At 62.7% G+C, this 44,001-nt stretch carries 46 protein-coding genes and 2 tRNA genes; 25 read left to right on the forward strand and 23 right to left on the reverse strand.

Going from position 1 to position 44,001, the window contains the following annotated elements; translation table 11 throughout:
- Window positions 1-145: 145 nt before the first annotated feature.
- Entirely contained in the window at window positions 146-466 is a 321-nt protein-coding gene (locus B2S33_RS01300; protein ID WP_027914296.1) for a hypothetical protein, read from the reverse strand.
- An 81-nt stretch (window positions 467-547) separates the two neighbouring features.
- Complete coding sequence (locus B2S33_RS01305) at window positions 548-1,138, reverse strand: cysteine hydrolase family protein (RefSeq protein WP_028687832.1); 591 nt, start codon at window positions 1,136-1,138, stop codon at window positions 548-550.
- A 181-nt stretch (window positions 1,139-1,319) separates the two neighbouring features.
- On the opposite strand from B2S33_RS01305, the gene prmB reads away from it, so the two are divergent.
- The gene (gene prmB / locus B2S33_RS01310) at window positions 1,320-2,228 is read left to right on the forward strand and encodes a 50S ribosomal protein L3 N(5)-glutamine methyltransferase (protein ID WP_028687833.1); all 909 of its coding nucleotides are present in this window, start codon (window positions 1,320-1,322) and stop codon (window positions 2,226-2,228) included.
- Between the two features lie 90 nt (window positions 2,229-2,318).
- Here prmB and B2S33_RS01315 read toward each other — a convergent pair whose 3' ends face one another.
- Window positions 2,319-3,101 (reverse strand): hypothetical protein, encoded by a 783-nt coding sequence (locus tag B2S33_RS01315; RefSeq protein WP_104925938.1) that lies wholly within the window; start codon window positions 3,099-3,101, stop codon window positions 2,319-2,321.
- A gap of 63 nt (window positions 3,102-3,164) precedes the next feature.
- Window positions 3,165-4,124, reverse strand: a complete 960-nt coding sequence (locus tag B2S33_RS01320) for an alpha/beta hydrolase (protein WP_027914300.1) — start codon at window positions 4,122-4,124, stop codon at window positions 3,165-3,167.
- Window positions 4,125-4,306: 182 nt separating this feature from the next.
- Here B2S33_RS01320 and aroC point away from each other — a divergent pair, with 182 nt between their 5' ends.
- The 3 genes from aroC (at window position 4,307) to B2S33_RS01335 (ending at window position 7,167) form a co-directional block, all read left to right on the forward strand.
- A complete protein-coding gene (aroC, locus tag B2S33_RS01325) occupies window positions 4,307-5,398 on the forward strand; it encodes a chorismate synthase (protein ID WP_028687835.1) in 1,092 nt (363 codons plus the stop codon).
- 81 nt (window positions 5,399-5,479) lie between these two features.
- Window positions 5,480-6,634, forward strand: a complete 1,155-nt coding sequence (locus B2S33_RS01330) for an MFS transporter (RefSeq protein WP_288649549.1) — start codon at window positions 5,480-5,482, stop codon at window positions 6,632-6,634.
- The gene (locus B2S33_RS01335) at window positions 6,631-7,167 is read left to right on the forward strand and encodes an oxidase (protein WP_288649551.1); all 537 of its coding nucleotides are present in this window, start codon (window positions 6,631-6,633) and stop codon (window positions 7,165-7,167) included. Before B2S33_RS01330 ends, B2S33_RS01335 begins: the two co-directional genes overlap by 4 nt.
- 172 nt (window positions 7,168-7,339) lie before the next feature.
- On the opposite strand, the gene B2S33_RS01340 is transcribed toward B2S33_RS01335, so the two are convergent.
- Window positions 7,340-7,612, reverse strand: coding sequence for a DUF3509 domain-containing protein (locus B2S33_RS01340; RefSeq protein ID WP_023535336.1), 273 nt, complete (start codon window positions 7,610-7,612; stop codon window positions 7,340-7,342).
- Between the two features lie 271 nt (window positions 7,613-7,883).
- Between B2S33_RS01340 and B2S33_RS01345 the strand changes: the two genes are divergently transcribed.
- Both B2S33_RS01345 and B2S33_RS01350 read left to right on the forward strand, forming a co-directional pair.
- Complete coding sequence (locus tag B2S33_RS01345; protein ID WP_027914304.1) at window positions 7,884-8,417, forward strand: ankyrin repeat domain-containing protein; 534 nt, start codon at window positions 7,884-7,886, stop codon at window positions 8,415-8,417.
- A 59-nt stretch (window positions 8,418-8,476) separates the two neighbouring features.
- Window positions 8,477-9,007 carry a hypothetical protein gene (locus B2S33_RS01350; RefSeq protein WP_049696389.1) on the forward strand — a complete coding sequence of 177 codons (531 nt, stop codon included), beginning with the start codon at window positions 8,477-8,479 and terminating at the stop codon, window positions 9,005-9,007.
- A gap of 31 nt (window positions 9,008-9,038) precedes the next feature.
- On the opposite strand, the gene B2S33_RS01355 is transcribed toward B2S33_RS01350, so the two are convergent.
- A complete protein-coding gene (locus B2S33_RS01355; RefSeq protein WP_125922021.1) occupies window positions 9,039-9,977 on the reverse strand; it encodes a ZIP family metal transporter in 939 nt (312 codons plus the stop codon).
- Between the two features lie 130 nt (window positions 9,978-10,107).
- Between B2S33_RS01355 and B2S33_RS01360 the strand changes: the two genes are divergently transcribed.
- The 4 genes from B2S33_RS01360 to B2S33_RS01375 all read left to right on the forward strand — a co-directional run bounded on the left by B2S33_RS01360 (window position 10,108) and on the right by B2S33_RS01375 (window position 13,422).
- A complete protein-coding gene (locus tag B2S33_RS01360; RefSeq protein ID WP_027914307.1) occupies window positions 10,108-10,299 on the forward strand; it encodes a PLDc N-terminal domain-containing protein in 192 nt (63 codons plus the stop codon).
- Between the two features lie 153 nt (window positions 10,300-10,452).
- Window positions 10,453-12,510 carry an LTA synthase family protein gene (locus B2S33_RS01365; RefSeq protein ID WP_023535377.1) on the forward strand — a complete coding sequence of 686 codons (2,058 nt, stop codon included), beginning with the start codon at window positions 10,453-10,455 and terminating at the stop codon, window positions 12,508-12,510.
- A gap of 169 nt (window positions 12,511-12,679) precedes the next feature.
- Entirely contained in the window at window positions 12,680-12,916 is a 237-nt protein-coding gene (locus B2S33_RS01370) for a hypothetical protein (RefSeq protein WP_023535304.1), read from the forward strand.
- A 173-nt stretch (window positions 12,917-13,089) separates the two neighbouring features.
- Window positions 13,090-13,422, forward strand: coding sequence for a ribonuclease E inhibitor RraB (locus tag B2S33_RS01375; protein WP_111475437.1), 333 nt, complete (start codon window positions 13,090-13,092; stop codon window positions 13,420-13,422).
- Window positions 13,423-13,452: 30 nt separating this feature from the next.
- Here the strand turns inward: B2S33_RS01375 and B2S33_RS01380 are convergent, their stop codons facing one another.
- Window positions 13,453-14,253 carry a cytochrome c gene (locus B2S33_RS01380; protein WP_110606703.1) on the reverse strand — a complete coding sequence of 267 codons (801 nt, stop codon included), beginning with the start codon at window positions 14,251-14,253 and terminating at the stop codon, window positions 13,453-13,455.
- A 527-nt stretch (window positions 14,254-14,780) separates the two neighbouring features.
- Between B2S33_RS01380 and B2S33_RS01385 the strand changes: the two genes are divergently transcribed.
- Window positions 14,781-15,512 (forward strand): amidotransferase, encoded by a 732-nt coding sequence (locus tag B2S33_RS01385; protein ID WP_088523766.1) that lies wholly within the window; start codon window positions 14,781-14,783, stop codon window positions 15,510-15,512.
- Window positions 15,513-15,544: 32 nt separating this feature from the next.
- On the opposite strand, the gene B2S33_RS01390 is transcribed toward B2S33_RS01385, so the two are convergent.
- The 3 genes from B2S33_RS01390 to B2S33_RS01400 all read right to left on the reverse strand — a co-directional run bounded on the left by B2S33_RS01390 (window position 15,545) and on the right by B2S33_RS01400 (window position 18,090).
- Complete coding sequence (locus B2S33_RS01390) at window positions 15,545-16,516, reverse strand: magnesium and cobalt transport protein CorA (RefSeq protein ID WP_023535321.1); 972 nt, start codon at window positions 16,514-16,516, stop codon at window positions 15,545-15,547.
- Window positions 16,517-16,584: 68 nt separating this feature from the next.
- Window positions 16,585-17,298 carry a lysophospholipid acyltransferase family protein gene (locus tag B2S33_RS01395; protein ID WP_027914310.1) on the reverse strand — a complete coding sequence of 238 codons (714 nt, stop codon included), beginning with the start codon at window positions 17,296-17,298 and terminating at the stop codon, window positions 16,585-16,587.
- A gap of 102 nt (window positions 17,299-17,400) precedes the next feature.
- Entirely contained in the window at window positions 17,401-18,090 is a 690-nt protein-coding gene (locus B2S33_RS01400; RefSeq protein ID WP_049696387.1) for a crotonase/enoyl-CoA hydratase family protein, read from the reverse strand.
- 198 nt (window positions 18,091-18,288) lie between these two features.
- Between B2S33_RS01400 and B2S33_RS01405 the strand changes: the two genes are divergently transcribed.
- Window positions 18,289-18,378 (forward strand) — tRNA-Ser (locus B2S33_RS01405).
- A 180-nt stretch (window positions 18,379-18,558) separates the two neighbouring features.
- Here B2S33_RS01405 and B2S33_RS01410 read toward each other — a convergent pair.
- Complete coding sequence (locus B2S33_RS01410; RefSeq protein ID WP_288649556.1) at window positions 18,559-20,691, reverse strand: TonB-dependent siderophore receptor; 2,133 nt, start codon at window positions 20,689-20,691, stop codon at window positions 18,559-18,561.
- Between the two features lie 136 nt (window positions 20,692-20,827).
- The gene (locus B2S33_RS01415; RefSeq protein ID WP_288649558.1) at window positions 20,828-22,018 is read right to left on the reverse strand and encodes an MFS transporter; all 1,191 of its coding nucleotides are present in this window, start codon (window positions 22,016-22,018) and stop codon (window positions 20,828-20,830) included.
- A 106-nt stretch (window positions 22,019-22,124) separates the two neighbouring features.
- On the opposite strand from B2S33_RS01415, the gene B2S33_RS01420 reads away from it, so the two are divergent.
- Window positions 22,125-23,015: a LysR family transcriptional regulator gene (locus B2S33_RS01420; protein WP_027914314.1), complete on the forward strand. Its 891-nt coding sequence runs from the start codon at window positions 22,125-22,127 to the stop codon at window positions 23,013-23,015.
- Here B2S33_RS01420 and B2S33_RS01425 read toward each other — a convergent pair.
- A complete protein-coding gene (locus B2S33_RS01425) occupies window positions 23,012-23,482 on the reverse strand; it encodes a GreA/GreB family elongation factor (protein WP_028687847.1) in 471 nt (156 codons plus the stop codon). The two genes, B2S33_RS01420 and B2S33_RS01425, sit on opposite strands and share 4 nt — an antisense overlap.
- A 2-nt stretch (window positions 23,483-23,484) precedes the next feature.
- Entirely contained in the window at window positions 23,485-23,874 is a 390-nt protein-coding gene (locus B2S33_RS01430; protein WP_027914316.1) for a hypothetical protein, read from the reverse strand.
- Between the two features lie 129 nt (window positions 23,875-24,003).
- Here B2S33_RS01430 and earP point away from each other — a divergent pair, with 129 nt between their 5' ends.
- Window positions 24,004-25,137 carry an elongation factor P maturation arginine rhamnosyltransferase EarP gene (gene earP / locus B2S33_RS01435; RefSeq protein ID WP_288649560.1) on the forward strand — a complete coding sequence of 378 codons (1,134 nt, stop codon included), beginning with the start codon at window positions 24,004-24,006 and terminating at the stop codon, window positions 25,135-25,137.
- A 48-nt stretch (window positions 25,138-25,185) separates the two neighbouring features.
- Window positions 25,186-25,755 carry an elongation factor P gene (gene efp / locus B2S33_RS01440; protein WP_023535349.1) on the forward strand — a complete coding sequence of 190 codons (570 nt, stop codon included), beginning with the start codon at window positions 25,186-25,188 and terminating at the stop codon, window positions 25,753-25,755.
- Window positions 25,756-25,898: 143 nt separating this feature from the next.
- On the opposite strand, the gene B2S33_RS01445 is transcribed toward efp, so the two are convergent.
- Together B2S33_RS01445 and B2S33_RS01450 are read right to left on the reverse strand one after the other, a co-directional pair.
- Window positions 25,899-26,354: a MarR family winged helix-turn-helix transcriptional regulator gene (locus B2S33_RS01445; RefSeq protein WP_027914318.1), complete on the reverse strand. Its 456-nt coding sequence runs from the start codon at window positions 26,352-26,354 to the stop codon at window positions 25,899-25,901.
- A 57-nt stretch (window positions 26,355-26,411) separates the two neighbouring features.
- Window positions 26,412-27,365, reverse strand: a complete 954-nt coding sequence (locus tag B2S33_RS01450) for a LysR family transcriptional regulator (RefSeq protein ID WP_028687849.1) — start codon at window positions 27,363-27,365, stop codon at window positions 26,412-26,414.
- Between the two features lie 114 nt (window positions 27,366-27,479).
- Here B2S33_RS01450 and B2S33_RS01455 point away from each other — a divergent pair, with 114 nt between their 5' ends.
- On the forward strand, window positions 27,480-28,229 hold the full coding sequence (locus B2S33_RS01455; RefSeq protein ID WP_288649563.1) for a sulfite exporter TauE/SafE family protein: 750 nt from the start codon (window positions 27,480-27,482) through the stop codon (window positions 28,227-28,229).
- An 11-nt stretch (window positions 28,230-28,240) separates the two neighbouring features.
- Here the strand turns inward: B2S33_RS01455 and B2S33_RS01460 are convergent, their stop codons facing one another.
- Window positions 28,241-29,092, reverse strand: a complete 852-nt coding sequence (locus tag B2S33_RS01460; protein WP_027914321.1) for a LysR substrate-binding domain-containing protein — start codon at window positions 29,090-29,092, stop codon at window positions 28,241-28,243.
- A 97-nt stretch (window positions 29,093-29,189) separates the two neighbouring features.
- Between B2S33_RS01460 and B2S33_RS01465 the strand changes: the two genes are divergently transcribed.
- Entirely contained in the window at window positions 29,190-29,408 is a 219-nt protein-coding gene (locus tag B2S33_RS01465) for a DUF1127 domain-containing protein (protein WP_049696383.1), read from the forward strand.
- A 40-nt stretch (window positions 29,409-29,448) separates the two neighbouring features.
- Here the strand turns inward: B2S33_RS01465 and B2S33_RS01470 are convergent, their stop codons facing one another.
- Entirely contained in the window at window positions 29,449-30,795 is a 1,347-nt protein-coding gene (locus B2S33_RS01470) for a class II 3-deoxy-7-phosphoheptulonate synthase (protein WP_280078216.1), read from the reverse strand.
- A gap of 113 nt (window positions 30,796-30,908) precedes the next feature.
- Here B2S33_RS01470 and B2S33_RS01475 point away from each other — a divergent pair, with 113 nt between their 5' ends.
- Window positions 30,909-31,664: a spermidine synthase gene (locus B2S33_RS01475; RefSeq protein ID WP_027914324.1), complete on the forward strand. Its 756-nt coding sequence runs from the start codon at window positions 30,909-30,911 to the stop codon at window positions 31,662-31,664.
- A gap of 441 nt (window positions 31,665-32,105) precedes the next feature.
- Window positions 32,106-33,776 (forward strand): DEAD/DEAH box helicase, encoded by a 1,671-nt coding sequence (locus B2S33_RS01480; protein ID WP_027914325.1) that lies wholly within the window; start codon window positions 32,106-32,108, stop codon window positions 33,774-33,776.
- A 65-nt stretch (window positions 33,777-33,841) separates the two neighbouring features.
- Here B2S33_RS01480 and B2S33_RS01485 read toward each other — a convergent pair whose 3' ends face one another.
- The gene (locus B2S33_RS01485) at window positions 33,842-34,609 is read right to left on the reverse strand and encodes a DODA-type extradiol aromatic ring-opening family dioxygenase (RefSeq protein WP_088523763.1); all 768 of its coding nucleotides are present in this window, start codon (window positions 34,607-34,609) and stop codon (window positions 33,842-33,844) included.
- Between the two features lie 100 nt (window positions 34,610-34,709).
- Between B2S33_RS01485 and B2S33_RS01490 the strand changes: the two genes are divergently transcribed.
- Entirely contained in the window at window positions 34,710-35,360 is a 651-nt protein-coding gene (locus B2S33_RS01490; protein WP_280077305.1) for a thiopurine S-methyltransferase, read from the forward strand.
- Window positions 35,361-35,436: 76 nt separating this feature from the next.
- Here the strand turns inward: B2S33_RS01490 and htpX are convergent, their stop codons facing one another.
- Window positions 35,437-36,324, reverse strand: coding sequence for a protease HtpX (gene htpX, locus B2S33_RS01495; protein WP_023535364.1), 888 nt, complete (start codon window positions 36,322-36,324; stop codon window positions 35,437-35,439).
- A gap of 268 nt (window positions 36,325-36,592) precedes the next feature.
- The gene (locus tag B2S33_RS01500; RefSeq protein WP_049696379.1) at window positions 36,593-37,804 is read right to left on the reverse strand and encodes a pyridoxal phosphate-dependent aminotransferase; all 1,212 of its coding nucleotides are present in this window, start codon (window positions 37,802-37,804) and stop codon (window positions 36,593-36,595) included.
- 167 nt (window positions 37,805-37,971) lie between these two features.
- Between B2S33_RS01500 and msrB the strand changes: the two genes are divergently transcribed.
- Window positions 37,972-38,367 (forward strand): peptide-methionine (R)-S-oxide reductase MsrB, encoded by a 396-nt coding sequence (gene msrB, locus B2S33_RS01505; RefSeq protein WP_025338187.1) that lies wholly within the window; start codon window positions 37,972-37,974, stop codon window positions 38,365-38,367.
- A gap of 13 nt (window positions 38,368-38,380) precedes the next feature.
- Window positions 38,381-38,869 (forward strand): glutathione peroxidase, encoded by a 489-nt coding sequence (locus B2S33_RS01510; protein ID WP_028687853.1) that lies wholly within the window; start codon window positions 38,381-38,383, stop codon window positions 38,867-38,869.
- Here B2S33_RS01510 and B2S33_RS01515 read toward each other — a convergent pair.
- Entirely contained in the window at window positions 38,859-41,213 is a 2,355-nt protein-coding gene (locus B2S33_RS01515; RefSeq protein ID WP_288649567.1) for a response regulator, read from the reverse strand. The two genes, B2S33_RS01510 and B2S33_RS01515, sit on opposite strands and share 11 nt — an antisense overlap.
- A gap of 194 nt (window positions 41,214-41,407) precedes the next feature.
- Between B2S33_RS01515 and B2S33_RS01520 the strand changes: the two genes are divergently transcribed.
- Together B2S33_RS01520 and B2S33_RS01525 are read left to right on the forward strand one after the other, a co-directional pair.
- Entirely contained in the window at window positions 41,408-42,298 is an 891-nt protein-coding gene (locus B2S33_RS01520) for an ATP-binding protein (RefSeq protein WP_028687854.1), read from the forward strand.
- Window positions 42,295-42,777: a GAF domain-containing protein gene (locus B2S33_RS01525; protein ID WP_027914332.1), complete on the forward strand. Its 483-nt coding sequence runs from the start codon at window positions 42,295-42,297 to the stop codon at window positions 42,775-42,777. The genes B2S33_RS01520 and B2S33_RS01525 overlap by 4 nt, the downstream gene beginning before the upstream one ends.
- A 55-nt stretch (window positions 42,778-42,832) precedes the next feature.
- Here the strand turns inward: B2S33_RS01525 and B2S33_RS01530 are convergent, their stop codons facing one another.
- Window positions 42,833-43,600, reverse strand: a complete 768-nt coding sequence (locus B2S33_RS01530; RefSeq protein WP_027914333.1) for a hypothetical protein — start codon at window positions 43,598-43,600, stop codon at window positions 42,833-42,835.
- A gap of 325 nt (window positions 43,601-43,925) precedes the next feature.
- On the opposite strand from B2S33_RS01530, the gene B2S33_RS01535 reads away from it, so the two are divergent.
- Window positions 43,926-44,001: transfer RNA gene (locus B2S33_RS01535), tRNA-Glu, on the forward strand.

A 44,001-nucleotide genomic window follows, 5' to 3' on the forward strand; every position in this document is an offset into this window, starting at 1 on the left:
TAATCAAGACACAAGCGGCCTAGTGCCGCGATGGGACGCGCAGCGGCCCCGGCGATCTAGGCGGCCAAGCTGAAATCCTGGGGCCGCTGCGCGCCCCATCGCGGCACTAGGCCGCTCCTACAGGGGGGCTGCGGTTGCAGGAACCTCACTCATGCTTCTTCATCAAGTGGGGCGACATGTTCAGCTCCCGAGCACGGCGCATGCGAATGCGGCTCAGGCGCCAGAAGCGTACGCCAAGCCACAGCATCAGCAGCCCCACCACCGTCAAGGTGGCGGCAAGCGGCTTGTTGGCGTTGAGTTCGGCCAGGGCAGGGTAGTTGCCCAGCAGCCCGGCCACGCCGGCCATGGCCAGTAACACACCAAGGGTGGCCAGCAGCGCGGCAAGCGCAGCACCCAGGCGTGCGCCCCAGCTGCGCGGTTGGCGCGGGCGCAGGCGCTTGGCGTCGATACTGCCTTTAAGCTTCATCCTGCTCTCCTGTAGGGGTCTGGGCCCTTGGACCCACAAACACACCTCGGGTTCCTGCCTGCCGCCACCCTTCTGATCGGATCAGATCAGGCTGGACGTCGGCGCCACGCAGGCGAAGTTGTCGGCCATCACGGCCATTTCACATCGGTGGATCTGCGCCGCTGGAATCACCTCATTGTTGAAAGCCAGGTCGCGAGTGGCCGACGCGTCTTCCACCAGGGTGCACCGGTAACCATAGTCCTTGGCACGGCGCACGGTGGTGCTGACGCTGGAGTGGCTCATGAAGCCGCAGACGATCAGGTCGAGATGGCCGAGTGCTTGCAACGTCTCGTGCAGCTTGGTGTTCTTGAAGGCATTGGGCATGCGTTTTTCGATCACGGTCTCGCCTTCCAGCGGTTCGAGCCCCGGAATGAACTGACCTGCAGGGCCCTGGGGGTCGAAGCGCCCGCCAACGGTGCCCAGATGGCGAACATGGATGATCGGACGGCCGCCCTTGCGCGCGGCGTCGAGCAACCTGGCGATGTTGGCCACGGCCTCATCCATGCCCGACAGCGCCAGGGGCCCGGTCAGGTACTCCTTCTGCGCATCAATGATGATCAGGCTGGCTTGGCTCAGCTTGGCCGGCGGGTAATCGCGGCCAGTGAGGCGGAACATCGTGGTTGGAACGGACATCAAGGGCTCCTTGGTATAGGGCTTTTGTACGCCTATTCTCCCCTGCCTTGGCGACAATGGGAATGGTTGACAACGCAAGCGGCGTGGTTGCTGGCCTGTGGCTACCGTACAGGCGATTGCAGGGAACAAATCCAGGGCCTGGGCTGTTAGACTTTCGGCCAGTCTGAATTAGGAGTTTCCCGTGATCACATCCCGTCTGCGCACGCTGCGCGACTACATCCGTTGGGCGGTCAGCCGCTTCCATGAGCACGACCTGTTCTTCGGCCACGGTGCCGACAACGCCTGGGATGAAGCCCGGTTGCTGGTGCTGGGGGCAGTCCACCTGCCGTGGGAGGTGGCCGACAGCTACCTGGACTGCATGCTCGAGGATGCCGAGCGTGTACAGCTGCAGCACCTGCTCAAGCGCCGCATCGAAGAACGGGTGCCCACCGCCTACCTGTTGGGCGAGGCCTGGTTCTGTGGCATGTCGTTCATCGTCGACGAGCGCGTGCTGGTGCCGCGCTCACCCATTGGCGAGCTGCTGGAAAAGCGTGTTGAGCCGTGGCTGGGCGCTGAACCAGCCCGCATTCTGGACCTGTGCACCGGCTCCGGCTGCATCGGGATCGTCGCCGCCGACGTCTTCCCGCAGGCCGAGGTGGTGCTGGCCGACCTGTCGTTCGAAGCGCTCGAAGTGGCCAACCAGAACATCGAGCGCCATGGCCTCGATGGCCGGGTGTACACCGTGCAGGGCGATGGTTTCGAGGGGTTGCCGGGCCAGCGCTTCGACCTCATCCTGTCCAACCCGCCCTACGTGGACGCCGAAGACTTCGGCGACATGCCGGCCGAGTACCACCACGAACCGGAGCTGGGCCTGGCCTGCGGTGCCGATGGTCTGGACCTGGTACGGCGCATGCTGGCCGAAGCGGCCGATCACCTGACCGACAAGGGCTTGCTGATCGTGGAGGTGGGCAATAGCCAGGTTCATGTCGAGGCGCTGTACCCGGAAGTCGACTTCGCCTGGCTCGAATTCGAGCGCGGCGGGCATGGGGTATTCATGCTCACCGCCGAGCAGTGCCGTCAGCATCAGGCGTTGTTCAAAGGCCGCGTCTGAGGCCGAGTGGGGGGCACGGGTGCCAGGCGCCCGTTCCGCCCAAGCCGTCTTCACACCACCTGAGGCTCGCACAACGCCGGACCCAGGCTTTCAACGCGTGGCGATCCAGATCAGCAGCCCGGCCTGAAACAGTGCAAAGGCCACCAGGCAGGTGATGGTGAACCGCAAGCCGCTGTCTTCGCGCTGGTACTTGGCCACACGCTCGTCGCGCTCGCGCAAGCGGGCTTCGCCTTCCTGCAACTGCTGGTCTGCCTGCTGCAGCAACTGCGCTGCATCCAGAAGGCCCAGGCGCTGCACGCGCTCGCTGTTCCAGCCTACCTCCAACTGGTCTACCCGGGTCTCGGCCGTTCGGCCCTTGAGCACCTGCCCGTCTTCGTATTGCACCTCAAGGCCTACCCCACGCAGGCACTGGTCCCGGCGCAGGCGCGAGTCCTCCTCCAGCGCATCCTTGCTCGGCAGCGCAAAAGCCTCTACTCGGTAATTCGGCCATTTGCGCTGCAGCCACTGGGCAGCCTGGGCCAGCAAAAAGCGGCCCAGGCCGCGATTGACCGGCTCCAGTTGCAGGCCATGTTCATCCCCCAGGTACACGCGCTTCGTCTGGTGATCTACGCGTATGTCCACCTGGTTATGGCCCTTGTGCACCTTCTGGCCGGGCAACCCAATCTGCATGCGCAGCAGGCTGTGGGCCGGGTCGTGGCGCTCGGCATAGCCGAACTGCACGAAACGCAGGGGGCGGGCGCCGGTTGCGCGGTCGCCAGGCAGGGGCGCCAGGCGCAGCAACTGGTGATGTTCGACGGCCAGGTCCGCCCAGGGCAGGGCGGGGGTGTGTTGGGGCTCTTCAGCCGGCTCTGTGGCAGCAGGTGGTGTGGTCATCAGGGCATGTCCTTGGCTATGCACGCTGTATCGGCCGCCTGCGCGCAGACCTGAGCCCGTCGATCAGGCCGGTGGCAACTGGCGAATGAACGCGACGATCTGCTCGCCCAGCTCCCGTGCCAGCGGCAACTGGGGGTTCTGGTAACTCTCGCGCTGTTCGCTCATGTCCTTGGGGCTGATGCGCAGCATATGGTTCATGCCCTCGATCAGCACCAGGTGGGCATCGGGTTTGGCGTCCTTGAGCTTCTGCGCATCCGCCACGTCCACCTGCACGTCGTTGCGCCCCTGCACGATCAGCGCCGGCATGGACAGCCGCGCAAACGCGGCTGCCGGGTCCTGCCGGAACAAGGTGATCAGGTAGGGCTGCACGCTGGGGCGAAACACTTGGCGCAGTGGTGCGGGCACGTCCAGGCTGGTCTGGCCAGCTTCCAGGCGGTCGAGCAGGGCGCTGCCACGGGCCAGCTGCGCAGGCGGCAGGCGCTCGGCCAGCTGCTCACGCACCACCTCGGCCATGGGCCTGCCGCTGCCGGCCAGGCTGATCACTGCGCTGGCCCCGGCCTGCTCGGCGGCCAGGCTGGCGATCAGCGCACCTTCGCTGTGGCCGATCAGGATCAAGGGGCCGAAGCGGGGGTCGGCCTTGAGCTTGTGGCCCCAAGCCACCACATCGGCAACGTAGCGTTCCACGCTCAGGTCGCGCTCATCGGGCGTGGCCGGTTGGCTGGCGGCCACGCCGCGCTTGTCGTAGCGCACGCTGGCGATGTTTGCATTGGCCAGCAGCAGGGCCAGGCGCTTCAGGTTGTCCACGCGCCCACCGGCCGGGTTGTTGCCGTCGCGGTCGGTGGGCCCGGAGCCTGCGATGATCAGCACCACCGGCGGCGGCGTGTCCTGCTGGGGTAACAGCAGGCTGCCGTGCAGTACCCCCTGACCGGTGTCCAGGTCGATGGGGCGGTGCAGGACGGTGGGGGTGGCGGCATGGCAAAGGCTGGTCAACAGCAGGCAAAACAGGGCAATGAAACGCGGCATCGTGCGCAACTACACAGGGGGAGATAGCACTTTGACCCACAATGGCCAATGAAGGTTCTAGGGCCAGGTCCAAGGCCCTGCATCGCCCGTAACGATGCGCTTGCCAACCGGCCCGCACAGGCAGGCAATCCATCTGTATACTGCCGCTTTCGTTCACTTCAGGCAGATCTCGCGGAGCGTCCATGTCCGGCAATACCTACGGCAAGCTGTTCACTGTCACCACCGCTGGCGAAAGCCATGGCCCGGCGTTGGTCGCCATTGTCGATGGGTGCCCGCCAGGCCTTGAGATCTCTCTCGCCGACCTGCAGCGTGACCTGGACCGGCGCAAGCCCGGCACCAGCCGCCATACCACCCAGCGCCAGGAGCCCGATGAGGTGGAAATCCTCTCGGGCGTGTTCGAAGGGCGCACGACCGGTTGCTCCATTGGCCTGCTGATCCGCAACACCGACCAGAAGTCCAAGGACTATTCGGCCATCAAGGACCTGTTCCGCCCGGCCCATGCCGACTACACCTACCACCACAAATACGGCACCCGCGACTACCGGGGCGGCGGGCGTAGTTCGGCCCGCGAAACGGCCATGCGCGTGGCTGCCGGCGCCATCGCCAAGAAGTACCTGGCCACCCAGGGCATCACCGTGCGTGGCTATATGAGCCAGCTGGGCCCGATCGAAATCCCTTTCAAGACCTGGGACTCGGTGGAGCAGAACGCTTTCTTCAGCCCCGACCCGAGCAAGGTGCCGGAGCTTGAGGCGTACATGGACCAGCTGCGCCGCGATCAGGATTCGGTAGGCGCCAAGATCACCGTGGTGGCCGAGGGCGTGATGCCGGGCCTGGGCGAGCCGATTTTCGATCGCCTGGACGCCGAGCTGGCCCACGCGTTGATGAGCATCAATGCTGTGAAAGGTGTGGAAATCGGCACAGGCTTTGCCAGCGTCGCGCAGCGCGGCACCGAACACCGCGACGAGATGACCCCGCAGGGTTTTCTCAGCAACAACGCGGGCGGCATCCTGGGTGGTATCTCCTCGGGCCAGCCGATCGTTGCCCACCTGGCACTCAAGCCCACCTCCAGCATCACCGTGCCGGGCCGCTCGGTGGACGTCGACGGCAACCCTGTGGACGTGATCACCAAAGGCCGGCATGACCCCTGTGTAGGCATTCGCGCCACCCCGATCGCCGAGGCGATGATGGCCATCGCGCTGATGGATCATCTGTTGCGCCACCGTGCCCAGAACGCCGAGGTGAAGGTGAGCACGCCGGTGCTGGGCCAGCTCTGACCCACCTGGGCCTGTTTTCTCGCGGCGGTGACTCAAGCGGCTGAGTCACCGCCGGCAGGCCCTGCTTTCCAAGGCAACCCCATGCAGCCAATACCCTACTGGCGATTGTCCAGTTTCTACCTCTTCTATTTCGCCTTGCTGGGGTCCACGGCGCCGTTCTTGGCGCTGTACTTCGACCACCTGGGCTTTTCGCCCGCGCGGATCGGCGAACTGGTGGCCATTCCCATGCTGATGCGCTGCATCGCGCCCAACCTGTGGGGCTGGCTAGGGGACCGGACCGGCCAGCGCCTGCTGATCGTGCGGCTTGGGGCGCTTTGCACGCTGGCAACGTTCAGCCTGATCTTCTTCGGCAAGAGCTACGCCTGGCTGGCGATGGTCATGGCCTTGCATGCGTTCTTCTGGCACGCGGTGCTGCCGCAGTTCGAGGTCATTACACTGGCGCACCTGCACGGCCAGACGTCGCGCTACAGCCAGGTACGGCTGTGGGGGTCGATCGGTTTCATCCTCACCGTGGTGGGGCTTGGGCGCCTGTTCGAGTGGCTGAGCCTGGACATCTACCCTGTGGCCCTGGTTCTGATCATGGCGGGTATCGTGGCCGCCAGCCTCTGGGTACCCAATGCCCAGCCCGTCGAGCACGGTGAGCGGCAGGCGGCCGGCGGTTTCCTCATGCAGCTGCGTGCGCCTGGGGTCCTGGCGTTCTATGCCTGTGTGGCACTCATGCAACTGAGCCATGGGCCGTACTACACCTTCCTTACGCTGCACTTGGAGCACCTGGGTTACAGCCGAACGGCCATTGGCCTGCTGTGGGCGCTCGGGGTGGTGGCGGAGGTGGTGATGTTCATGCTCATGAGCAGGCTGTTCGCGCGGTTCAGCGTGCGCCGGGTGCTGCTAGCAAGCTTCGTACTGGCCGCGGTGCGCTGGCTGTTGCTGGGTAACCTGGCGGCGGAGCCCAGCGTACTGGTGGGCGCGCAGTTGCTGCATGCGGCCACCTTCGGCTGCTTTCACGCCGCCAGCATCGCCTTCGTACAGGCCAGTTTCGGCGCCAGGCAGCAGGGGCAGGGCCAGGCCCTGTATGCCGCGCTGTCGGGTACCGGCGGCGCCCTGGGCGCGTTGTACGCCGGCTACAGCTGGAACATGCTGGGCCCTGGGCTCACCTTTGGTATGGCCAGCGCCGCAGCACTGGCAGCAGCCGTTATCATGGCCTTTCATTCGCAACCGAACAGGACCTTACGATGAGCATCCTCTGCGTATTCGATTCCTCCACCCCGCAGTTGCCCAACAAGGTGCTGACCCACGCCGAAGACATCACGGCCGCGCTCGCCGAGCATGGGGTGACGCTGACCCAGGCTGAGCACGGGCTGCGGGTGCGTCCGGGCACTTTGCACGATGAGATGATGGAAGCTTGCCAAGCCCATCTGGATCACCTGATGACTACGCACGCCTGCCGGGCCTATGCGGTGATCAACCGTGACGGCATCGAGGCGCAAGGCCCTGATCTGCGCGATGAGCATGTGCTCGAGACCAACGAAGTGATCGCTGTGGTGAGCGGACGCGTGCAAGTCGGCTTGCGCCTGGGCGCTGGGGTGTATTCGGTGATGTGTGAGAAGGGCGACCAGTTGCGCGTGCCGGCGGGGACGCGGCGCTGGCTTGAGCTGGGTGAGGCGCCGTTTTGCCTGGCGTTCAGGCTATTTGCAGCACAAGCGGGGAGTCAGCGGATCTTCACCGGCGATGCGAGCGCGCGAGCGTTTTTGGGGATAGACGAGCTGTAGCCTTGCGCCCAAGACATGTGATGCCCGGGTAGGAGCGGCCTTGTGCCGCGATGGGTCGCGTAGCGGCCCCGGCGGTATTAGCTTTTACGCCGAAATCTTGGGGCCGCAGTGCGGCCCATCGCGGCACGAGGCCGCTCCTACCTGGAATGGTCGCTTTCGGGCAGTGAAAGAATCAGCGATACGTCGGCAACGCAAAACGCTGTTGGCTCTGCAGCATCGAGATCACCGGCAGCTCGCTGGCTTGCTCGGCCAGGTCACGGCGGATGGCGCTGATGGCCCAGGACAATTGCTCGGCGCTGTGCAGTTGGGTGTAGGTCAGTACACGGCGGGTAACCTTGCCGTCGGCCGCACGCAGAGTCAGCAAGATGCCGCCGTCAGGACGTGGTTGAGTCGCTACTTGGTAAGCAGGGAACACCGAGACGAATTTTTCCTGGATAAGGTTCATGACTACTCCTGACAAGGTGTGTGGCAATCGATGTCTAGATAGATTGCAGCGACCGTGCCAGAAACAGCGTGTAGGAAAAATCCAATAAAATCAGGGGCTTGGGCTACTTTTGGAGAATGCTTTCCATGCAAGCTGCAAGGTCATGCATTTTGCACAGTGCATTTTGCACGGCGAGCCGATCAACACTATGGGCTCGATAGAAACGGAACCTTTGACGCGCAGGAAGGGCCTGACAAACACTTGGGCAACGATTTCTACCAGGAGGTTCCTTATGTCCACCCAGACTGCGCCCGCTCAGCCTGCTCAAATGTCTTCCGATGAAGCGGCGGCCTTCGCCGCACAAGTATTCGACAAGGCCCGTCAAGGCGATGCCCCGATGCTGGAGCGCCTGCTGCAAAGCGGTCTGCCGGTGAACCTGCGTAATCACAAGGGCGACACCCTGCTGATGCTGGCCAGTTACCACGGTCACCATGACGCCGTTCAGGTGTTGCTCAGCCACGGGGCCGATCCGCTGATCGCCAACGACAATGGTCAGTTGCCCATCGCCGGTGCCGCCTTCAAAGGGGACATGGCCATGATCCGCCTGTTGCTGGAAAACGGTGTACCGGTCGATGCCGCTGCCCAGGATGGACGCACGGCCCTGATGTTGGCCGCCATGTTCAACCGTGTCGAGATCCTCGAGTACCTGCTGGCCCAGGGTGCCAACCCCGCCTTGCAAGATGCCCGTGGTGCCAACGCACTGATGGCCGCCCAGACCATGGGCGCAGTGGACGCCACCGCACGCCTGCAAGCGCTGGCAGGCTAACGGGCAGGGGCCGTTTGCGGCTATCCTTGGCGACTTTGCCATCGCTACAGGCCCCTCTCATGAAAACTCAGCTGCTCGAATTCATCCGCCTCATCGGTGCAGGCTGCCTGCGCGAAGAAGACATCGAGCGCATTGCCGACGAGGCTGCCCAGGCCTACGCCGACCCCGACGCCTTCCTGGCCGCCAACCCCGACATCAACTACGACGACAGCTTTCCCATCCCACTGGGCGAATGGATAGTGCTCGGCAGCCTGCCCGATACCGTGGTATTCCAGGCCGACACTTATCAGGAGCTGTTCCAGCAGATCAGCGACTCTTTCGACAAGAGCGTGCCGTTCACGCTCAAGCCCAAGCAGCTGGCACGCACCGAACCGCTCGTTGCGCTCAACCGCATCCAGGTGCAGATGGGAGCGCTCAACAAGGAAGCCGGTGGCTACGTACTGCTCGATTTCAGCCAGTTGCTCGATGATGAGTTGCAGATGGTCATGGTGGGCCAGCAGGATCTGGAACGGGTCCAGGCGCTGGCCGCTGAACTCGGCATCAAGGCCGAGCCAGCCCTGGAGGCCCTGAAAATCGCCCTGCACGCCTGACCGTTTCGTACACGGCCGCACACCGGCGCTGTCAGCCCAGTGCGGTGTCCAGGAACATCATCACCGCAAAACCGCCCATCAGGCCGAGCGTGGCTGAGGTCTGGTGGCCGTGACGGTGGGTTTCAGGAATGACCTCGTGGCTCACCACGAAGATCATCGCGCCCGCCGCCAGCCCCATGCTGATGGGGTAGGCCACGGCAAAGCCGGTGGAAATGCCCAGGCCGATGATCGCGCCCAAGGGTTCCATCACCCCTGAACCAATCGCCACCAGTGCGGCCTTCAGGTTGGACAGCCCGGTCGCCCGCAGCGCCAGCGCCACGGCCAGGCCCTCCGGGATGTCCTGGATGGCGATGGCGGTAGTCAGTGGCAGGCCGATGTTCATGTCACCGTTGGTGAAGCTCACTCCGATGGCCATGCCCTCGGGCAAGTTGTGCAGGGTAATGGCCAGCACGAACAGCCAGACCCGGCTGAACCGTTCGGTTTCTGGCCCAACCACGCCGACGCGTTCATGCTCGTGCGGTGTGAAACGGTCAAGGCCCAGCATCAGCAGCACGCCCAACCCCATGCCGACGACCACGATCAAAGCCGCACCCGGCCCACTGCCGGTGATTTCCCGCGCCGCGTCCAGACCCGGCAGGATCAGCGAAAACGAACTGGCCGCCAGCATCATGCCGGCAGCGAACCCCAGCATCACGTCCTGGTTACGGCTACTGACATCACGCAAAACCACGGCCAGCACGGCGCCCAGTGCGGTGGCGCCAAACCCGGACAGGCCACCGAGCGCGGCCAGGTGCAGGTTTTCGGAATGATCGCCGTTGACCGCGTTCCACAGGCTTGCACCCAGCAGGATCACGACGGCCACCAGGCTCAGCGCAAGGCCTGCTCCGACCCAGGGGTTGTTGGCTATCTGTTGCCGCCACACGCTGAACGGCGAGGGCGGGTTGGCGCTGTGGCTGTGGGCAGGTGGCATGCAGAACCTCTGATCGAAATGACGATGCATCATAGGCAGTGACCTGCTGGCCAGGCCAAGGATTCCCTTCTATTGAACCGATAGGGGGCTATGCTATGCAGCAATACACTCATCAACTGGAGTACGCGGTATGGGATCGATGTTCAATAGCCTGGTAGGTCTGATCATTCTTGCCCTGGATATCTGGGCCATCATCAACGTCTACAAGAGCGACCGCGAAGTGGGCGTAAAGGTGTTGTGGATTCTCCTGATTGCCCTGCTGCCAGTCGTGGGGCTGGTGATCTGGGCCATCGCCGGGCCGCGCGGCTCGGGCCGGCTTTGAAGTCAGCACGACTACACCCCTGGCGCCACAGGCGCATCCAGGCCGTGACAAAATTTTCACAATGAATTAAACAGAATCCGCACCCGCACAATGCCGCGCTGGTCTTGCGCCAGCGCCTTCTTCGCAAACCGCATTTCTAGGACCTTCCTGTTCATGGCCAACCCGGACGCCTTGAAGCAACGGCGCGCGCGAGCGCCGTTCTCGCCGACCCTCAAATCCCACCTGGCCTATACGCTGCTCAGCGCGCTGGTCATCATGCTGATGCTCAGCCTCGTGCGCCTGGCACTGCTGGTCTACAACAGCGACATGATTGGCGACACGCCAGCGGCCACGGTCGCCGAAGGGTTCGTCAACGGCCTGCGCTTCGACCTTCGGGTGGTGGTGTACATCAGCATACCGCTGCTGCTGGCACTGCTGAGCCCCTGGGCCATGGCCCGCCGGGGTGTGTTCCGGTTCTGGCTGACGCTCACCGCCAGCGTGGTGATGTTCCTGGGCCTGATGGAGCTGGACTTCTATCGCGAGTTCCACCAGCGTCTGAACGGCCTGGTGTTCCAGTACATCAAGGAAGACCCCAAAACCGTCATGAGCATGCTCTGGTACGGCTTCCCAGTGGTGCGCTACCTGCTGGCCTGGGTGTTCGGAACCTGGCTGCTCAGCCTGCTGTTCAAGGGTGTGGACCGGCTGACCCGCGGGATTGGGACCCAGCCGGTGGCTGCCTGGTATTACCGCCTGGCAGTGTTCATGGTGATCCTGCTGGTGGCCGTGATCGCCGCCCGTGGCACCCTGCGTCAGGGCCCGCCCATGCGCTGGGGTGACGCGTTCACCACCGACTCGAACTTCGTCAACCAGTTGGGCCTCAACGGCACCCTGACCCTGATCGACGCCGCCAAGAGCCGCTTTGGCGAGGACCGCGCCAACATCTGGAAGCCGGTGCTTGAGCAGAACCTGGCGACCCAGACCGTACGCCAGCAACTGCTGACCCCCCATGACACCCTGGTCGATGCCGACGAAGCTGCCGTGCGCCGCGATTTCGTGCCGCCAGCCGAGGGCACCCTGCCCATCAAGAACGTGGTGGTGATCCTGATGGAGAGCTTCGCGGGCCATTCGGTCGGCGCGCTGGGCAGCCCCAACAACATCACCCCTTACTTCGACAAGCTGGCCAAGGAAGGGCTGTTGTTCGACCGTTTCTTCTCCAACGGCACCCACACGCACCAGGGCATGTTCGCCACCATGGCGTGCTTCCCCAACCTGCCAGGCTTCGAGTACCTGATGCAGACCCCGGAGGGGGGTCACAAGCTGTCCGGGCTGCCAGCCTTGCTCAGCGCCCGTGACTACGACGACGTGTACGTCTACAACGGCGATTTCGCCTGGGACAACCAGTCCGGCTTCTTCGGCAACCAGGGCATGACCACCTTCATCGGCCGGCAGGACTTCGTCGACCCGGTGTTCTCTGACCCGACGTGGGGCGTGTCCGACCAGGACATGTTCGACCGCGGCAATCAGGAACTGGCCAAGCACGATGGTAAAAAGCCGATCTATGCCTTGCTCCAGACCCTGTCCAACCACACGCCGTACGCCCTGCCCAAGGACCTGCCGGTAGAGAAGGTGACCGGGCAAGGCCGCCTGGACGAACACCTGACGGCCATGCGCTACTCGGACTGGGCCCTGGGCCAGTTCTTCGAGAAGGCGCGCAAGGAGCCTTACTTCAAGGACACCCTGTTCGTGATCGTGGGTGACCATGGTTTCGGCAACCATCAACAGGTCACCGAACTGGACCTGGGACGGTTCAACGTACCGCTGCTGCTGATCGCCCCAGGCATCCAGGAGAAGTTCGGTGCGGTCAACCACACCGTGGGCACCCAGGTCGATATCGTACCGACCATCATGGGTCGCCTGGGCGGCCAGACGCGCCATCAGTGCTGGGGGCGCGACTTGCTCAACCTGCCTGAGGGCGACCCAGGCATCGGCATGATCAAGCCCTCGGGCAGCGAGCAGATCGTGGGCCTGGTGCAGGGCGACCGTATCCTGATCGAGTCCAAGGACATGACCCCGCGCCTGTACCGCTATCAGTTGGGTCGCGAGTTCAAGGCCGAGCTCATCGAAAGCCCGGACCAGCCGCAGTTGCTCAAGCAGCTCGAAGCCTATATTCAGACGGCCACCAAGAGCTTGCTGGACAACACGGCAGGGGTAGTGCACGGCACGCCGAAGTAACCGTGTCCACACCCCCGACCAGGGCCCCCCCCCCCGCGCCCCCCGGCCCCCCCCCNNGCTACCGGGCGGCCCTGGTCGGGGGTGTTCAACTTTCTGAACATTCCCCAAGGGCCAAGGTCAGTTATTCAGGCATCGCGTAAGGTGTCGTTTGATTGAGAGGGCTCGTTCGATGAAAGAGTGGGAAGTCATCTTTGCCGACCAAAAAGGCGCACCGACCTCGATCGTGCTGCAGGCAGAACATCGCCCCAGCGAGGAAGACGCCGCCCGTGCCATCCGCACGCGGTTGTTCCCGGTCATGGATGAGCTGGACCTCAACGATTTTCAGGATCGCGCGGTTTCCCCCACGGCGCGCTGGCTGAAAGAACACAGCGGCGTCACCATCACCAGCATTGAAGAGGCGCCCTGATTCACGGTTTGCGTAGCGTCCGCCTGGGCACTACGCTGCATGAAGGTGCCCGCCGGCTGCGCAGGCGGCACCGTTCCCACCCGCGTCTTGTATCAGCTCGAACTGCCCGACGATTTGAGGCAGGTGCCCGTGCACGGAAAGTCTATCCACTGCGTTATTCAGGAGGACGATTCATGAGCAGCCAACACGACGATATCAGCAGCAACGTCCTGCGCCAGATGAAGGCAGGCGGTTTCGATTTCACCCAGATTCACCCTATCGAGTTCTATGCCGTTTTCCCGGATGAAGCCGCTGCGCGTCGCGCAGCCGGGGAGTTTCGTGGCGAATCGCTCAACGCTCAGGTGACCGAGCTCGATGACGGTGCCTGGCACCTGGAACTCAGTAAAGTCATGTTCGCCACCCACGGTGGCATTGGCGATTTCGAGGAGGCCTTCGAGCAGGTTGTCACGCCTTATGGCGGCGAAGTGGAGGGGTGGGGGGTCAAGCACGAGCGCCTCACGGCCTAGGCCATTGGGCCGTCCTGCGGCCCAATTTTCTCAGGATTTGCGCGTGGCCATGTGCCGCAGATACGCCAGCAGCGCATCGAGTTCCTTATCGCTCAGCACACTTGGGGCAAAGCCCGGCATTTTCGCCTGGGGCCATTGCCGCAAGCTTTGTGGGTCCCGAATCAGCCTGCGCAGGTAACCTGGCTGGAAGTACTCGGTCGGGTTATGCGGCACGTTCAGATCAGGCCCTACCTGAGCATCCCCTGCACCGTTAAGGCGATGGCAGGCCAGGCAGTTTTGCTGGAACAGTGCAAAGCCTTGTCGCACGGGACTGCCGCTGGGCAGCTTCGGGTCCGGCAGCAACGCCGGAAACCGCTGCTCGACAGGCGCCAGCTTACGGATCGTGGAAATCTGAAAGGGCCATTGTTCGGGGCGAATGCCGCTTGCTTGCGGCGCGGTCCACACCAGGTAGAACGGCCCTGCACTCGGTTTGCCCTTGCTTAGGGGCGGCCATGGGTCGCCCGGGTCTTCGACGGCTAGCCAGGCCTGCGCCGGGCCGGATTGAAGCAAAGGGCCAGCGGGCATTTCTGCCGCAAAGCCATCGGCTGCAATGGCCTGCAGATGGTCTTCTGGGCCCACACCCTCCAGCAGCACCGCCAGGGGCACTGCGCGATAGCGCATGGGGCGCTTATAGGAAACGTCCTCGCTGATATCTACCGCTTTGGCCTGGGCATGCGCGAGCAGCTGTTCGCTGCTCCACTGTGTTTGGCCAGTGCCCAGTTCAAGGTGCAGTTGGGCCGCCGACAGCGGCAGGCATGACAACAGGGCTGCCAAGGCAATGCATGGGCGCATGGGATACTCCGGCCATCAGGGGCCAGCAGGTTACCGCTATGCAGCCTGCTCCCGCCACCACGGGCCTTAACCGAACACCCGTGTCAGGTTCGGCAGTATCAGCAACAGCGTGGTCGCGAAAAGAATGAGCCCAGCTTGGCGAAGTTTCGATTGTCTGAACATGGCGGACCGCCTTCTTGTTGTTATTCCTCAATACCCGTTGGCTTCCTTGTCACACGTCGGGTCGATCGCAATGGCCCCTACCGGCACCTGCACCGCTTGCCTCATGAATGTGGACATACCTGCAACATTAGGGTGTACACGATTCAGGCTTGAGAACCCTTTGTTCTAACTACCAACGCCTATAAAGCATTTCGATTTAAAGCATCAAGCCATCGCGCTGATAGGCTTCAGCTAGACAGGCTCGCTGTTTTTGTACTGCCTCTACCCGGCGTGCACCGTTCGTCTGCGCGACCCTCTTGCTTGTACGTGCCTTTCGCGTCACGCTCTATAGCTGTTTTCCATCCATGTCGTTCAGGACTATCCCTATGTCGTTACGCATCTGCATCCTTGAAACCGATGTTCTGCGACCGGAATTGACGGCGCAGTACGAAGGCTACGGCAGGATGTTCGAGCAGCTCTTCGCCCGTCAGCCGATCACAGCACAGTTCAGCGTGTATAACGTCATGAACGGTGAATATCCGGCAGAGGATCTCAAGTTCGATGCTTACCTTGTGACGGGCAGCAAAGCCGATTCGTTCGGTTCCGATCCTTGGATCCAGACGCTCAAGGCTTACCTGCTCAAGCTGTATGACCAGGGTGAGAAGCTGCTGGGCGTGTGTTTCGGTCACCAGTTGCTGGCACTGACCCTGGGTGGCAAGGCGGAGCGGGCCGAGCAGGGCTGGGGCGTCGGCGTGCACCGTTATTCACTGTCTGCACGGGCACCCTGGATGCAACCTCAGGTGTCTGAGCTGACCTTGCTGATCAGTCACCAGGACCAGGTGACCGAATTGCCCAAAGGCGCCACGGTCATCGCATCCAGTGATTTCTGCCCCAATGCGGCGTATTGCATCGGCGATCAGGTACTGTGTTTCCAAGGTCACCCAGAGTTCGTGCATGACTACTCCCGGGCCCTGCTCGACGCTCGACAGGCGCATCTGGGCGATGAGGTCTACCACAAGGCCGTCGCCAGCCTAGCCACCGAACATCAGGGTGACGTGGTAGGCGAGTGGATGTTGCGTTTCATCCAGCAACCGACCAGCAAGCACAACGCGGCCTGACAGGGCAGGGGCGCCGGGTGCCCCTTGCTTGGTTACAACCAGCCGGATTTCTTGAAGCTGGCGAACAGCCCTGTGCATCCGGCCGCAATCACCCCCAGCACCACGTAATAGCCGTAGTGCCAGCTCAGCTCCGGCATGTTCTGGAAGTTCATGCCGTAGATGCCGGCAATGGCAGTGGGGAAGGCCAGAATGGCCGCCCAGGCGGCGAACTTGCGCTGCACGATGCTCTGGCGAGACGCTTCGAGCAGCATGCCGATCTCGATGGTCTGGCTGGCGATGTCGCGAATCCCGGCCAGGTCTTCCATCTGCCGGGTGACGTGGATCTGGACGTCGCGAAAGTAGGGGCGCATGTTCTTGTCGATGAAGGGAAAGCTCAGGCGCTGCAATTCCTCGCTCACTTCCACCATGGGCGCCACGTAGCGGCGCAAGCGCAGCAGATCGCGTCGCAGGCTGTGCAGGCGACGGATGTCGGCTTCGAGCAAGGATCCGCCGAGCACGCTCTGCTCCAGCGCTTCGATCTCCCCATGAATCGCCTCGCTGACCGGCTGGTAGTTTTCGGTAACGAAATCCAGCAGCGCATACAACACGAAGTCCTCGCCGTGTTCGAGCAGCAACGGCCGCGCTTCGCAGCGTTGGCGCACCAGGGCATAGGATTTGGAATGGCCATTGCGACAGGTGATCACGTAGCCATTGCCGGCGAAGATGTGGGTTTCGATGAACTCCAGCCGCCCCTGCTGGCGTACCGGTGAATAGGTGACGATGAACAAGGCGTCGCCGAAGGTTTCCAGCTTCGGCCGGCTGTGTTTCTCCAGAGCGTCTTCGATGGCCAGTTCGTGAAGGTTGAACTGGCGTTGCAGGTTGGCCAGCGCTTCGGCGTCGGGCTCCTCCAGCCCGATCCAGACGAAGTGGCCTGGCTTGCGTGCCCATTCGCTGCCTTCATCGATACTGATGTTGGTGACCTTCCTACCGGCGCTGTACACCGCCGCTGCCACGACTCGCCCCATGATTGCCCGCTTTTTTGTGGTTGAACACGGCCTACAGCTTGGGCTGTAGTGGGCGGGAGAGCAACGGCTCAGGGCAGTTCGTGTTCCATCCGGTCGATGCACTGCTGCATGTGGGTGCGGCACTGCTCGATCAGCGCAGGCAGGTCCTGTTGCGTCATGCCGGTGGTGGCGATGGGAGGCAAGGAGCGTACGATCACCGTCCGGCGCCGCCAGCTGTTGAGGTTCAGCCGGTGGGCATAGCGGCTCACGCACACGGGCACGATGGGTACCCCGGCCTCGATGGCCATGTGGAATGCGCCTTTCTTGAACGCCAATAGCTGTTCACTGGCGTTACGCGTGCCTTCAGGGAATATCCAGATGGAGGTGTCGTTCTGCAGGACGCGGGTGGTCTTTTGCAACGCCTTGCGGGCCTGGTAGGCGTTCTTGCGGTCGACCAGCACGTTGCCGCCCAGCCAGAACAACTGCCCAAACAGCGGAATCCAGCCCAGGCTCTTCTTGCCGATGGCCACGGTGCGTTGCGGGACCACCTGGCCCAGGACGAACAGGTCGAAGTTGGATTGGTGGTTGGCGATGATGACGCAGCCCGGTGGCTGGTCCCACAAAGGCCCCACCTGCTTCTGGACCTTCAGGCCCATGAGCCAGGTAGCCGGCACGCTGTAGAGCCGGGCGAACACGCGGCTGTTGTCGGGGTTGAACGGGCGGCATAGGCCAATGATCAGCCCCACGGCGCCGACGGCGAGAAAATGCAGCGCCAGCAGGAACATGCGAAGAACGTAAAGCATGGTACGACTCACACCAGACAGTCGCCCGGCAGTGTACGACTGTGCACTGGCCGGGGCAAACCCTGGTGGAGGCGCTCTGGTCGATCTGTGCAGGTGGTGAGGTCACCCCATGTGTTGCTGGTCCAGCTCGATAGCCTTGTCCAGGGCTTCGAGCAGGCCCTTGCGGACCTTGAGCTTGGTGTTCTTGTGGGCCAGCATGTTCAGCTGCTTGAGCGCTTGCGCTGTAGCCAAGGCGGTATCCATCAGTTGCTCGGCGGGCACCACCTTGTCCAGAAAGCCTGCATCCACCGCCCCCTGGGGGTCGAACACTTCAGCGTTGATCACCGAGCGGTGGAAGGCCGAGCGGCGCAGACGGTCACGGGCCAGTTCGATCCCGGCATGGTGCATGGTCATGCCGATCTGCACTTCGTTCAGGCACACCTTGTACGGGCCTTCGACGCCAATGCGGTAGTCGGCCGACAGCAGCAGGAACGCCCCTTTGGCTACGGCGTTGCCTGGGCAGGCCACCACCACTGGAAACGGATGCGACAGCAGGCGGCGCGCCAGGGTGGAGCCTGCGGTGACCAGCGCGATGGCCTCTTTGGGGCCGCGGGTCATGACCTTCAGGTCGTAGCCGCCCGACAGAATGCCCGGCTGCCCGGTGATGATCACCACTGCCCGGGCCTCGAGGGCGCGATCGAGCGCTGCATTGAACGCGTCGATGACGTCCGGCGAGATGGCATTGACCTTGCCGTTGTTCAGGGTCAGGGTGGCGATGCCGTCTTCGGCATGGTAGGTGATCAGCTCGCTCATGGCAGAGTCCTTTTGTTGGCGTGGCGCCGACGTTACCCAGCAGCGCAGGCCAGGTAAAGCAGCAAGGCTGACTGGCCAGTCAGGCGCTGCCGACGACGAGATGCAAATGCATGAAAAAACTGAAAAAAATGCTTGCCAAAGGAAACGTCTTTCACTAAATTAGCGCACCTCGACAGGCCATACGGCTTGAAGAGAAACGGTGAAGTGTCCGAGTGGTCGAAGGAGCACGCCTGGAAAGTGTGTATACGAGAAATCGTATCAAGGGTTCAAATCCCTTCTTCACCGCCACATTCTACGAAGAGCCCCTGTGCTGCAAAGCATGGGGGCTTTTTGTTTTTGGGGTGTTTATTGATGGGGCTGCCGACGGTGTGTGAGGCACGGGCTGCAGCTTTGCAGCGGTAATCGCCGGGGCCGCGCCGCGGCCCCGGCGATTCCTGCTGCGAAGCGAGTAATCTCAGCCACTACAACTCAAAAACTCATCGAAGCCGACAACCGTGCCGTACGCGGTGCCCCCTGGAACAGGTAGTTATCCCCCAGATAATCCCCCACATCCCGCCAATAACGCTTGTCGAAGACGTTGTCCACTGTCAGCCGCAGCGCCGTGTCATACCCCCCGACGCGCGTCTGGTAGCGCCCGCCCAGGTCGAACACGGTATACCCACCCACCGCCACGTTGCCGGCATGATCAGCGTACTTGCGGGCGCTATAGCGTACCCCGCCCAGTATCGCCAGCCCTGGCACCGGCAGGGTGTACTGCGCCTGCAGGGCTGCCCGGAACCTTGGCACGTTGATGGCCTGGTGCCCCTCACGCTCAGCCGTACCACTGCCGACCACCCGCGCATGAATGGCGGCCGCGCTGGCCTGCAACTGTAAGTTGGAGGTCACCCAACCGCTGGCCCCGAGTTCCAGCCCCGTGTTTTTCTGCTGGCCTTGCTGCACATAGGTGAAAGCGCCGTCGCCGTCAGGGCGGGCGTACTGGTACGCCTGACGAATCTGGAACAATGCAGCGCTCACGCTCAGCGCCTCCCAGTCATGCTTGAGGCCCACTTCCAGCTGGTGCGAGAGGGTGGGCGCAAGGATCTGCGCAGCGTTACGGGCAAACCACGGTGCAGTGCCGCCCGCCGAAAGGCCTTTGGCGTAACTGGCGTAGAGCGTCGTGTCTGGCGCAGGTTTGAAGACCAGCGCCGCGTTGGGCAGCAGTTGATACTGGCGAGTGTGCCGCCCGGCGGTGCCGGTTTCATCCCAGGTGCGTTCATCCAGGCGCACTTCCCGGGCGCCGACGATGGCTTGCCAGTGCTCACTGAACGTCACCCGATCAGTGACGAAGAGCCCATACTGGCGGCTATCCAGACGCCTTTCGCGAGCGCCGACGGGTTGGTCCGAGGGGGCAAGGTCGGGCGCGGCTTCATCCAGGTTGCCGGTGCCGAGCCACGCGTTGTAGTACGGACGCTGGTCCAAGGTGCGGCGCTGGACGCTGGTGCCCAGGGTCAACGCGTGGCCCACGCCCAGCGCATCGAAGCGCCCATCGAGCGTGGCCTGCGCCTCGTCGATACGCCGGGTATCGTCGGGGCTGCGAAAATCATAGATGTCGTAGTCGCCGGTGCTGCTGAAGAAGGCGCCTTCCCCAGAGCCCCAGCCAAAGGCACTGTAGTCGTCGATCACCGCCTGGCTGCGTGAGGCGCTGACCGTGCCTGTCCAGGCCTCGCTGAAGCGGTACTCCAGGCGCCCGCCCAGGTTGAGCGAATCGTTCTGCACAGGCTTGGCCCACTGCTGGTAGGCAAGGTGGTTCTCAGGGTCTACGTCGTGGGGCAGGCGCGTGCCGCCCAGCAACTGGTAACCCGGTACCGAGCGCTGCTGGCGGTGCTGGTAGTCGGCGTCCAACTGCAAGGTGGCGTTCGGGCTGATCTGCCAGTCGAAGGCCAGCGCCGCGAAATCACGCTGGCCGTCGGCATGCGCGACATAGGAGCGAATGTCCTCATGCGCCAGGTTCACCCGCAGGCCGAACTGCTGCTGGTCGCCGAACCAGCCGCCGACGTCGGTGGCCAGGTAACGTTCGCCCTGCGCGTTGGTGGACAACGTGACCCGGCGCACAGGCTCGGCCCGCTTGGTCACATAGTTGACCAGGCCCCCGGGCGCCGACACGCCGCTTTGCAGCCCCGACAAACCCTTGAGCAGTTCCACCTGCTGCTTGTTCTCCAGGGCCACGTTCTGCTCACCGACCATGGTATGCCCGTTGAGGCGATAGCTGCTGGCGGCATTGAGCTCGAAGCCGCGCACGTTGAAGTTTTCGTAGTAGCCGACCGGTGCGTAGCTTTCCCCCACCGAAGCGTCGCCTTGCAGCACTTCGCTGAGCAGGCGCACCTGCCGATCCTCCAGCAAAGGCTGGCTGAAAACGCTGATCGATGCCGGGGTGTCAAGCAGGGGTGCAGCCTGAAAGCTGCCTACGGCAGCCTCACGTGCCTGGTAGCCGTCGTTGCCGTAGGTATCAGACACCTCAAGCGGGTCCAGTTGCACCCCGTGGTCTGCGAACACCGCAGGGCATTGCAAGGCCAGGCCCAGGCTTAGCAGGCGAAAGGGCAGGCGAGGGTGACGCGGGGGCATGCGTGGGGCTCCTGAAGGCGCGGCACAGGCCGTGAAAAAGGCCGCATAGTATCAGTCGCTTCAGGTATTGGGCGCGGACAAAAGCCCGGGAGCCCCGACTTGGGGGCTGCGCACCACGCAGCCCCCGTAGGCACGGCTATTGGCGCACCAAGGCTTCGGGTTTGGCTTTACGCGCTGCCACCCACCACACTACCAATGCCAGCGCGCCAATCACCAGGCCTGCCACCACGATCCCTGGCCAGCCCTGGCGCTGGAACAGTTGCGTGCCCAACAGTGACCCCAAGGCGCCACCGATGAAATAGCACGTGATATAGCCCGCATTGAGTCGGGTGCGCGCTTCGGGGCGCAGCGCGATGACCGCGTTCTGGTTGCTCACATGCACCAGTTGCACGGCCAGGTCGAGCATCAGCACGCCCAGCAGCAGGGCCAGCAAGGACTGCTCGGCAAAGCCCAGCGGCACCCAGGACAGCAGCAAGACCACCAGCCCCACCGTGGTCCCCAGCGAGCCTTTGCCATGGTCAGCCAGCCGCCCGGCCCAGTTGGCCGAAAGCGCCCCGGCCGCACCTGCCAGGCCGAACAGGCCGATCACCGCATCGGAGTAATGATACGGCTCGTTGGCCAGCAGAAATGCCAGGGGCGTCCAGAACAGTGCGAACAGGCTGAACGCCAACAGGCCGAGCAGCGAGCGCAGGCGTAGCACCGGCTCTTCGATGAATAGGCGGAACACGGAGCCAATCAGGGCGGGATAGCGCAGGCCTGCATGGCTGTGATGCTCCGGCAGGCTACGATGCAGCGCCAGGGTCGTGATCGCCATCAGCACCGCAGCCAGCACGTAGATGCTGCGCCAGCCGCCCAGTTCGGCCATGAAGCCTGCGGCCGTGCGCGCCAGCAAAATGCCCAGCAGCAGGCCGCTCATCAGGGTGCCGATGGCACGGCCCCGTTGATTGGGCTCGCTCAATGAGGCGGCCATGGCCACCAAAATCTGCGCCACGACGGAGAACAGCCCAGTCAATGTGGTGCCGAGTATCAACCAGGGCAGGCTGGGGGCACAGGCACTGATGACCAGGCCAAGCGTGGCGATCACGGTCATCACGGTGATCAGCCGGCGTTGTTCGAACAGGTCGCCCAGCGGTGCTAGCAGCAACAGGCCGGCCCCGTAGCTCAGTTGCGCGGCAATCACGATGCTGCCGGCGCTGGCGGTGCTCAAGCCGAACTGCTGGGCGATGCTGTGCAGCAGCGGTTGAGCGTAGTAATTGCTGGCCACGGCCAGGCCAGTGGCCGTGGCCATCAGCAGAATCAGGGCACGGCTGAGGGTTGAGGTGTGCATGGTGGTTCTCGTGACGGGCAGTGAAGTGGGGAAGATTATCGACGCCCTCGACGCATGACACCAATGTATAGTTCTCACGCCATCCATCTTGAAAGCAGATTGATCCATGAATCTCAAGCAGCTCGAATATGCATTGGCGGTGGCCGAGACAGGCAGCTTCACCCGTGCCGCCGAGCGCTGCCATGTGGTGCAGTCGGCGCTCAGTCATCAGGTGGCCAGGCTGGAAAGCCAGCTGGGCGTGAGCCTGTTCGAGCGCACCTCGCGCCGGGTGTGGTTGACCCCGGCAGGGGAGGCGTTCGTGCTAAGCGCCCGGCCAGCGGTGGAGGCCGCGCGACGCATTGCCGACGATGTGGCCGCCGCCTGTGGCCAGGTTCGCGGTCGGCTGACCATCGGTGAAATCAGTTCGCTGACGGCTCTGGACCTGGTCGACCTGCTTGCCGAGTTTCACGTGCACTATCCGGATGTGGATGTACGGTGGCTCACGGCCAAGAGCGAACGGTTGGTCGCCGATGTGCTCGAGCGTCGCCTGGATGTGGGTTTCATCGGGTTGTGGGAAGGCGAGGGCGTGCAGGGGGTACAGCATCGTCTACTGGCTCGGGAGGCTCTGGTCGCCGTGCTTCCACCCACCCACCGCCTGGCCGGACACGGGCAATTGACGCTTGCCGACCTGGTCCAGGAGGTGCTGGTGGATTTCCCGGAAGGCACCGGTGCGCGCCGGCAGACCGACGAAGCGTTCCAGGCGGCAGGGCTGCAACGTCGGGTGCAGTTCGAGATCGGTCATGTGCGGCTGGTGGAGAAGTTCGTGCAGCGCGGCATGGCGATCGGCCTGGTGCCGGAGCGAGTGGCCCAGGGCTTTGACGGCGTGGCCAGGGTACAACTGCTCGATGCGCCGGTACGGCACCTGTACGCGATCTGGTCCGCCCACCCGACACCCGCCGCCCGGGCTTTTCTAGCGCTCATGGAGCAGCGCCTGGGGGCGCTTGAGCACAGGCGCTAGATCACCTCGACGAGGGTCCAGCCTGTGGCATTGAGACTGACCTCCTCGTCAATGCGCTTGCCCATCAGTTGTTGCCCCAGAGGTGAGCGCGGCGTGATCACCATGACCACCTCATCGCCCAGGACGATCTTCAACCCAGCCGCCTCGGGCCCGATGATCAGCCTGCGGCATTGGCCCTGTTCATCTTCCAAGGTGACCACCTGGCTTACCTGCACCCCTTGTTCAGGGTCGTAGTCGCGCAGCTTCAGCTGTCGGTAGGTCTGGAGTGCCTGGCGGATCTCGGCGCTGCGCCGGGCCTGGCCCGTGGCCAGGTAGGAGGCTTCCAGGCCCAACGTGTCGTACTTGTTCTCGGCGATGTTTTCTTCGGCAGTGGCAGCTTCATAAGCGCTCTGCGCTGCTCGGGTTACCACATCCAGGTCGTGTTCGAGGGCCGCGATGATCTGCGCTATCAGGTGAGTCTTGTTCATGATCAGTAACAGAACTCCAGCACGTTGGCCTGGCTTTTGTCTGTGGGGGCCGTGCGGTTCTGCTGTAACCAGAACTGGCATTTGGGGGTGTTGAGGTTGCGGGGGTTGCCTTCGGCGGCTTGCTCCAGTTGCTGCTTGTGCAGCGTGTCCTTGTAGCGCTCGAACATTTCGGCCTGGGCGTTCGGTGGCTGCGTCGAGGTCGGCGGCGTAGCGCCGCGGGGGGCGTCCTGCGCGGTGGCTGGCTCCGGTGCCTCGACCGGGGTGGGCATCAGCTGGTCCACAAGCCACAGGCTGGCAGCAATCGCCACAGCGCCCAGCCATAGGCCCAGCGCGATGCTCAGTATCAGTGGCAAGGGTTTGAGCGTGATCGTCAGTTCGCGGCGACGGGGCATGGTTGCTTCCTGGCAAGGTGGGCGTTGGCGCATTGTTGCATGCGCGTTGGCATTTTTACGCGCACGGCTGTCTTTGGTGACAATTTATGCGCAGAATCCGCAGCTTTGGCACGGGTTAGGGAGCCGAGCATGACAGCCACGTGGGACATCTTTTGCAGCGTCGTGGACAACTACGGCGATATCGGTGTGACCTGGCGCCTGGCTCGGCAACTGGTGGCCGAGCACGAGGTCGCCGTGCGGCTGTGGGTTGATGACCTCAATGCCTTCGTGCCTTTGTGCCCGGGCGCAGACGCCACTGCGGCGCAGCAATGGCTACGAGGTGTGGAGGTGCGTCAGTGGTCGTCTACCTGGGTGCCGGTGGAGCCGGGTGATGTGGTGATCGGCGCGTTCGCCTGCCAGTTGCCGGATGCATTTGTCCAGGCCATGCGAGCGCGCCACACCCCGCCTGTGTGGCTGAACCTTGAATACCTGAGTGCCGAGCCATGGGTGGAGGGCTGTCACGGGCTGCCGTCACCGCAGCCAAACGGGCTGCGCAAGGTATTTTTCTTCCCGGGCTTAACCGAAAAAACCGGTGGGCTGCTTCGCGAGCATGACCTGTTGCCAAGGCGTGATGCCTTCGAGCGGTCCAGCCGAGCGCGCACAACGTTTCTCGAGGCTTTGAAGGTAACGCCCGCGCAGGGTGCCCTGTTGATCATGCTATTTGCCTATGAGAACCCGCAGCTTGCCAGCTGGCTGCAAGCGCTGGCCACCGACCCGCAGCCGTCTCATGTGCTGGTACCGCAAGGGCGCAGCATCGCCGGGCTTGGGCAGTGGCTTGGGGTAACGCACCTTGAGGCGGGCGATGTGCATGTGCGCGGATCATTGACGGTGCAGGTGTTGCCTTTCGTCAGTCAGGACGATTTCGACCGGCTGTTGTGGAGCTGTGATTTCAACGCCGTACGAGGCGAGGATTCCTTCGTTCGCGCCCAGTGGGCGGCCAAGCCCATGCTTTGGCACATCTACGTGCAGGAAGAAAACGCGCATTGGGAAAAACTCGAAGCGTTCCTGGCGCTTTATCGACGCGGCTTGTCGGACGAGGCGCAAGCGGCCCTACTCGGGTTATGGCGTGCCTGGAACAGGGATCAGGACATGGGGCAGGCCTGGCGCGCAGCCCGCCCGCATTGGGCGCAATTGCACCAGCATGCCCGTTGCTGGGCTGCCCAGCAGGCCGCTGGGCCGGACCTTGCCAAGGCGCTAGTACACTTTTGTGGAAATTCGCTATGATATGCCGCCTCGATTTTTATAAATCCATCCAGATTCGGATACTGCGTAATGAAAACTGGTAAAGAACTGAAACCCGGTACCGTCCTGCGGATCGACAACGACCCGTGGCTGGTTCAGAAAGCGGAATTCACCAAGTCGGGCCGTAACAGCGCGATCATGAAGACCAAGCTCAAGAACCTGCTGACCGGCTACAAGACCGAAACCGTATACGGTGCGGACGACAAGCTGGACGACGTGATCCTGGACCGCAAGGAAGCCACCCTGTCGTTCATCAACGGTGATGAATACACCTTCATGGACACCAGCGACTACACCATGTACGAGCTGAATGCCGAAGACATCGAAGCCGTTCTGCCGTACATCGAAGAAGGCATGGAAGACGTCTGTGAAGCCGTCTTCTTCGAAGGCCGCCTGGTCTCGGTAGAACTGCCGACCACCATCAGCCGTCAAGTGGTCTACACCGAGAACGCTGCGCGCGGCGATACCTCGGGCAAGGTCATGAAGCCTGCCAAGCTGAAGAACGGTACCGAGATCTCGGTGGCCGACTTCATCCAGATCGACGAGTGGATCGACATCGACACCCGCGACAACAGCTTCAAGGGTCGTTCCAAGAAGTAATGCTTCCTGGATAGCCTGAAGCACCGCTACTGCCTGGTGCTTCTGTGGGGCCGCAAAGCGGCCCCAACTATTGAGCACACGCAAGCGTGGATTTCTACGCCACCGCACCTCGGTAGCGCCGCTCCAGCCCAAGTTAGCCCCCCTCACAACGTCTTCTGCAAGCTCTCGCGCAGTTCCAGCAAATCGGCTTGCAGCTTTTGCAGCCCCTCGTGGGTGCGCCCACTGGCCTTGAGAATCAGCTGAGGCACCTCTTCGGCTTGCTTGTGCAACTTGCGCCCTTTATCCGTCAGCTGCACCAGCACAACCCGCTCATCTTCACGGCTGCGGGTGCGCTTGAGCAGGCCTTCGCTTTCCAGGCGCTTGAGCAACGGCGTCAGTGAACCTGGGTCAGTGAGCAAGTGCTGGCTGATTTCGCCCACGGTCAAACCATCGTGCTCCCACAACACCAGCATCGCCAGGTATTGCGGGTAGGTCAGGTTGAGGGCCTGAAGCAAGGGCTTGTACACCTTCGTCATCAGTAACGAGGTGGAATGCAGCGCGAAGCAGACCTGGTTCTCCAGTAGCAGTTCGGCGCCAGAGGCTTTGTTATCGGCGTTCATGCAGGTCCTTGAATTCGTTGAATAAGAAACTAGCACGCTGATGGTGGGGTACGCTTACTACCAGCGTAATTCACTGCGCAGTGCCAAATCCCACGGCGGGACCGGGCTAAAGCGGCTCTTGAGGAATTCGAGCAGCAATCGGCTGCGAGAGTTCGTTTCATGTTCAAGGCGAAGTGCATAAATGCCGCTCGTCTCCGCTTGGGGCAGGCCGGCGTCGCAAAAAAGCGCGATCAATTCCCCACGCAACAGATATTCGCTGATCAGCCAGGTAGGCAAATGGGCGATTCCCAGCCCGGCCAAGGCGCCGAACAGAAGGGTTTCGGCATTGTTGGCAACCATGCGCATGCGCGAGGGCCGGTACAGACGTGTCTGGCCGTCTACCTCAAATCGCCAGGCGAACGGGGGTGCCAGGCCGTCCCAGTCCAGGCCGTCATGGCCAGGCAATTCGCTGGGGCACTTGGGCACGCCCCGTGCAGCCAGGTAGGCGGGGCTGGCGCAGGCGATGCGCACCATGTCGGCAAGGGGTGTCGCCACCAGGCGTGTGTCGGCCAGCGGACCTGCCCGTAATACCAGGTCGACTTCGCCTAAATGGCTGCCGTGCATGTCGACGAAACTGTCGATCAAGCGCAATTGCACATCGAGGCCAGGGTAGGCCACCAGAAAATCGGCGATCGCCGGGGCCAAGTGACGGCGCCCGAAGGCCGCCGGTGCATCGAGGCGTATCAAGCCTTCCGGGGCATTGCTCAACGACACCGCTTCGGCCCGGGCCAGGCGCAACTCATCTATGACGTGCCTGGCGCGTTCGGCAAACGCATTGCCCGCAGGCGTCGGCCGCACAGCGTGGGTGCTGCGGCTAAACAAGCGGCTGCCGAGGGCGCGCTCCAGGTTATCGATGCGCCGGGCAACCGCTGACGGCGTCAGTGGATGACGCCGGGCCGCGCCGGAAAAGCTCCCGGTTTCCAGTACATCGAGAAACAAGCTCAATTGATCGGTCAATGTATCAGGGTTCATGGCCAAGTCCGCTTTTGCAGGAAACGCACAGCCATTGTGCGTGGCTGTGCGTTTCGCTGCCAGCACACAGCCGCTAGCATGACGGTCCCTGTGCACGATAAAAGTTGAAATCTGATGATCGAGTGGGTGCTGTACGGCGTATTGGGCGTCGCCCTGGGAACCGTGGGTGGGCTTTTCGGCATCGGTGGCGGCCTGATTGCCATTCCGGCCCTTGGCGTGTTGTTCGGCCTTGACCAGCAGTTGGCGCAGGGCACGGCGTTGGTCATGGTGGTGCCCAATGTGCTATTGGCGTTATGGCGCTATCACCAGCGCAACCGCATCGAGCTACGGCATGCCCTACCGCTGTCCTTGTGCAGCTTCGTGTTCGCCTGGCTGGGGTCGATCTGGGCCGTGGGGTTGGACGCGCATGCCATGCGCCTGGGTTTTGTGGGCTTTCTGGTGGCGCTGGCGATCTGGAACGTGGCCAGGATGTTCATGAAAGTCAGCCCTGCCAGTACAGAGCTGCGTCATCCCTGGCCTTGGCTTGGCGTACTCGGCAGCTTCGCCGGGACCATGGGCGGGTTGTTCGGCGTCGGTGGCGCGGTCGTCGCCACGCCGATATTGACCAGTGTGTTCGGCGCAACCCAGGTGGTCGCGCAAGGGTTGTCACTGGCGCTGGCAGCGCCAAGCACGTTGATCACCCTGGTGACCTACGGCGTGCACCACAGTGTGGACTGGAGCGTCGGTATCCCGCTTGCGGCGGGCGGGCTATTGAGCATCAGTTGGGGCGTCAAGTTGGCCCACGCCCTGCCGGAAAAGGCGCTGCGGGCGATGTTCTGTGTTTTCCTGGTGGTCTGCGCGGTCATGCTTGGTTTCGAACTGTAGCCGCAGGCGTGTCACTTGAACCCTTCGATGATGTACTGCGCCATGCAATCGGTGATGGGGGAGGGTGACTGACCGCCACGTACCAGCATGACGTTGGCCAGCGGCAATTCAGGCAAGCCTTCGGCTTCGCCGAGTACCCGCAGATTGCCGCTGATCAGGCTCTGCAACTGGGCGGTCACCGCCAGCCCCGCGGTGACCACGGCAAAAATGGCCGACAGGCTGGGGCTTGTGTAGGCCACCCGGTAGTCGATGCCCTGGGTTTCCAGTGCGTTACAGGTCCAGGCGCGGCAGAAGCACTCGGTGTTGAACAATGCCAATGGCATGGGGCGCTGCTCGTGTGGGCAGAAGCCCTCGGCCGCAGCCCATACCAGCCGCTCCTGGCGCAGCAGTTGGCCGATTTCGTTGCCGGGCTCACGGGTGACGATGGTCAGGTCCAGGTCCTTGCGCAGCATCAGCTGGCGTGAGGTGTCGCAGTGCACTTCCACCTGGACCAAGGGGTAGGCCTTGGCAAAACTGGACAAAATGCTCGGCAGAAAACGCATGGCGTAGTCGTCAGGTGTACCGATTCGCACCAGGCCCACCATGTGCGGCATGCGCAGGGTGTTGAAGACCTCACCGTGCAACTTGAGAATGCGCCGGGCATACCCCAGCAATACCTGTCCTTCGGCGGTCAAACGCACTTGCCGCCCCTCGCGTTCGAACAAGGGCCGTTGAAGGATATCTTCTTCCAGGCGCTTCATCTGCATGCTGACGGCCGATTGGGTGCGGTTGACCACCTCACCGGCACGGGTAAAGCCGCCTTGCTCGGCGATGGCAACAAAGGTACGCAGCACGTCGGCGTCGAGACTCTGGTACTGGGACATTGCATCAATCTCCGAGATGCATGGCATCAGAAACATTCGTTGGATTGATCTTAATCGGCGCGTGAGACTGAAGCCATCGATAACGGAGGGCTTCACGATGAAAGGTACGATCAGTTGCGCAGAGGCTTCAGTTGTGTCGTCAAGGACGTTGTGGCAAGCGACCTGGGGGCGCGTGATCCGGTGGTTGGAGCTGCACCGCCAGCGCCAGCAGCTTGCCAGCCTGAGCGACGCCATGCTCCACGACCTGGGCTTGAGCAGGGCCGATACGCATCAGGAAAGCGAGCGGCACTTCTGGGACGACCCGCTGTGCAAGTGAGCGCAGCGAGGTCCCTGCCTTGCCTTTTTCGGAGCGCCGCTTAGCGGCGCACCTGCTTCAGTGTCTCGGCGATCAGGAACGCCAGTTCCAGCGACTGGTCGGCGTTCATCCGCGGGTCGCAGTGGGTATGGTAGCGATCCGACAAGGCGTCCTCGGTGATCGGGCGGGCCCCACCGATGCACTCGGTGACGTTCTGCCCGGTCATCTCGATATGAATACCACCTGCGTGGCTGCCTTCGGCCTGGTGAACCTGGAAGAACTGCTTCACCTCGTCCAGGATCTGGGCGAAGTCGCGGGTCTTGTAGCCGCTGCTGGCCTTGATGGTATTGCCATGCATCGGGTCCGAACTCCACAGCACCTTGCGGCCCTCGTGCTCGACCGTGCGGATCAGCCCCGGCAAATGGTCCCCGACCTTGCCCGCGCCCATGCGCACGATCAGGTTCAGGCGCCCTGGATCGTTGCTGGGGTTGAGGATGTCGATCAGGCGGATGAGCGCCTCCGGTTCCATGCTCGGGCCCACCTTGACCCCGATCGGATTGTGCACCCCACGCAAGAACTCCACGTGTGCGCCGTCGAGCTGACGTGTGCGATCGCCGATCCAGAGCATGTGCGCGGAGCAGTCGTAGTAGTCGCCAGTCAGGCTGTCCTGGCGCACGAAAGCCTGTTCGTAGTTGAGCAGCAGGGCTTCGTGGGCCGTGAAGAAGCTGGTCTCGCGCAGCTGGGGTGCGCTGTCCAGGCCACAGGCGCGCATGAACGCCAGGGTCTCGTCGATGCGGTTGGCCAACTGGTGATATTTGTCGGCCAGCGCCGAATTGGCGATGAAGTCCAGGTTCCACTTGTGCACCTGGTGCAGGTCGGCGAAGCCGCCTTGCGCGAAAGCGCGCAGCAGGTTCAGGCTGGCCGTGGACTGGTGATAGGCCTGCAGCAGGCGCTCGGGGTCGGGGATGCGGCTTTTGGCATCGAAGCCGATACCGTTGACGATGTCGCCACGGTAGGCGGGCAAGGTAACGCCGCCCAGGGTCTCGTCACCGGCCGAGCGAGGCTTGGCGAACTGCCCGGCCATGCGCCCTACCTTGACCACAGGACAGCCGGCGGCAAAGGTCATGACAATGGCCATTTGCAGCAGCACCTTGAAGGTGTCGCGAATCTTGGCCGCGGAAAATTCCGCGAAGCTCTCGGCACAGTCGCCACCTTGCAAGAGAAACGCCCGGCCTTCGGTCACCTCGGCGAACTGACGCCGCAACTCGCGGGCTTCGCCAGCGAACACCAACGGCGGGTAACTGGCCAGGGTTTGCTCGACCTTGTGCAGGTGCGCAGCGTCAGGGTAGACGGGTTGTTGCTGGATCGGCAGGGCACGCCAGCTGTCAGGGCTCCACGTTTGGGTCATTTCAGGCTCGGTCATGTAGGTTGCAGGCTGGCAGCCATGGTAACAGCTGGCACCGTGCTTGTTGCAGCACGGGTGTTGACGGACAATGCAGCTTTTGCGGGGGTGATTTGCACATGGTGGCGCAACGGCAGGAGCGGTTGCTGGCACGCGTGGAGGATGCCTTTGGCGTCATCAGCGTGTACGAGGTGGATGATTACCGTTTCCTCGAATTCGGCGACGCCATCGAGCAGAGCTGCGTGTTCACGGCGGACCCCAGCTGGCTGGAGTACGATTACACCCGCGCCATGCTGGTAGGGGCGCTTTGCCATGAACAGCCGGAAAGTGCGCTGTTCCTGGGGCTGGGCGCCGGAACCCTGACCCAGGCTTGCATGAAGTTTCTGCCCCTCGAAGACATCGAGGCCATCGAGCTGCGCCCGGATGTGCCACGCCTGGCCATGGAGCACCTTGGCCTGGATGATGACCCGCGGTTATATGTGCGCATCGGCGATGCGGTCGAATTGCTGCCGACTGCGGAAACGACCGACTTGTTGTTCGTCGACCTTTATACCGACCATGGGCCTGGCGTCGGGCATTTGGCTTGGAATTTTCTGGAGGGCTGCCAGCAACGCCTCAACCCCGGTGGTTGGCTGGTGATCAACCAGTGGGCCACTGACGAGGGCAAGCCGCTTGGGGCGGCATTGCTGCGCGGGTTGTACCACCGCCATTACTGGGAATTACCGGTCAAGGAGGGCAACGTGATCGTGCTGGTGCCAGCCGACCTGGAGCAGACCCTCGACATGGCGGGGCTGCGGGCGCGGGCTGAGGCCCTGGCGCCACGCCTGGGGTATAGCCTGGACGGGTTGATCAAGGACATTCGGCCGGCCAGTTGAGCCGCAGGGATGGGATGAAATTGCAGGGGGCCGTTGCGCGACCCCGCGCGCCATACAGAGGGCTTCGGTGGTTTGACCGCAGCGTTCCAGTCACTTGGCGATAACCAAAACAACGCCCCTGCAGGTGTAAAAGATGTATCGTTTCAGCCGCTGCCCACCGACAGCGCCCTCAAACCCCGCGGCCTGAAAAAATTCCTCCCGCCCCGTTCGATTTCAGGTATAGTACGCGCCGGTCTTTTAGCGGGCCTCAAAAATCAGGCGGTGCAAATCCTCCGAGTCCAGCTTCGGCTGCACGTCCGCTAGGCGGACCTTCCCAAGTATCTTTTTCAATCGTTTTCGCAAATCCCCGCCGCCAAAGCTGCCTGGGTGACCTGTCGGTCTTTCATGGCTTGTGCAGCTTTGGAGCATGGGTCTTTGCGGATGCACTCTAGAGGCAGACCCATGACCCAGGAAATCGCCGGCTTCGCCGCTCTCGATCTCAATCCGAACATTGTTGCCGCTGTCGTGGCCACCGGCTATGAAGAGCCGTCGGCCATTCAGCAGCAATCGATCCCGATCATCCTCGCCGGTCACGACATGATCGGCCAGGCGCAGACAGGCACCGGCAAGACCGCTGCCTTCGCTCTGCCGATCCTCAACAAGATCGATGTGAGCAAGCGCGAGCCGCAAGCCCTGATCCTGGCACCAACCCGTGAGTTGGCGCTGCAAGTTGCAACCGCTTTCGAAACCTACGCCAAGCAGATGCCGGGCGTGAACGTCGTGGCCGTCTACGGTGGTGCCCCGATGGGCCCGCAGCTGCGCGCCATTCGCAACGGCGCGCAAATCGTCGTCGCCACCCCAGGCCGTCTGTGCGACCACTTGCGTCGTGACGAGAAGGTCCTGTCGACCGTGCAGTACCTGGTACTGGACGAAGCCGACGAGATGCTCAAGCTGGGCTTCATGGACGACCTCGAAGTGATCTTCGATGCCATCCCGGCCACGCGTCAGACCGTACTGTTCTCCGCGACCCTGCCGTCGTCGATCCGCTCGATCGCCGAACGTCACCTGCGTGAGCCCAAGCACGTCAAGATCCAGAGCAAGACCCAGACCGTCACCGCGATCGATCAGGCTCACCTGATGGTGCATGCCGACCAGAAGATCCCGGCCGTGCTGCGTCTGCTGGAAGTCGAAGAGTTCGACGCGCTGATCGCCTTCGTGCGCACCAAGCAGGCTACCCTGGACCTGGCTGCCGCGTTGGAAGCCAAGGGGTACAAGGCTGCTGCGCTGAACGGCGACATCGCCCAGAACCAGCGTGAGCGCGTGATCGACTCGCTCAAGGATGGCCGCCTGGACATCGTCGTCGCCACTGACGTCGCTGCCCGTGGCCTGGACGTGCCGCGCATCACCCACGTGTTCAACGTCGACATGCCGTACGATCCTGAGTCCTATGTGCACCGTATTGGCCGTACCGGCCGTGCGGGTCGCGAAGGTCGCGCACTGCTGCTGGTGACGCCGCGTGAGCGCCGCATGCTGCAGGTGATCGAGCGCGTGACGGGTCAGAAAGTCGCCGAAGCGCGCCTGCCCAACGGCCAGGCGGTGCTCGATGCCCGTATCAAGAAGCTGACCAATAGCCTGGCGCCGCTGGTTGCCGAAGCCGAAGCCACCCACGGCGAGCTGTTCGACCGCCTGACCGCCGACCTGGGCTGCAGCGCTCGCGCGCTGGCTTCTGCCCTGCTGCGCAAGGCCACCAATGGCCAAGCCCTGGACCTGGCAGCGGTAGAACGCGAACAGCCCCTGGTGCCAAGCTTCGCCCCGCGTGGCGAGCGCACCGAACGTGGTGAGCGCCCGGACCGTGGCGACCGCGAGCGTCGTGCGCCACTGCCGTTGGCAGAAGGCCGCGTACGCTGCCGTACTGCCCTGGGCGCACGTGACGGTATCGCTGCCAAGAACCTGCTGGGCGCGATCCTCAACGAAGGTGGCCTGGCGCGTGATGCCATTGGTCGCATCCAGGTGCGTGATAGCTTCAGCCTGGTCGAGCTGCCGGAAGACGGCCTCGAGAAGCTGCTGACCAAGCTCAAGGACACTCGCGTCGCTGGCAAGCAGCTCAAGCTGCGTCGCTACCGCGAAGATTGATCCTCAAGCAATAAAACATCCCCGGCCTAGGTCGGGGATTTTTTTTGCAAGCCATCAGGCGCGACCTAACCGAATCGGTAGATATCCATCCCCAGCGCGCCCAAGGTGAAGCCCTGGTGCACCACGTCAAAAGCCCCACCCGCGCCTAGGGCAAAGAACAGCGGCAGCAGATGCTCATCGCTGGGGTGATTGCGCACGGCAAACGGCGCCTGCGCCCTGTAGTCGAGCAAGGCCTGGCAGTCGTTGGCCTGCAACGTCTCTACCATCCAGTTTCTGAAGGCCAGCGCCCACGGCGCCATCCTGTCCGGCCCAGCCTGCCAGTCCAGTTCACCAAGATTGTGCGTGATACTGCCAGAGCCAATCAGCAGGACACCTTCTTCGCGCAGCCCGGCCAGGGCCTGGCCAATGCGTAGCTGCCCCGTGGGGCCCAAATGGCTGGGCAAGGACACCTGCACCAGCGGGACCTGTGCCTGCGGATACATCAGCGATAAGGGCACCCAGGCGCCATGATCGAAGGGGCGCTCGGCGTCTGGGTCAGCTGGCAGCCCGGCCGCCTGCAAACGATCACAGATACGTTGCGCCAGGTGCGGATCGCCCGGTGCTGGGTACTGCACCGCATACAGCGCCGCAGGAAAGCCAGCAAAGTCATGCCAGGTCGCCGGCCTCGCGCCGCTCGTCACTGCCAGGTCGCGGCTTTCCCAATGGGCCGATACCACGACAATCGCACGTGGCGTAGGCAGCTGTTGAGCCAACTGCGCCAGTGCAGGCCCGCTGGCGCCGGGCTGCAATGCCAACATGGGTGAGCCGTGGGAGATGAACAAGCTAGGCAGCATGGCAGGGTCCTGAGGGTTAAGATGCTCGCATCTTCGGCCAAGGCTTGATCGAATCCAAATCAAGTTATGGCTGGGAACCATCGAATAATCGGGAGGAAACATGGAACCGGCATTCTGGCAGCAGCGGTGGGCCGACAACCAGATTGGCTTTCATCAAGCCCAGGTGAACCCCTACCTGCAGGCCTATTGGCCTGGCTTGCATCTGGCAGCCAACAGCAAGGTCCTGGTGCCCTTGTGCGGCAAGAGCCTGGACGTACTGTGGCTGGCCGGGCAGGGGCACCGAGTGATGGGTGTCGAGTTGTCTCGTCGGGCAGTGGAAGACTTCTTCCGTGAGCAGGGGCTCCAGGCACAGGTCTCGCACACAGGCGCATTCGAAATCTGGCGTCATGGGTCTATTGAGCTTTGGTGCGGCGATTTCTTCGCGCTGACGAGCGGCGACGTGGGTGACTGTACCGCGCTCTACGACCGAGCGGCCTTGATTGCCTTGCCCTCGGCGATGCGGGAGCGGTATGTCCGAGCGCTGTCGGGCTTGTTGCCTGCTGGCACCAAGGGGCTGGTGGTGACCTTGGACTATGACCAGGCGCTGGTGCCCGGGCCGCCGTTTTCGGTGAGCGACGACGCGTTGCGGCAGGGGTTCACCGGCTGGCAAGTGGATGAGCTCGAAGCGGTGCAGATGATCGAGCAGAGCCCGAAGTTCGTGCAGGCGGGGGCTTCGAGCTTGTGGGAGAGGGTCTATCGGGTCAGCCGTTGAGGTCTGCACCCCGCCTTGTGATTAACAGGCGCTCATAAAAAAAGGCGACCGAAGTCGCCTTTTTGCAGGGGGTGGATCAACCGCGGCGGCGCAGGGCGTCGATGCGGTCTTCCAGTGGCGGGTGGCTCATCAGCAGGCCGGCCAGGCCCTGCTTGAGACCCCCATTGATGCCGAAGGCCTTGAGCGTGTCGGGCATGTGAACCGGCAAACCCTGTTCCACACGCAGGCGCTGCAAGGCGCCGATCATGGCCGAGGTGCCGGCCAGGCGAGCGCCGGCTTCGTCTGCGCGATACTCGCGGCGGCGCGAGAACCACATGACGATGATGCTGGCCAGGATGCCCAGTATCAGTTCTGCCACGATGGTCGCGACGTAATAGGCGATACCTTGGCCTTCCTCGTTCTTGAAGATGACCTTGTCGACGAAGTTGCCGATGATCCGGGCGAAGAACATCACGAAGGTGTTCACCACGCCCTGGACCAGCGCCAGGGTGACCATGTCGCCGTTGGCAACGTGGCCGATCTCGTGCGCCAGCACGGCGCGCACTTCATCGGGCGAAAAACGCTCCAGCAGGCCTTGAGAGACCGCCACCAGTGCATCGTTACGGTTCCAGCCGGTGGCAAAGGCGTTGGCTTCATAGGCCGGGAAAATACCCACTTCCGGCATCTTGATGCCAGCCTCGCGGGACAGCTCCTCGACCGTTTGCAGCAGCCACTGCTCGTGCCGGGTACGCGGCTGGCTGATGATCTGGGTACCGGTGCTCATCTTCGCCATCCACTTGGAGATGAACAGCGAAACCAGCGAGCCGGCAAAACCGAACACCGCACAGAACACGAGCAGGCTGCCAAGGTCCAGGTCGACCCCGTTGGCAGCCATGAACCCGTTGAAACCGAACAGGCTCAGGGTAATGCTTGCAACCAGCACCACCGCAAGGTTGGTGGCCACAAACAACAGAATGCGCATCATGGTTGTTACGTTCTCCTGACGGATGAATTGTCGCTTACTGCGGGGTATATAAGGGGCCTGCCGCCGGGATTCAATCGACGGACTATTTCAAACTGTGTAAGCCGCAGTATGGCAGAGGAGGGGAAGCCGGCTGTGGGATAGAGCATTGCAGGATGTAAGAAACATGCTACAGCGCGCGCAGGGCCGTCCTTTTCCTGAGGCGGCCCTGCCAGCGCTCACAGCTGCAACCAGAGTGTCGGCCCTCTGTGAGCGCCAGCGGCGCGTGTGCTTACTGCGAATAGGTCCTGAGGAAATTGCCGATCCGCCCGATGGCCGCTTCCAGGTCATCTACGCGGGGCAGCGTCACTACGCGGAAATGGTCCGGCCAAGGCCAGTTGAACGCAGTGCCCTGGACGATGAGCAGTTTCTCGGACAGCAGCAGGTCCAAGGCGAATTTCTCGTCGTTGAGGATCGGGCAGACCTTCGGGTCGATCCTCGGGAACGCATACAGCGCGCCCATGGGCTTGACGCAGCTCACCCCGGGGATGTCGTTGAGCAGCTCGAAGGTGCGGTTGCGCTGTTCTAGCAAGCGCCCCGGTGGCAGCACCAGGTCGTTGATGCTCTGGTAACCACCCAGTGCGGTCTGAATGGCATGCTGGGCCGGTACGTTGGCGCACAGGCGCATGTTGGCCAGCATGTCGATGCCTTCGATGTAGCTCTGGGCATGATGCTTGGGCCCGGAAATGATCAACCAGCCGGAGCGAAAGCCTGCCACGCGGTACGATTTGGACAGGCCGTTGAAGGTCAGGCACAGCAGGTCCGGTGCCAGGGAGGCCGTGCTGATGTGCACCGCTTCGTCATAAAGAATCTTGTCGTAGATTTCGTCGGAGAACACCACCAGGTTGTGCTGGCGAGCGAGCTCCAGCATGCCCCGCAACAGCGCTGTGGAATACACCGCGCCCGTTGGGTTGTTGGGGTTGATGATGACCAGTGCCTTGGTGTTGGGGGTGATCTTGGCCTTGATGTCCTCCAGGTCGGGGAACCAGTCGGCCTGCTCGTCGCACAGGTAGTGCACCGGTTTGCCGCCGGCCAGGCTTACGGCTGCCGTCCACAGGGGGTAGTCGGGGGCGGGGATGAGCACCTCGTCACCGTTGTTGAGCAGGGCCTGCATCGACATGACGATCAACTCGGACACGCCGTTGCCCAGGTAGATATCTTCGATGCCGACGCCTTCGATGCCCTTTTGCTGGCAGTACTGCATCACCGCCTTGCGTGCGCTGAACAGGCCTTTGGAATCGCTGTAGCCCTGCGCGGTAGGGAGGTTGCGGATCACGTCCTGCAGAATTTCATCGGGCGCCTCGAAACCGAACGGCGCCGGGTTGCCGATGTTCAGCTTGAGGATGCGGTGGCCTTCCTCTTCCAGACGCTTGGCGTGCTTGAGCACAGGGCCGCGAATGTCGTAGCAAACATTGGCGAGCTTGTTCGATTTGCTGAACTGCATGATGGAATCCCGATTGAGAAAACGCGCTATGCCCGGCCGAAAGGTTTGTAAGGGCACAAAGCGGGTGCGAGACTGAACGCCTTGCACACGAAGCCAACTAATATACGTGCCACCCGCGCCCCGGAAAAGACGGCGCAGGGTGAAATTGAGCCTGCCGAGGGAGCCCCATGCAAAAGATCGAGAAAACCCTGGAACAGTGGCGGTCGATGCTCGACCCCGAGCAATACCAGGTGTGCCGTCTGAAAGGCACCGAGCGGCCGTTCAGCGGCAAGTACAACAGCGAGCGCCGCGACGGCATCTATCACTGCATCTGCTGCGGTCTGGCATTGTTCGATGCCCAGACCAAGTTCGATTCGGGCTGTGGTTGGCCAAGCTTCTACGCCCCCATCGAGGATAGCGCGATGATCGAGATCCGCGACACCTCCCACGGCATGATCCGCACCGAGGTGACCTGTGCCCGCTGCGACGCTCACCTTGGCCACGTGTTCCCCGACGGGCCACCACCGACCGGGCTGCGCTACTGCATCAACTCGGTGTGCATCGACTTGCGCCCTCGTGACTGACCGGAGCTCGAACATGGCCGCATCGCTGCTGGATATTCCCTGTGTCACCCTTGCAGGCGAACACAAGAAGCTGGGCGACTTCCCAGGCAAGGCCGTGCTGGTGGTCAACACCGCCAGCCAGTGCGGCTTCACGCCGCAATACGCCGGGTTGGAACAGCTGTGGCAGAGGTACCGTGATCGCGGGCTGGTGGTGCTGGGCTTTCCCTGCAACCAGTTCGGCAAGCAGGAGCCTGGCGAGGCGCGTGACATCGCGCAGTTCTGCCAGCGCAATTTCGGCGTGAGCTTTGCGCTGTTTCGCAAGGTGGAGGTCAACGGCCCAGGCACCCACCCCTTGTTCGCCGAGCTCAAGCAGCGGGCGCCTGGCATTCTGGGTAGCCAGAAGATCAAGTGGAACTTCACCAAGTTCCTGCTCGACCCGGCCAGCGGCCAGGTGGTGCGTTATGCACCGACCACCAAGCCGCAGGCCTTGGAGGCGGACATCGAGCGTCTGCTCAGCCGCTGACCGGCACCCAGCGATCGACCACGGCCAGCAGGTCCTCGCGCCGGAACGGCTTGGCCAGGTAATCGTCCATACCGGCGGCTCGGCAGCGGTCGCGCTCCTCGGGCATTGCATTGGCGGTGAGCGCGACAATGGGCAGCCCTGGCCAATGGCCGCGCTCACGGATGCGCCGGGTGGCCTCGTAGCCATCCATCACCGGCATGTTGCAGTCCATCAGCACCAGGTCGAAGGCTTCCTCTTCTAGCCGCGCCAGGGCTTCGACTCCTTGCGTGGCCAATTCCACCTGGCACCCCAGCTTGGCCAGCATGCCTTTGGCCACCAGCTGATTGACGGGGTTGTCCTCCACCAGCAGGATGCGCGCCCGGCCTTTGGCTGTAGCGGGGGGTGGGGTTGCCAGTGGGTGCTCGGCATCGTGTCCTTGCAATACCCGATGCAGCGTCTGGTACAGCGCCCCACGGGTCAGCGGGCGTGCGAGCTGATGCAGGGGGGGCATGGCCAAGGCCTGTTCGCTGGGCAGGAAGTTGCCGTAGGCAGTGACGAGCAGGATGGGTACCTGCGAAACCCTGCGCACCTCGGGCAGCGCCTGCACATCGTCGAGTATCAGCAGGTCGGTTGCGCCTGCTACGGTGTCAATGCCGTCGTGCCGTGCATACGCCAGGCCCAAGGCCGGTAACAGGCCAAGCATCAGCTCATGCAGGCCGCTGCCCGCTGCGGTCAGTGCAGCCACGCTGGCGTGCAAAGGCTCGGGTGTATCGGCCTTGGCGCAGGCGTTGAGGGGGAGTTCTGCAGTGAAACGGCTGCCAAAACCGGGCTGGGACCGAATATGCAGATGGCCATGCATGGCCTTGCACAGGTTACGGGTCAGGGCCAGTCCCAGGCCGGTACCGCCGTACTGACGCGTGATGCCTGCGCCGGCCTGGGTGAAAGGCTGGAAGATGCGCGCTTGCGCTTCTTCCGGGATGCCGATGCCGGTATCCCGGACTTCCAGGCGCACGCCGCCGATCATCGGCTCAAGCCTGACGTCCACCCGTCCAAAGCGGGTGAATTTCAACGCGTTGGACAACAGGTTGCCGACGATCTGGCGCACCCGCGTAGGGTCGCCCAATACGCTTGCCGGAAAGTCATGGGCAATCAGACAAGTCAGTTCGACCCCCTGGGCCACGTTCTGCGACAGCAGGCTAGCGGTGTCCTCGATTAGGGTCGCCATGTCGAAGGGGATTCGTTCTAGCTCGAGCTGGCCTGCATCGAATTTCGACAGATCGAGGATATCGTTGAGCAGTTCGACCAGGACTTTCCCGGAGTCGTGTGCAATGGTCAGCTGCTGGCGCTGCTCACCTGGCAGCGGGTTGTCCAGCGCCAGGGCGATCATGCCGAGCATCCCATTGAGGGGCGTACGGATCTCGTGGCTCATGTTGGCCAGGAACGCAGCCCGTGCATGGGCCATGTCCAGCGCCCGACGCCGGGCTTGCTCAAGCTCTTGGTTGGTCAGGCTGAGGTTGTCGTTGCTCGCTTTGAGTTCATCGGTACGGGCCGCAACGATGTTTTCCAGCTCGTTGAGGTACTGGGTGAGCCGATTCTCGGCCGTACGGCGCTGCTCGATCTCGGTGGACATGCTGACGAACTGCTGGTTGGCCACTTTCACCAGTACGCCGATTTCATCGTGCTCATGACCGGGCGGGCATTGCAGTCGTCTCTGCAGGGGCTTGCGCGCATCGCCGCCGCTCAGCGCACCGATCACCGTGACCAACGGCTTGGTCAGCATCATATAGAACAGGGCCAGCAACAGGCCTGTCAGCACAAGGCTGCGGGCAAAGCCGTTGAGCAGGGTGAGGCCGGCGCGGTCGAGAAAGCGCCGGCCGAAGGGGTAGGTGTCCACGTCCAGGTACAGCGTGCCCAGGTACTCGTCGGGCATGTGGGTGAGAAACAAGGGGTCGCGCAGTTGACGGTGATCGCCGAACAGAAAGTCGCTGATCGGCCTGTAACGGTCTTCGAGTCGCGGCCGTTCCACGTCTGCCAGCACCGTCTCGTTGTTGTCGATCAATCGCGCGCGCACGATGGCAGGCGACTCCAGCAGCCCCCGGGTCAGTTCCAGTGCCAGCTCCGAGTCGATGTTGTAGGCGATGCGCGAGGCCGGGTTGTGGCTGATTTGCAGCAGCGCACGCACTTCGCGGTTGATCGAGGCGTCTTCGCTGGCATAATCGATGCCGATCTGGACAAGACTGAGCAATGTTCCCAGGATGAAGCCAACCAGGACTGTCAACCGGGCTTGCTTGTATGACAGGCGATTGGTGAACTTGATATCCATGAGTCCCGAGCCGGTTCCACATTCCTTGCGCTGCGCAAGCATAGCCGATCGATCGCGGCTGCTGGCGGGTCTGTCACATTTTCAGCCCTGATCAGGCTGAGCGCCTGGGCTGGCCGTTTGATTGCTCAATCGCCTTGTACGCCATGGCACGGTGCTACGTGCCGTCGTGACTGTACGAGGCGGTTCTAGGATAACGGGCCACCCGCCAACCCGAATTCGACTGTGTAGGAGTCGTCATGGACGCCCGCTTGATTACTTTTCTGGACCGCGCCGAAACGGTGCTGGCCCGTCTCGAGCCGCTGCTGCCGGCAGCGCGTCCCGAGATAGACTGGTCCGCGACCCTGGCTGCCCGGTGGCAGCGCGATGGCCGCAGTGGCTACCTGATGCCGCTTGAGGTCAGCCTGGATATCCGCCTGAGCGACCTGATCGGTGTCGACCAGCAGCGTGACCAGCTTGGCCGCAACACCCATCAGTTCATCAGTGGCCTGCCTGCCAACCACGCGTTGCTGTGGGGCTCGCGGGGCACAGGCAAGTCCTCGCTGGTGCGTGCGCTGCTGGCCGAGCACGCCGCAGCGGGGCTGCGCTTGATCGAGATCGAGCGCGACCATTTGGCCGACCTGCCACGGGTGGTGGAGCAACTGCAGAAATTGCCGCAGCGCTTCATCCTGTTCTGCGACGACCTGTCGTTCGAGGCGGGGGAGGGCGACTACCGGGTACTCAAGAGCGTGCTCGATGGCTCGCTTGAGCAGGCCCCGGATAACGTCCTGTTGTACGCCACATCCAACCGCCGCCACCTGGTACCAGAAAAACAGAGCGACAACGAAAACTGGCAGATGGTCGATGGCGAGTTGCACCCCAATGAGGCCGTGGAAGACAAGATCGCCTTGTCCGACCGCTTTGGGTTGTGGCTGTCCTTCTACCCGTTCAGCCAGGAGCACTTCCTCGATGTGGTCGAGCACTGGATCGGCCAGCTCGCGCGCCCTGCCGGGCTGCGCTGGCAGCGTGACGAAGCCCTGGACATACTCGCCGTGCGCTGGGCTACCGGCCGCGGCAATCGTAATGGCCGATGTGCCTATCAGTTCGCCCGCTATTGGGTCGGGCTGCAATTGCTGGAGCAAACCCGATGATCGATCTCAATGCCAGTGGTGCTGGCCTGGACGGCTACGCCTTGCTGGCGGCGCAAGTACAGGCGCTGTTCGCCGACGAGCGTGACTTCACCGCCAACGCCGCGCAATTCTCGGCTTTTGTCTATCACCAGATCGAAGACCTGAACTGGGCGGGGTTTTACATCAATCGCGATGAACAGCTGGTGCTCGGCCCGTTCCAGGGCCAGGTGGCCTGCGTGCGCATTCCCTTTGGCAAAGGGGTGTGCGGCACCGCAGCAGCCACGCGCCAAACCCAGCGGGTAGAAGACGTGCACGCCTTTGCCGGGCACATTGCCTGCGACAGCGCGTCCAACAGCGAGCTGGTGATTCCACTGATCAAGGCGGGCAGGCTGGTGGGCGTGCTGGATCTGGACAGCCCCACGATCGGGCGTTTCAGTGAAGCCGATCAGGCAGGGCTTGAGCAGCTGGTGGCGATTTTTCTGGAACTGACTGACTGCTGATCGCCCTTGAGCACGTATCGACGGCGCGCCTGCGCCGCCGTTACGGGCACCCGGTTCAGTCGTACATCGCCTTCTTCTTCCAGGTCTCTTCGTCGTCGGTTTTCAAGCCTTCGGTCAGCTCGTTATCTTCGTCCTCGGTCGGCGCCAGCTGATCCAGCACTTGGGCATTCACCCGCGCCAGCAGTTTTTCAAGATACGTCAGCTGCTCTTCGTAGACCTTGGGCTCCGGTTGCTTGCGCAGGTACTGCACGCCCCGTTCGAACGCCAGGCGAGCCTGGCCGGGCTGCTCGTTCTGCAAGGCCTGTTGGCCGAGGTTGTTGAAGAACTCGATGTGCAGCAATACCAGGATGTGGCGGATTTCCTTGAGCCAGTGCTTGGCTTCCAGAGCAGGTAGAAAGCCTTCTTGCGCGGCGCGGGTGATCTGGTTGTGCAAGGCTTCGAGCAGAAACCGCACGTCCTTGGCCTTGGCTTCGGTCAGGATCGGGTTGGGTGGGTTGTTGACCGGTATCTGCTCGCCTTTGGCGATCAGCGCTTCAACTTCGGCGATGCGCGCCTTGATGTCGGCATTGTGCTTGTCCAGGGCAAGCTGACGCTGGTTGACGTTCAGCTCCAGCCGGGTCAGCAGCAATTTCAGCCCAGGGGTCATGTACTGGCCGGGGAAGGTTTCACTGATTTCGCCACAGCGACGCAGGCGATCGGCCAGTTCTATCTTCAATCGAGCGCGCTCGAGCTTGCCGTTCTCGACCACGTTATTGAGGTAGCCAATCAGAATCAGCAGTGCGATACCCGCCACGACGAGCAGGGTGATCAGAAGTGGTGTCACCGTGAATGCCTCATGAAATGGATTGCATCATTGAGTGTAGGGGCGAGGTTGCGTAGACCCTGACAGCCTGTGTTCATTATCGGCCGCATGCCCAGTGGCTGAATGCTGGCACATTTACGCTGCGCTGACGTCAGAAATTCAGCTCGGGCTTCGTTTAGCGCCTGCGCAATCTGGGGCGGCAGGGCGGGAAGTCATTGATTTAAATAAATTTCTACAAAAGGGTTGACGGCCTATCCATCCCTCCATAGAATGCGCGCCACTTGCAGCGTAAAGCACACAGCAGAACGCAGCAGGGAGTGAAAGCAGGCAGTAATGCCAGCAGCGTGTCCCCTTCGTCTAGTGGCCTAGGACACCGCCCTTTCACGGCGGTAACAGGGGTTCGAGTCCCCTAGGGGACGCCA

It is taken from the genome of Pseudomonas sp. UBA5568 (assembly GCF_002425525.1).
Classification (GTDB): Bacteria; Pseudomonadota; Gammaproteobacteria; order Pseudomonadales; family Pseudomonadaceae; genus Aquipseudomonas; species Aquipseudomonas fulva.

Bases quoted from the DNA above. Each gene is read 5' to 3' on its own strand.
- B2S33_RS01300 (WP_027914296.1), bottom strand. From the start codon at position 466: ATGAAGCTTAAAGGCAGTATCGACGCCAAGCGCCTGCGCCCGCGCCAA.
- B2S33_RS01305 (WP_028687832.1), bottom strand. From the start codon at position 1,138: ATGTCCGTTCCAACCACGATGTTCCGCCTCACTGGCCGCGATTACCCG.
- B2S33_RS01315 (WP_104925938.1), bottom strand. From the start codon at position 3,101: ATGACCACACCACCTGCTGCCACAGAGCCGGCTGAAGAGCCCCAACAC.
- B2S33_RS01320 (WP_027914300.1), bottom strand. From the start codon at position 4,124: ATGCCGCGTTTCATTGCCCTGTTTTGCCTGCTGTTGACCAGCCTTTGC.
- aroC (WP_028687835.1), top strand. From the start codon at position 4,307: ATGTCCGGCAATACCTACGGCAAGCTGTTCACTGTCACCACCGCTGGC.
- B2S33_RS01330 (WP_288649549.1), top strand. From the start codon at position 5,480: ATGCAGCCAATACCCTACTGGCGATTGTCCAGTTTCTACCTCTTCTAT.
- B2S33_RS01335 (WP_288649551.1), top strand. From the start codon at position 6,631: ATGAGCATCCTCTGCGTATTCGATTCCTCCACCCCGCAGTTGCCCAAC.
- B2S33_RS01340 (WP_023535336.1), bottom strand. From the start codon at position 7,612: ATGAACCTTATCCAGGAAAAATTCGTCTCGGTGTTCCCTGCTTACCAA.
- B2S33_RS01345 (WP_027914304.1), top strand. From the start codon at position 7,884: ATGTCCACCCAGACTGCGCCCGCTCAGCCTGCTCAAATGTCTTCCGAT.
- B2S33_RS01350 (WP_049696389.1), top strand. From the start codon at position 8,477: ATGAAAACTCAGCTGCTCGAATTCATCCGCCTCATCGGTGCAGGCTGC.
- B2S33_RS01355 (WP_125922021.1), bottom strand. From the start codon at position 9,977: ATGCCACCTGCCCACAGCCACAGCGCCAACCCGCCCTCGCCGTTCAGC.
- B2S33_RS01360 (WP_027914307.1), top strand. From the start codon at position 10,108: ATGGGATCGATGTTCAATAGCCTGGTAGGTCTGATCATTCTTGCCCTG.
- B2S33_RS01365 (WP_023535377.1), top strand. From the start codon at position 10,453: ATGGCCAACCCGGACGCCTTGAAGCAACGGCGCGCGCGAGCGCCGTTC.
- B2S33_RS01370 (WP_023535304.1), top strand. From the start codon at position 12,680: ATGAAAGAGTGGGAAGTCATCTTTGCCGACCAAAAAGGCGCACCGACC.
- B2S33_RS01375 (WP_111475437.1), top strand. From the start codon at position 13,090: ATGAGCAGCCAACACGACGATATCAGCAGCAACGTCCTGCGCCAGATG.
- B2S33_RS01380 (WP_110606703.1), bottom strand. From the start codon at position 14,253: ATGCGCCCATGCATTGCCTTGGCAGCCCTGTTGTCATGCCTGCCGCTG.
- B2S33_RS01385 (WP_088523766.1), top strand. From the start codon at position 14,781: ATGTCGTTACGCATCTGCATCCTTGAAACCGATGTTCTGCGACCGGAA.
- B2S33_RS01390 (WP_023535321.1), bottom strand. From the start codon at position 16,516: ATGGGGCGAGTCGTGGCAGCGGCGGTGTACAGCGCCGGTAGGAAGGTC.
- B2S33_RS01395 (WP_027914310.1), bottom strand. From the start codon at position 17,298: ATGCTTTACGTTCTTCGCATGTTCCTGCTGGCGCTGCATTTTCTCGCC.
- B2S33_RS01400 (WP_049696387.1), bottom strand. From the start codon at position 18,090: ATGAGCGAGCTGATCACCTACCATGCCGAAGACGGCATCGCCACCCTG.
- B2S33_RS01410 (WP_288649556.1), bottom strand. From the start codon at position 20,691: ATGCCCCCGCGTCACCCTCGCCTGCCCTTTCGCCTGCTAAGCCTGGGC.
- B2S33_RS01415 (WP_288649558.1), bottom strand. From the start codon at position 22,018: ATGCACACCTCAACCCTCAGCCGTGCCCTGATTCTGCTGATGGCCACG.
- B2S33_RS01420 (WP_027914314.1), top strand. From the start codon at position 22,125: ATGAATCTCAAGCAGCTCGAATATGCATTGGCGGTGGCCGAGACAGGC.
- B2S33_RS01425 (WP_028687847.1), bottom strand. From the start codon at position 23,482: ATGAACAAGACTCACCTGATAGCGCAGATCATCGCGGCCCTCGAACAC.
- B2S33_RS01430 (WP_027914316.1), bottom strand. From the start codon at position 23,874: ATGCCCCGTCGCCGCGAACTGACGATCACGCTCAAACCCTTGCCACTG.
- earP (WP_288649560.1), top strand. From the start codon at position 24,004: ATGACAGCCACGTGGGACATCTTTTGCAGCGTCGTGGACAACTACGGC.
- efp (WP_023535349.1), top strand. From the start codon at position 25,186: ATGAAAACTGGTAAAGAACTGAAACCCGGTACCGTCCTGCGGATCGAC.
- B2S33_RS01445 (WP_027914318.1), bottom strand. From the start codon at position 26,354: ATGAACGCCGATAACAAAGCCTCTGGCGCCGAACTGCTACTGGAGAAC.
- B2S33_RS01450 (WP_028687849.1), bottom strand. From the start codon at position 27,365: ATGAACCCTGATACATTGACCGATCAATTGAGCTTGTTTCTCGATGTA.
- B2S33_RS01455 (WP_288649563.1), top strand. From the start codon at position 27,480: ATGATCGAGTGGGTGCTGTACGGCGTATTGGGCGTCGCCCTGGGAACC.
- B2S33_RS01460 (WP_027914321.1), bottom strand. From the start codon at position 29,092: ATGTCCCAGTACCAGAGTCTCGACGCCGACGTGCTGCGTACCTTTGTT.
- B2S33_RS01465 (WP_049696383.1), top strand. From the start codon at position 29,190: ATGAAAGGTACGATCAGTTGCGCAGAGGCTTCAGTTGTGTCGTCAAGG.
- B2S33_RS01470 (WP_280078216.1), bottom strand. From the start codon at position 30,795: ATGACCCAAACGTGGAGCCCTGACAGCTGGCGTGCCCTGCCGATCCAG.
- B2S33_RS01475 (WP_027914324.1), top strand. From the start codon at position 30,909: ATGGTGGCGCAACGGCAGGAGCGGTTGCTGGCACGCGTGGAGGATGCC.
- B2S33_RS01480 (WP_027914325.1), top strand. From the start codon at position 32,106: ATGACCCAGGAAATCGCCGGCTTCGCCGCTCTCGATCTCAATCCGAAC.
- B2S33_RS01485 (WP_088523763.1), bottom strand. From the start codon at position 34,609: ATGCTGCCTAGCTTGTTCATCTCCCACGGCTCACCCATGTTGGCATTG.
- B2S33_RS01490 (WP_280077305.1), top strand. From the start codon at position 34,710: ATGGAACCGGCATTCTGGCAGCAGCGGTGGGCCGACAACCAGATTGGC.
- htpX (WP_023535364.1), bottom strand. From the start codon at position 36,324: ATGATGCGCATTCTGTTGTTTGTGGCCACCAACCTTGCGGTGGTGCTG.
- B2S33_RS01500 (WP_049696379.1), bottom strand. From the start codon at position 37,804: ATGCAGTTCAGCAAATCGAACAAGCTCGCCAATGTTTGCTACGACATT.
- msrB (WP_025338187.1), top strand. From the start codon at position 37,972: ATGCAAAAGATCGAGAAAACCCTGGAACAGTGGCGGTCGATGCTCGAC.
- B2S33_RS01510 (WP_028687853.1), top strand. From the start codon at position 38,381: ATGGCCGCATCGCTGCTGGATATTCCCTGTGTCACCCTTGCAGGCGAA.
- B2S33_RS01515 (WP_288649567.1), bottom strand. From the start codon at position 41,213: ATGCTTGCGCAGCGCAAGGAATGTGGAACCGGCTCGGGACTCATGGAT.
- B2S33_RS01520 (WP_028687854.1), top strand. From the start codon at position 41,408: ATGGACGCCCGCTTGATTACTTTTCTGGACCGCGCCGAAACGGTGCTG.
- B2S33_RS01525 (WP_027914332.1), top strand. From the start codon at position 42,295: ATGATCGATCTCAATGCCAGTGGTGCTGGCCTGGACGGCTACGCCTTG.